Origin of the sequence: Acidithiobacillus sulfurivorans (assembly GCF_018853815.1) — a bacterium.
Lineage (GTDB): Bacteria > Pseudomonadota > Gammaproteobacteria > Acidithiobacillales > Acidithiobacillaceae > Acidithiobacillus > Acidithiobacillus sulfurivorans.
Genome location: NZ_JAAOMP010000116.1, coordinates 1 through 56,049, shown reverse-complemented (window position 1 = coordinate 56,049; position 56,049 = coordinate 1). Strand labels below are relative to the sequence as shown.

The 56,049-nt window shown below is 52.5% G+C and carries 61 protein-coding genes and 2 pseudogenes; 37 read left to right on the top strand and 26 right to left on the bottom strand.

The window, feature by feature from the left end:
• The first annotated feature begins 34 nt into the window (after positions 1-34).
• The 4 genes from flgM to fliW are packed head-to-tail and all read left to right on the top strand — an operon-like array spanning position 35 to position 1,543.
• Positions 35-379: a flagellar biosynthesis anti-sigma factor FlgM gene (gene flgM / locus HAP95_RS09925; protein ID WP_215884064.1), complete on the top strand. Its 345-nt coding sequence runs from the start codon at positions 35-37 to the stop codon at positions 377-379.
• Between the two features lie 7 nt (positions 380-386).
• Positions 387-776 (top strand): flagellar protein FlgN, encoded by a 390-nt coding sequence (locus HAP95_RS09920; protein WP_215884063.1) that lies wholly within the window; start codon positions 387-389, stop codon positions 774-776.
• A gap of 3 nt (positions 777-779) precedes the next feature.
• On the top strand, positions 780-1,043 hold the full coding sequence (locus HAP95_RS09915) for a carbon storage regulator (protein ID WP_215884062.1): 264 nt from the start codon (positions 780-782) through the stop codon (positions 1,041-1,043).
• A complete protein-coding gene (gene fliW, locus HAP95_RS09910) occupies positions 1,043-1,543 on the top strand; it encodes a flagellar assembly protein FliW (RefSeq protein ID WP_215884061.1) in 501 nt (166 codons plus the stop codon). The genes HAP95_RS09915 and fliW overlap by 1 nt, the downstream gene beginning before the upstream one ends.
• Here the strand turns inward: fliW and HAP95_RS09905 are convergent.
• On the bottom strand, positions 1,523-2,266 hold the full coding sequence (locus HAP95_RS09905; RefSeq protein ID WP_215884060.1) for a flagellar brake protein: 744 nt from the start codon (positions 2,264-2,266) through the stop codon (positions 1,523-1,525). The genes fliW and HAP95_RS09905 overlap by 21 nt on opposite strands.
• 211 nt (positions 2,267-2,477) lie before the next feature.
• On the opposite strand from HAP95_RS09905, the gene motD reads away from it, so the two are divergent.
• The 11 genes and pseudogenes from motD to HAP95_RS09855 all read left to right on the top strand — a co-directional run bounded on the left by motD (position 2,478) and on the right by HAP95_RS09855 (position 11,364).
• Positions 2,478-3,323 (top strand): flagellar motor protein MotD, encoded by an 846-nt coding sequence (motD, locus tag HAP95_RS09900; RefSeq protein ID WP_215884059.1) that lies wholly within the window; start codon positions 2,478-2,480, stop codon positions 3,321-3,323.
• 161 nt (positions 3,324-3,484) lie between these two features.
• The gene (gene cheY / locus HAP95_RS09895) at positions 3,485-3,901 is read left to right on the top strand and encodes a chemotaxis response regulator CheY (protein ID WP_193650621.1); all 417 of its coding nucleotides are present in this window, start codon (positions 3,485-3,487) and stop codon (positions 3,899-3,901) included.
• On the top strand, positions 3,901-4,392 hold the full coding sequence (locus HAP95_RS09890; protein ID WP_215884058.1) for a protein phosphatase CheZ: 492 nt from the start codon (positions 3,901-3,903) through the stop codon (positions 4,390-4,392). The genes cheY and HAP95_RS09890 overlap by 1 nt, the downstream gene beginning before the upstream one ends.
• Before the next feature lie 5 nt (positions 4,393-4,397).
• Positions 4,398-6,491, top strand: coding sequence for a chemotaxis protein CheA (locus HAP95_RS09885; RefSeq protein ID WP_215884057.1), 2,094 nt, complete (start codon positions 4,398-4,400; stop codon positions 6,489-6,491).
• Complete coding sequence (locus tag HAP95_RS09880) at positions 6,491-7,111, top strand: hypothetical protein (protein WP_215884056.1); 621 nt, start codon at positions 6,491-6,493, stop codon at positions 7,109-7,111. The genes HAP95_RS09885 and HAP95_RS09880 overlap by 1 nt, the downstream gene beginning before the upstream one ends.
• Positions 7,089-7,838, top strand: a complete 750-nt coding sequence (locus tag HAP95_RS09875; RefSeq protein ID WP_215884055.1) for an oxygen-binding di-iron domain-containing protein — start codon at positions 7,089-7,091, stop codon at positions 7,836-7,838. The genes HAP95_RS09880 and HAP95_RS09875 overlap by 23 nt, the downstream gene beginning before the upstream one ends.
• Positions 7,839-7,860: 22 nt before the next feature.
• Positions 7,861-8,280 (top strand): annotated as a pseudogene (locus tag HAP95_RS17640) (methyl-accepting chemotaxis protein); the annotation flags it as partial.
• Between the two features lie 15 nt (positions 8,281-8,295).
• Positions 8,296-8,709, top strand: a complete 414-nt coding sequence (locus HAP95_RS17635; protein WP_438263661.1) for a CZB domain-containing protein — start codon at positions 8,296-8,298, stop codon at positions 8,707-8,709.
• Between the two features lie 10 nt (positions 8,710-8,719).
• On the top strand, positions 8,720-9,676 hold the full coding sequence (locus HAP95_RS09865) for a chemotaxis protein (RefSeq protein ID WP_215884053.1): 957 nt from the start codon (positions 8,720-8,722) through the stop codon (positions 9,674-9,676).
• A gap of 26 nt (positions 9,677-9,702) precedes the next feature.
• Entirely contained in the window at positions 9,703-11,046 is a 1,344-nt protein-coding gene (locus HAP95_RS09860; protein ID WP_215884052.1) for a methyl-accepting chemotaxis protein, read from the top strand.
• A 21-nt stretch (positions 11,047-11,067) separates the two neighbouring features.
• Entirely contained in the window at positions 11,068-11,364 is a 297-nt protein-coding gene (locus tag HAP95_RS09855) for a hypothetical protein (protein WP_215884051.1), read from the top strand.
• A 265-nt stretch (positions 11,365-11,629) separates the two neighbouring features.
• On the opposite strand, the gene rluB is transcribed toward HAP95_RS09855, so the two are convergent.
• The 7 genes from rluB to HAP95_RS09820 form a co-directional block, all read right to left on the bottom strand.
• Entirely contained in the window at positions 11,630-12,508 is an 879-nt protein-coding gene (gene rluB, locus HAP95_RS09850; protein WP_226832707.1) for a 23S rRNA pseudouridine(2605) synthase RluB, read from the bottom strand.
• Between the two features lie 91 nt (positions 12,509-12,599).
• Positions 12,600-13,907, bottom strand: a complete 1,308-nt coding sequence (locus HAP95_RS09845) for an NAD(P)/FAD-dependent oxidoreductase (protein WP_215884050.1) — start codon at positions 13,905-13,907, stop codon at positions 12,600-12,602.
• Positions 13,908-14,056: 149 nt separating this feature from the next.
• Entirely contained in the window at positions 14,057-14,554 is a 498-nt protein-coding gene (scpB, locus tag HAP95_RS09840) for an SMC-Scp complex subunit ScpB (protein WP_215884049.1), read from the bottom strand.
• A complete protein-coding gene (locus HAP95_RS09835) occupies positions 14,547-15,353 on the bottom strand; it encodes a segregation and condensation protein A (protein WP_215884117.1) in 807 nt (268 codons plus the stop codon). The genes scpB and HAP95_RS09835 overlap by 8 nt, the downstream gene beginning before the upstream one ends.
• 17 nt (positions 15,354-15,370) lie before the next feature.
• Entirely contained in the window at positions 15,371-16,582 is a 1,212-nt protein-coding gene (locus HAP95_RS09830; protein ID WP_215884048.1) for a tryptophan--tRNA ligase, read from the bottom strand.
• The gene (locus HAP95_RS09825; RefSeq protein WP_215884047.1) at positions 16,582-17,241 is read right to left on the bottom strand and encodes a site-2 protease family protein; all 660 of its coding nucleotides are present in this window, start codon (positions 17,239-17,241) and stop codon (positions 16,582-16,584) included. Before HAP95_RS09825 ends, HAP95_RS09830 begins: the two co-directional genes overlap by 1 nt.
• Before the next feature lie 262 nt (positions 17,242-17,503).
• The gene (locus tag HAP95_RS09820) at positions 17,504-18,130 is read right to left on the bottom strand and encodes an L-threonylcarbamoyladenylate synthase (RefSeq protein WP_215884046.1); all 627 of its coding nucleotides are present in this window, start codon (positions 18,128-18,130) and stop codon (positions 17,504-17,506) included.
• Here HAP95_RS09820 and HAP95_RS09815 point away from each other — a divergent pair.
• Positions 18,129-18,845: a 7-cyano-7-deazaguanine synthase gene (locus HAP95_RS09815; protein ID WP_215884045.1), complete on the top strand. Its 717-nt coding sequence runs from the start codon at positions 18,129-18,131 to the stop codon at positions 18,843-18,845. The two genes, HAP95_RS09820 and HAP95_RS09815, sit on opposite strands and share 2 nt — an antisense overlap.
• Before the next feature lie 37 nt (positions 18,846-18,882).
• Positions 18,883-19,719: a ferritin-like domain-containing protein gene (locus tag HAP95_RS09810; protein WP_215884044.1), complete on the top strand. Its 837-nt coding sequence runs from the start codon at positions 18,883-18,885 to the stop codon at positions 19,717-19,719.
• On the opposite strand, the gene HAP95_RS09805 is transcribed toward HAP95_RS09810, so the two are convergent.
• Positions 19,716-19,964 carry a hypothetical protein gene (locus HAP95_RS09805; RefSeq protein WP_215884043.1) on the bottom strand — a complete coding sequence of 83 codons (249 nt, stop codon included), beginning with the start codon at positions 19,962-19,964 and terminating at the stop codon, positions 19,716-19,718. The two genes, HAP95_RS09810 and HAP95_RS09805, sit on opposite strands and share 4 nt — an antisense overlap.
• A gap of 581 nt (positions 19,965-20,545) precedes the next feature.
• Between HAP95_RS09805 and HAP95_RS09800 the strand changes: the two genes are divergently transcribed.
• The gene (locus HAP95_RS09800) at positions 20,546-22,711 is read left to right on the top strand and encodes a mechanosensitive ion channel family protein (RefSeq protein WP_226832706.1); all 2,166 of its coding nucleotides are present in this window, start codon (positions 20,546-20,548) and stop codon (positions 22,709-22,711) included.
• Here the strand turns inward: HAP95_RS09800 and proB are convergent.
• The 5 genes from proB to guaB form a co-directional block, all read right to left on the bottom strand.
• Positions 22,705-23,865 carry a glutamate 5-kinase gene (gene proB, locus HAP95_RS09795; RefSeq protein ID WP_215884042.1) on the bottom strand — a complete coding sequence of 387 codons (1,161 nt, stop codon included), beginning with the start codon at positions 23,863-23,865 and terminating at the stop codon, positions 22,705-22,707. The two genes, HAP95_RS09800 and proB, sit on opposite strands and share 7 nt — an antisense overlap.
• A gap of 145 nt (positions 23,866-24,010) precedes the next feature.
• Positions 24,011-24,430 carry a type II toxin-antitoxin system VapC family toxin gene (locus tag HAP95_RS09790; protein ID WP_215884041.1) on the bottom strand — a complete coding sequence of 140 codons (420 nt, stop codon included), beginning with the start codon at positions 24,428-24,430 and terminating at the stop codon, positions 24,011-24,013.
• The gene (locus HAP95_RS09785; RefSeq protein WP_215884040.1) at positions 24,431-24,685 is read right to left on the bottom strand and encodes a FitA-like ribbon-helix-helix domain-containing protein; all 255 of its coding nucleotides are present in this window, start codon (positions 24,683-24,685) and stop codon (positions 24,431-24,433) included.
• A 177-nt stretch (positions 24,686-24,862) separates the two neighbouring features.
• Positions 24,863-26,407 carry a glutamine-hydrolyzing GMP synthase gene (gene guaA, locus HAP95_RS09780; RefSeq protein ID WP_215884039.1) on the bottom strand — a complete coding sequence of 515 codons (1,545 nt, stop codon included), beginning with the start codon at positions 26,405-26,407 and terminating at the stop codon, positions 24,863-24,865.
• 3 nt (positions 26,408-26,410) lie between these two features.
• A complete protein-coding gene (gene guaB, locus HAP95_RS09775) occupies positions 26,411-27,871 on the bottom strand; it encodes an IMP dehydrogenase (protein ID WP_215884038.1) in 1,461 nt (486 codons plus the stop codon).
• 195 nt (positions 27,872-28,066) lie between these two features.
• Here guaB and HAP95_RS09770 point away from each other — a divergent pair, with 195 nt between their 5' ends.
• The 11 genes from HAP95_RS09770 to HAP95_RS09720 all read left to right on the top strand — a co-directional run bounded on the left by HAP95_RS09770 (position 28,067) and on the right by HAP95_RS09720 (position 40,819).
• Positions 28,067-29,032 carry a glycosyltransferase family 2 protein gene (locus HAP95_RS09770; RefSeq protein WP_215884037.1) on the top strand — a complete coding sequence of 322 codons (966 nt, stop codon included), beginning with the start codon at positions 28,067-28,069 and terminating at the stop codon, positions 29,030-29,032.
• Positions 29,004-30,200 (top strand): putative hexosyltransferase, encoded by a 1,197-nt coding sequence (locus HAP95_RS09765; RefSeq protein WP_215884036.1) that lies wholly within the window; start codon positions 29,004-29,006, stop codon positions 30,198-30,200. The genes HAP95_RS09770 and HAP95_RS09765 overlap by 29 nt, the downstream gene beginning before the upstream one ends.
• Before the next feature lie 166 nt (positions 30,201-30,366).
• Positions 30,367-31,851 carry a polynucleotide adenylyltransferase PcnB gene (pcnB, locus tag HAP95_RS09760; protein WP_215884035.1) on the top strand — a complete coding sequence of 495 codons (1,485 nt, stop codon included), beginning with the start codon at positions 30,367-30,369 and terminating at the stop codon, positions 31,849-31,851.
• 24 nt (positions 31,852-31,875) lie between these two features.
• The gene (locus HAP95_RS09755) at positions 31,876-33,180 is read left to right on the top strand and encodes a tRNA nucleotidyltransferase/poly(A) polymerase family protein (RefSeq protein ID WP_215884034.1); all 1,305 of its coding nucleotides are present in this window, start codon (positions 31,876-31,878) and stop codon (positions 33,178-33,180) included.
• On the top strand, positions 33,138-33,707 hold the full coding sequence (folK, locus tag HAP95_RS09750) for a 2-amino-4-hydroxy-6-hydroxymethyldihydropteridine diphosphokinase (protein WP_215884033.1): 570 nt from the start codon (positions 33,138-33,140) through the stop codon (positions 33,705-33,707). The genes HAP95_RS09755 and folK overlap by 43 nt, the downstream gene beginning before the upstream one ends.
• Positions 33,704-34,303 (top strand): deoxynucleoside kinase, encoded by a 600-nt coding sequence (locus HAP95_RS09745; protein WP_215884032.1) that lies wholly within the window; start codon positions 33,704-33,706, stop codon positions 34,301-34,303. Before folK ends, HAP95_RS09745 begins: the two co-directional genes overlap by 4 nt.
• Before the next feature lie 8 nt (positions 34,304-34,311).
• Positions 34,312-35,097 (top strand): 3-methyl-2-oxobutanoate hydroxymethyltransferase, encoded by a 786-nt coding sequence (gene panB, locus HAP95_RS09740; RefSeq protein ID WP_215884031.1) that lies wholly within the window; start codon positions 34,312-34,314, stop codon positions 35,095-35,097.
• Position 35,098: 1 nt separating this feature from the next.
• Entirely contained in the window at positions 35,099-35,938 is an 840-nt protein-coding gene (gene panC / locus HAP95_RS09735; protein ID WP_215884115.1) for a pantoate--beta-alanine ligase, read from the top strand.
• A complete protein-coding gene (locus HAP95_RS09730; protein WP_215884030.1) occupies positions 35,935-39,768 on the top strand; it encodes a DUF3683 domain-containing protein in 3,834 nt (1,277 codons plus the stop codon). Before panC ends, HAP95_RS09730 begins: the two co-directional genes overlap by 4 nt.
• Positions 39,765-40,181 (top strand): Smr/MutS family protein, encoded by a 417-nt coding sequence (locus HAP95_RS09725; RefSeq protein ID WP_215884029.1) that lies wholly within the window; start codon positions 39,765-39,767, stop codon positions 40,179-40,181. The genes HAP95_RS09730 and HAP95_RS09725 overlap by 4 nt, the downstream gene beginning before the upstream one ends.
• The gene (locus tag HAP95_RS09720; RefSeq protein WP_215884028.1) at positions 40,178-40,819 is read left to right on the top strand and encodes a class II aldolase/adducin family protein; all 642 of its coding nucleotides are present in this window, start codon (positions 40,178-40,180) and stop codon (positions 40,817-40,819) included. Before HAP95_RS09725 ends, HAP95_RS09720 begins: the two co-directional genes overlap by 4 nt.
• Here the strand turns inward: HAP95_RS09720 and HAP95_RS09715 are convergent.
• Positions 40,792-41,454 (bottom strand): putative quorum-sensing-regulated virulence factor, encoded by a 663-nt coding sequence (locus tag HAP95_RS09715; protein WP_215884027.1) that lies wholly within the window; start codon positions 41,452-41,454, stop codon positions 40,792-40,794. The genes HAP95_RS09720 and HAP95_RS09715 overlap by 28 nt on opposite strands.
• A 222-nt stretch (positions 41,455-41,676) precedes the next feature.
• On the opposite strand from HAP95_RS09715, the gene HAP95_RS09710 reads away from it, so the two are divergent.
• The gene (locus HAP95_RS09710) at positions 41,677-42,372 is read left to right on the top strand and encodes a Bax inhibitor-1/YccA family protein (protein WP_010640069.1); all 696 of its coding nucleotides are present in this window, start codon (positions 41,677-41,679) and stop codon (positions 42,370-42,372) included.
• A gap of 121 nt (positions 42,373-42,493) precedes the next feature.
• Positions 42,494-45,055 (top strand): DNA mismatch repair protein MutS, encoded by a 2,562-nt coding sequence (gene mutS, locus HAP95_RS09705; protein ID WP_215884026.1) that lies wholly within the window; start codon positions 42,494-42,496, stop codon positions 45,053-45,055.
• A 223-nt stretch (positions 45,056-45,278) separates the two neighbouring features.
• Here the strand turns inward: mutS and HAP95_RS17695 are convergent.
• The 3 genes and pseudogenes from HAP95_RS17695 to HAP95_RS09695 form a co-directional block, all read right to left on the bottom strand.
• Positions 45,279-45,635 (bottom strand): annotated as a pseudogene (locus tag HAP95_RS17695) (YjaZ family protein).
• A complete protein-coding gene (locus HAP95_RS09700; protein WP_215884025.1) occupies positions 45,616-45,864 on the bottom strand; it encodes a hypothetical protein in 249 nt (82 codons plus the stop codon). The pseudogene HAP95_RS17695 and the gene HAP95_RS09700 overlap by 20 nt, the downstream one beginning before the upstream one ends.
• A gap of 329 nt (positions 45,865-46,193) precedes the next feature.
• On the bottom strand, positions 46,194-47,645 hold the full coding sequence (locus HAP95_RS09695) for a mannose-1-phosphate guanylyltransferase/mannose-6-phosphate isomerase (RefSeq protein WP_215884024.1): 1,452 nt from the start codon (positions 47,643-47,645) through the stop codon (positions 46,194-46,196).
• Between the two features lie 234 nt (positions 47,646-47,879).
• Here HAP95_RS09695 and HAP95_RS09690 point away from each other — a divergent pair, with 234 nt between their 5' ends.
• A complete protein-coding gene (locus HAP95_RS09690) occupies positions 47,880-48,200 on the top strand; it encodes a hypothetical protein (protein WP_215884023.1) in 321 nt (106 codons plus the stop codon).
• Between the two features lie 19 nt (positions 48,201-48,219).
• Positions 48,220-48,624, top strand: a complete 405-nt coding sequence (locus HAP95_RS09685) for a type II toxin-antitoxin system YafO family toxin (RefSeq protein ID WP_215884022.1) — start codon at positions 48,220-48,222, stop codon at positions 48,622-48,624.
• On the opposite strand, the gene HAP95_RS09680 is transcribed toward HAP95_RS09685, so the two are convergent.
• Complete coding sequence (locus HAP95_RS09680; protein ID WP_438263659.1) at positions 48,621-48,899, bottom strand: sugar phosphate nucleotidyltransferase; 279 nt, start codon at positions 48,897-48,899, stop codon at positions 48,621-48,623. The two genes, HAP95_RS09685 and HAP95_RS09680, sit on opposite strands and share 4 nt — an antisense overlap.
• Before the next feature lie 192 nt (positions 48,900-49,091).
• On the opposite strand from HAP95_RS09680, the gene HAP95_RS09675 reads away from it, so the two are divergent.
• Together HAP95_RS09675 and HAP95_RS09670 are read left to right on the top strand one after the other, a co-directional pair.
• The gene (locus tag HAP95_RS09675) at positions 49,092-49,352 is read left to right on the top strand and encodes a type II toxin-antitoxin system TacA family antitoxin (protein WP_215884021.1); all 261 of its coding nucleotides are present in this window, start codon (positions 49,092-49,094) and stop codon (positions 49,350-49,352) included.
• Positions 49,353-49,847 (top strand): GNAT family N-acetyltransferase, encoded by a 495-nt coding sequence (locus HAP95_RS09670; RefSeq protein ID WP_215884020.1) that lies wholly within the window; start codon positions 49,353-49,355, stop codon positions 49,845-49,847. It begins immediately after the preceding gene.
• A 99-nt stretch (positions 49,848-49,946) separates the two neighbouring features.
• On the opposite strand, the gene HAP95_RS09665 is transcribed toward HAP95_RS09670, so the two are convergent.
• Positions 49,947-50,192 (bottom strand): type II toxin-antitoxin system Phd/YefM family antitoxin, encoded by a 246-nt coding sequence (locus HAP95_RS09665; RefSeq protein ID WP_226832705.1) that lies wholly within the window; start codon positions 50,190-50,192, stop codon positions 49,947-49,949.
• Between the two features lie 113 nt (positions 50,193-50,305).
• Entirely contained in the window at positions 50,306-50,533 is a 228-nt protein-coding gene (locus tag HAP95_RS09660) for a type II toxin-antitoxin system RelE/ParE family toxin (protein ID WP_215884019.1), read from the bottom strand.
• 344 nt (positions 50,534-50,877) lie between these two features.
• Between HAP95_RS09660 and HAP95_RS09655 the strand changes: the two genes are divergently transcribed.
• A complete protein-coding gene (locus tag HAP95_RS09655) occupies positions 50,878-51,129 on the top strand; it encodes a type II toxin-antitoxin system Phd/YefM family antitoxin (protein WP_215884018.1) in 252 nt (83 codons plus the stop codon).
• A complete protein-coding gene (locus HAP95_RS09650) occupies positions 51,120-51,515 on the top strand; it encodes a type II toxin-antitoxin system VapC family toxin (RefSeq protein ID WP_215884017.1) in 396 nt (131 codons plus the stop codon). Before HAP95_RS09655 ends, HAP95_RS09650 begins: the two co-directional genes overlap by 10 nt.
• A 12-nt stretch (positions 51,516-51,527) precedes the next feature.
• Here the strand turns inward: HAP95_RS09650 and HAP95_RS09645 are convergent, their stop codons facing one another.
• The 5 genes from HAP95_RS09645 to HAP95_RS09625 form a co-directional block, all read right to left on the bottom strand.
• On the bottom strand, positions 51,528-52,310 hold the full coding sequence (locus tag HAP95_RS09645; RefSeq protein WP_215884016.1) for an LTA synthase family protein: 783 nt from the start codon (positions 52,308-52,310) through the stop codon (positions 51,528-51,530).
• Between the two features lie 62 nt (positions 52,311-52,372).
• Positions 52,373-53,056 (bottom strand): hypothetical protein, encoded by a 684-nt coding sequence (locus HAP95_RS09640; protein WP_215884015.1) that lies wholly within the window; start codon positions 53,054-53,056, stop codon positions 52,373-52,375.
• A 19-nt stretch (positions 53,057-53,075) separates the two neighbouring features.
• Positions 53,076-53,858: an SDR family NAD(P)-dependent oxidoreductase gene (locus HAP95_RS09635; protein ID WP_215884014.1), complete on the bottom strand. Its 783-nt coding sequence runs from the start codon at positions 53,856-53,858 to the stop codon at positions 53,076-53,078.
• Positions 53,765-55,075 carry a capsule polysaccharide biogenesis protein gene (locus tag HAP95_RS09630; protein WP_215884013.1) on the bottom strand — a complete coding sequence of 437 codons (1,311 nt, stop codon included), beginning with the start codon at positions 55,073-55,075 and terminating at the stop codon, positions 53,765-53,767. Before HAP95_RS09630 ends, HAP95_RS09635 begins: the two co-directional genes overlap by 94 nt.
• Positions 55,017-56,049, bottom strand: a 1,033-nt coding sequence (locus tag HAP95_RS09625) for a capsular polysaccharide export protein, LipB/KpsS family (protein ID WP_226832704.1), incomplete at its 5' end; no start/stop codon positions are given. The genes HAP95_RS09630 and HAP95_RS09625, both read right to left, overlap by 59 nt.

Sequence of the window (56,049 nt, the reverse complement as noted above, 5' to 3'; positions counted from 1 at the left end):
GACTATGGCAGCAGATACGTTAGGAGATAAGCGCATGAATCCCATCAATCCATATTCTGGATCACTTGCAGGAAAACCGACAGCAGACACGCGGAGCAACACCGATAAAGCGGTTAGCGGGTCTACAGCCGATTCCGGCAAATCTTCCGGACAAACTCTTGCCGCGAGTGCTGTTGCACAAGATCATCTCACGCTTTCACCGCAGGCGCGGCAATTGATGGCTGCTCAGGATACGAATACTGGTCATACTGATCAGCTCGCTCAGATCAAAGCCGCCATATCCAATGGGACCTATCAGATTTCTCCACTCAAAATCGGTCAGGGCCTGACTCAGGATAATCAGCAGTTCATGCCTGCAAGCACTAACCAGTCAGCCTGAGCCGATCATGCATCCCAACGATTCGGCTGATTCTCAGGAAAACTTGCTGCTCACACAATTACAGGCTTTACTGGACGATGAGACTGAGTGTCTGAAATCAGGTCAGATGGAAGAACTCCAGCGCATTGCCACTGAAAAAATGCGCTGTTTTGCCGACCTTCAGAGCCGCATGGTACCAGCAAGACCGTCTACAAAAAATTCATCCGATGATGCGCATTTACGCAATTTGTTAAACGAAATCATGCGTAAAAATCAGCTAAATGGTCAGATTATCAGCGCATTGGAACGCTTTAATCAGGGGGCCTGGGAAATTTTTTTCGGTGCACAACCCGCAACATACTCAGACCTGGGTACTGCAAAATCAACGGCTGAGCGCCATTTGATCGGGAGCGCCTGAATCGTGCTGGTTCTTACCAGACGACGCGGTCAGGCCATATGTATTGGGGACAATATTCGTATTGTAGTCACCCGTATTGAGGACGGGCAGGTACGCTTGGGCATAGAAAGCAGTGACAATGTCACTATTTTACGAGAAGAATTACTGGAAACCGTCAAACAGGCCAACCAGTCCGCTCTGAGCTCAGCCCCGGAAGCATTAAATCACTGGCTGAATCAACAGCCCAAAGCAGTTGATGATGCTGGCAACACAAAGGATAAAGCCTGATGAAAACCTATGATACCCGGTTCGGCCCATTTTCCATTGCCGACGAAGGAATATGGCACTGTATTGCGCCCATGCCTGGCTTTACCCACTTGCAACGCTTTGCTTTACTGCATCTTCCCAGTCAAGGACCATTTGTCTGGCTACAGTCACTGGATGAAGCTCTGATCACTTTTTTACTGGTTGCTCCCGAGCACTTTAATTTACATTATTCCCAAGTTCCGCATTTTGCCAAAACGACAGGAGTATCCATGCTAATGGTGATACTACCCCAAACACAAAACGGCACGCTCCAAAGCAACTCTCTGGCCCCGCTCTATTTTCTCCCCGAAACCAGACAGTTCGGACAATGGATTGTGGAACATCACGAAATGCCGACTGAACCATTAAGTGCTTCAGATCTACCACCGGCTAAACTTCAAGCTCAGATTATTGTTCCCATTCAGGCAATGGACACCCAAAAAACTGAAGGGGGTCAATCTCTAGCGACTGGCGCGGCGTAGGCATTCTCGATCATAACGTAGCGTATACTGAATGATTTTATCCTCCAGCGCAGCAGGCAAATGGATAAACGCCAAACCTAACTGCCGAACCGCGCCTTGGGTGTAAATTCCTGACCCCAGATGACAGACTTTAGCCTCCACTGAACAGGCTTGCCCCTGAAACTTAAACTGAACCCGAGCCAGGAGTTCACCCTGTGTCACCGGATAGTCCTGTGGCGCTGTTATGGCGATGCGCATACCACCGGCACCAATATCCACACATTCACCCTCCACCGCCCGTGCCCCGTAACGCTTTAATAGTACAGAAGTTTTATTGGAAGATTCGACTACCGCACGCAACGTACTGCGCCTTTGCCATTGAAAAACCATTTCGGGTCGCTGGATACGAATGGCCGCAAAACGCTGCCAGATAAGTTGCTCGATAACCACCGTCTGAAAACCAAGGGGCAATGCATCGTCAGTCCACAGCAGCAGATCTTCGCCGGCGAGCGCATAGGCATTAGCCGCTTCCGGCGTCAGAGCATCCAGAATCAGGCTCTCATGCGGCGCATCATCGTACAGCAGCGCGGCGTGTCCCATGAAAGTGCCGGGTTGACCTACCAGGACCTGCATATTTTGCTGGCTTTCCACCAGAGACTGTAGTGCGCGATCGCACGCTGCTTTTAACGTCAAACGATTGGCATCTACAAACAATTTATCCAACCGGGTTTCACCATTGACCATGACTGCTTCCTTCTCACATCTATCCATATGTCAAAAATTTGACAAAACCAATAGGGTTGATTCTGTATTGACGACCTTTCAGCAGAATTCGTGCCGTTTCACAGCCAGCCGGATCAGGCATAAATCTCGCTTATTTTTCGAGCGGGCACAGTAAACGCGAAAAACCGACTAGTTAATGGCTTAGTGTATCGAGAACACAGGAGATCATGGGATGGCACGCAAAAAGAAAGCAGAAGAGGAATGGGAAAACCACGAACGATGGCTGGTCTCTTACGCCGACTTCATTACCCTGCTTTTCGCATTTTTTGTGGTCATGTATGCCATTTCTTCAGTAAACGAAGGAAAATACAAGGTATTATCAAAAACTCTGGTATCCGCATTTAGTGGTCAACCCTGGTCACCCGTCCCGATAAGAACGGATACCAATAGCCTTACCCAAACCCCGGTAGCCCTGCCGGCATTACCGAAAGTAGCCACACTGGATCCAGTTCCCCATGTGCAGCAAGGTCAGGTATCACCCCGAGCGCATGAACCCACCCCCCCGGCAAATCCGGAAATGCAAAAAATTGAAGCGCAAATGAAAGCCTTACTTAAACCACTAATTGATCAGGGTAGCGTGGCCATCCATCGCAGCAATCTGGGCGTTGTCATTGACTTGAATGCGAAGATTCTCTTTCCATCCGCGCAGGCACAGCTCAGCGGTAATGCGCGCAACACCTTAGGCAATATCGCCAAAGTTCTGGCGCTGGTACCCTATCAAATCCAGGTTAACGGCTTCACTAACGACCTGCCCATCCGTACCCCACAATTTGCCTCCAACTGGGCGCTATCTGCAGCGCGGGCCGTATCCGTCGTCGAACTGTTTATTCAACATGGGGTCAACCCGCATCACCTGGTTGCTGCCGGATATGGCAAATACCATCCTGTAGCATCCAATAATACCGCGAAGGGTCTGGTCATGAATCGTCGTGTGAGCATTGTGGTGGTCGCGCCTCAAAACCCCAGCAAGGCAGGAACAGACCCGATCATGGCTGGCAACATTAGTCAGCGCGGCTAAGGTTTTATATAGCATCGGGAAATCGCCCCGCTTCAGTTTTCCTGGAGATGTGCCGTATTGAAGAGCAGAACATCTGCACTACTCCATCCAGACAGGTGGTACAGGAATTGCTTTTCCAAATGCAACGGGTGGAGTGCGACTCAAGGAGGAGATCAGCATTTATGGGTATTGATCAGGTCGACAAAGGCATCCACATTTTAGTGGTGGATGACTTCTCTACGATGCGGCGCATTGTACGCAATTTGTTGCGCGAACTCGGTTTCAGCAATTTTGATGAAGCCGAGGATGGCGTTCAGGCCCTACAGAAACTGCACGGCAGACCCTTTGATTTCGTCGTTTCAGACTGGAACATGCCCAATATGCAGGGAATTGATCTGCTGCGTGCCATCCGTTCAGATCCACAACTCAAACATATTCCTGTACTCATGGTCACCGCTGAAGCCAAACGCGAAAATATCCTGGAAGCAGCCCAAGCCGGAGTCAACGGTTACATCGTCAAGCCTTTTACGGCCGACACCCTGAAAGAAAAGCTGGATAGCGTGTTCAAGCGTCTTCAGGCGGCTCAGGGAGGCCAGTGATGACCGCACAAAATCCGCTGGATCCTAATCGTCTACTGAGTGAAGCGGAGTTACTGCTGCGTGAAGGCCTGAAGCGGATCGCCAATACCGCCGAAGAAAATTTATCCGGCGCACAAAACCCTCTGGAAGAAGCCCTGCGCTTAACCGAAGAGCAGACCATGGCCACGCTTGCCGCTGTCGAAAGAGCGCAGGATGCGGTAAGCATCATTCGCAATGCGCATAATAGTTATATTGATGAGCCCCTGAAGCATATTGAAAGTGCCTTACTCGTCATTCTGGCCAGCCAACAGGGGCAGGATCTTGCCGGTCAACGGCTGAAAAAAGCCATCACCCTGCTTCAGGCCGTTGAAGAGCGCATACGCCTTACCCTGACAGAAGCCGGTATGGAATCAGCCAGCAATATCGCAGAGGAAAACGCTGCAACCGCCGAGGCTAATCCCAGCATCAATCAGGAAGAAGTGGATAGCTTGCTGGCAGAATTGGGGATCTAAAAAGCATGGATATGGAAATTCTGCAGGATTACTTGCCGGAAGCTCGGGAACTCCTCGAAAAAGCTCAGGATGACACCCTGCGTCTGGAATCCGATCCGAATAATGATGAAGTGCTCGCCTCCGTCTTCCGGGCTTTTCATACCCTCAAGGGGGGTGCCGGATTTCTCGAAGCCGATCATCTCGTCAGCTGGACCCATCATCTGGAAGACCTGTTGGATAAGCTGCGTTCGCATACCCTGGTCATTAATGGATCGATGATTGATGCCATCCTGCGCGGCCTTGACGTGATTGATGACATGCTGCAACAGCTTGCCTGTGGAGAAAACCCCGGGCCAGGACCAGAAGAACTGGGCCAGCTTATTCAGGAACTGGCGGCAGGAAAACGAGCAGAGGGAGTTTCTGTAAATGGACCGATTGAAAGTGACGCAACGCCCTCCCCTCCGCCCTCAGAATCCATGCTATTGGTTAGCCAGCGACCCACAGTTGCTGGTGAAGCCGGACTGTTTCTGGAACGTACGGAATCGGCCTCTTCCAGCGAAACGGCAGCGGATGAAATTACCGACGCAGAATTTGAAGCCACACTGGACGCTCTTTATGGTAACAAGGCTCCCGGGGTTACCAATGCTTCCGATTCCGAGCACTTGAACAGTGACGAAATTTCGCCGGAAGAGTTTGAGCAGGTGCTGGATCAAATGTACGGCAAGCAAGCCCCGGGTTATGAACAGCCTGCCCTTACCACACCCGTTTCTGCAAAATCGACAGAATCAGAACAAGCCGCTGCTGAGATTGCTCCGCCAACACAATCGGTCAGCACAACGACCAGCCCATCCCCGGAAGTGACGAATGCCAGCAAAGTAACGCCACCCGCGCGCAGCGCTGCCGCTGCGCAAGAAGCAGCCGAAACCACATTGCGCGTCGATGCCGCCCGTCTGGACGCCGTAATGAATCAGGTGGGTGAACTGGTTTTGCTCCGTAACCGACTGAGCTCTGCCATCGGCAGCCTCGGCGAAGAAAATGAAGACATGCTGCGCATCGCCCGGGAAGTGGACATCACCGTCAACGACATTCAAAGCACCGTCATGCGTCTGCGTATGCAGCCCTGCAAGCGTCTGTTTCAGCAGTTGCCCAGAGTAGTCCGGGATGCTTCCCGGCAACTCGGTAAAGAAGTCACGCTCGAAATTGTGGGCGAAGACGTGGAAATCGACAAAGCAGTGGTCGATGCCCTGTCTGGTCCAATGACCCATTTGCTCCGCAACAGCCTCGACCATGGCGTTGAGTCACCCGCAGATCGCCAAGCCGCAGGGAAGGCGCGCAGTGCCAAAATCAGGGTTGCGGCTATCCATTTGGGCGATAAGGTGCGTATTGAAGTCTCCGATGACGGGCGCGGCATTGACAGTCAGTTTGTCACCCGGAAAGCGGTGGATAAGGGAGTCATCACTGCAGAGCAGGCGGCTCGCCTCTCGGAACAGGAAGCGGTTGAACTGATTTTCCGCCCCGGATTCTCGACCAATGATCAGGTTACCGACATTTCCGGACGTGGTGTCGGCATGGATGTCGTCAAGGAAACCGTTCGCAAGCTGCGCGGGCGTCTGGATATTGAGACTAAACCAGGTTTAGGCACCAGTATTTCCATGGAGTTTCCTTTGACCATGGCGGTATTACCGGTGCTTTACCTGCGTTTACGGCGGGAAATCTACGCTCTCCCGGTATCCAGTATCGAAAGCCTGCTGGACATCCAGGAAAACCGGATTCATCGCATGAGTGGTCGTAGTGTTTATCGGGTAGACGGTACTGAAGTCATCCCCATGGTAGACCTCGGCAGGCTTCTTCATGATCGCCCCCTCCGTTTAGGATCAGAACCGATAGAGGGGATATTGACAGAGCGTGGCTTGATTATGGTTTCTGAAGTGCTTGGAAACGAGGACTCTGTGGTCAAACCCATTGATTTCCTGGCTGAACAGAACTGGTACCAGGGTGCCACCATTTCCGGAAAAGGCAATGTCGTGCTGATTCTCGATGCCGGCGCTCTGGCTAACCATGTGATTGATCATGGCGGGGATTCGACCATCATAAATATTTCCTGTAAGGGAGCTGCCTGATGGATATTCAGCACATCATGAGGGTCGTCGATGCGTCCTTTGCGGCAAGGCAAAGTATCGAAAAGGCATTGCGTGAAATTGATCGGCGCGCCCTCAATGCCATGGTTCTGGTCAAGCGTCATGGCAATGCCCTGGCTGGTTATGGTGTGGTCGCCCAAGCCTTCCGGGAAAGAGCCGCCATTTTAAAGACATCAGCTTCCCATCTTCAGGAAAGTATCGCGCCACTCATTGAAGCTTATATGCGCATTTTGCAGCATCAGCGTTTTGCGCAATCATTCCAGGAAATGCTCAGTGACAGCCCGCTTCATGGCCAGGCTTGCCCCAATCTGATCAGCACTCAGAACACCTGGCAAAAGATTATCCAGCAGGAAGAAGTTGAAGCTGTCAAAATTTTGGGCCATCTCCTGGAAACGGTTCAACAACTTCAAGAAGGCATTGAAGAACAAGAATATGTGGTCACCAACGGCCGAATCGAAGCGGCACTTGCAGAAAGAACCGGAGCTCCGCTGATGCGGGTTTCCCGGGATATGGGCGAAGCCGTCCGCACCGTCGCGCAGGCGATTCGTAGCTATCGCCATCAATTGGAGAGTCTGGAACATGAAAGCAGCACCCGTCTTTGAAGCAGGCAGCCATCGCTGGTGGATCATTTATGATCAGGACGAACATCGGGTCATTGATTCCAATGTTTATGTCATCGAATCGAACGGACAAAGCATCATCCTTGATCCAGGCGGGTTTGAGATTTTCCCCCAGGTCTTTGCAGCCATGGTGGAGGTCATTCCGCCTTCCAGCCTGAAAGCAGCCTTTGTCTCACATCAGGACCCCGATATTGCTTCCAGCTTGCCGCTTTGGCATGCCTGTAATGATAAAATGGAGTGGTACGTTCCTAAACTCTGGGAAGGTTTTATCCGTCACTATGGTGCCTTGAATGCACCGTTACAAAACATCTCCGATGAAGGCGGAGATGTGATGATTGGAGGGCGGCGGTTAGAATTTATACCAGCCCACTACCTGCACTCTTCAGCCAATTTTCATGTTTATGACCCAGAAGCAAAAATCCTGTTTTCCGGTGATGTAGGTGCCGCATTATTACCCCCCGGCCATGACGCCTGGGTAGATCGAAGGGATAAAACTGGTCGAGCTTTTGAAGAACACATCAAAAAGGCCAAATATTTTCATGAACGCTGGATGCCTTCCAATGCCGCCAAGAAAAACTGGATTGAGCGGGTGAGTCAATTGGATATACAACATCTCTGCCCACAGCATGGGGCTATTTATAGTGGTGACAATGTTAAACGCTTTCTGGACTGGTTCGACAAAATCAATGTCGGTACCGGGATCAATTAACCATCAAGGGGATTAGAGTACTATGGATGAATTTTCGGAAAGCAGCTCCAGAAATGCGACCCAAAATGCGCGTATACTCACCCATACATCCGCTGAAGCTGATTCAGCTATGGAAACAGTCAATAAAAATCTGACCTTACTTACAAAAGCCATTAATGAAAATCATCAGGCTTCACAATCCCTCATGAATCAGGTGGTAGCAATAAGCCGCATCGCCCAGACTATCCGCGAAATCGCTTACCAAACCAACCTGCTGGCATTAAATGCCGCTATTGAAGCCGCTCGTGCCGGAGAGCATGGCCGAGGTTTTGCCGTAGTAGCTGATGAAGTCCGGAATTTATCCAGACGCGTCCAGGATGCCACAGACGAAGTGCAAAACAATATAACAGCTGTCAATTTAACGGCAAAAAATATTGATAGTGCCGCACAGAACAATCAGCAACAGGCGCAGCAATCCATGGATGTAACGCGCAATCTGCAAAAAGAAATAAAAAATTTACGCACTCTAGCGGTTTCCATGACCCTGGATGCCGCCCGTCAAAGTCATGAAACATTAGTTCACCGCCTGCAAAATGCCGTGGGTAATAATGGATCACAAATGAGTCCGGATGATTTGCAGGACCAACATCAATGCGCGCTGGGCTCATGGTATGAAGGAAGTGGGAGACAGCTTCTGGGCAATGAGGCAGAATTTGTCGCCCTGGCCGAACCGCATCGGCAATTCCATCAGGGCGCGCGGGAACTACTGGCTGCACATCAAGCCGGTGATCAGGAAAGGACTGCCCAATTACTGCGCCAGGTCCTGGATAGTCGGGATAATATTTTCCAGCATATGGACGCGCTGAGCGCGATCATTCAAAAAACCTATTGAGGATTGGATCATGAATCAGTTACTGCGGGAAGTTGATGAACGCGCCCAGCTTGCGGGCACCAACAAGTTTGAGCTGCTGGTATTCCGGCTCGGCACGGATCCCAAAATCAATAGCCGCGAACTTTTTGGAATCAATGTGTTCAAGGTCCGTGAAGCGCTGGTCATGCCCAAAATCACGCCCATGCCCGGTGCGCCTGAACATGTGATGGGCGTCGCCAACATACGCGGACAAATCATTCCCGTCATCAATTTACCGGAGGTGGTCGGCTGCAAAACAGATGGATTAAATATCCTGCTGGTTACAGAATATGAACGCTCGGTGCAGGGATTTGCCGTTGAAGATGTCGAAGAAATTGTCCGACTGGAGTGGAGTCGCGTACTTTCTGCGGAGGGTGCCTCAGTGGGCGGCTTGGTCACCAGTTTGGCACGGCTGGATGAAGACGAGGAAACAGCACGCCTGGCTCTGGTGCTGGATGTGGAACACATTCTTCGTCAGGTATTGCCCTCGCGTTTTAAAGCTGGAGATGAGCTCGTGCAACAACATGCCATAGAAATCCCCAAAGGGGCCGTCATTCTTTATGCCGATGATTCTGGTGTCGCTCGCAATCAGATCGAAAAAACGCTGAAAAGTTTGGGCTTGGCTTTTATAGGGACCAAAACCGGCAAGGAAGCATTAGAACGTTTAAAACAGCTGGCGCAAGATGCCAAAACGGCAGGTATCCCCCTGCGTGATAAGGTGGCACTGGTTTTAACTGATCTCGAAATGCCCGAAATGGATGGATTTACACTGACCCGCCAGATTAAAGAAAATGAAGCGCTCCGCGATGTACCCGTCGTCATCCACTCATCGCTATCAGGCACCGCCAATGAAGCTCATGCGCGTAGTGTCAACGCTGATGGTTATGTGGCGAAATTTTTACCCGATGATCTGGCCCGTGCCATCACGAATGTTATTCACTCTCACTAGAAATCTCACCATGACGAGGCTACGCCATGTCCACTGAAAACCATACCCTGCTTTCCCTGTTTTCCGCCTGCCTGGATGGCGATGCAGAAACGGCACAGTTAATTCGAGATGATCCTGAACTCGGAAAAACCATTACGCCGATTTGTGACTGGCAAAAAGCACGACTTTGGCAAAGCTGTAAAGTTCTGGATCATCAAGTTACCGCCCTGGAGCAAACGGCAGAAAGTCACTTGCTAGGTATGGATTTAGAGCAGGATTTACATGCTGCACAGCTGGATAGCCAATCCTTGTATGATCAGGCCGAGGCAGTCATAAAGGCGGTGCGCAGCACGGCAGATAGTATTGGCTCCAACCAATCGCTAGCAGAAGCGACCTTACATGATGTCCAGATGGGAAACGAACGTCTTTCCATGTTGATTGGAGAAATGGATCTGGTTGAGCAAACCGTCACTGACATGGGGGAAACCGTACAGGCTTTTCTGCAACAGACCCGCAATATTACTACGTTGGCGGGCAAAGTGCAGGAAATTGCCAAGCAAACCAACTTGCTGGCTCTCAATGCGGCTATTGAAGCTGCACGCGCCGGGGAACATGGTCGCGGTTTTGCGGTAGTTGCCGATGAAGTAAAAAAACTGGCGCAAAGTTCTGCTCGTGCTGCTGCTGACATACGCAGTTCTGCAACCACCATCAACAAAGGCGCCATACAAGTTGAAACTGGCGTCAGCGCCAGTGTGGAGCATTTGCGTCGTGGCGGAGATGCTCTCGAAACAGTGGCCGAGGTCCTGGGTATGGCCAACCAGTCTGCACAGAAAACCCGTGGAAACATTGAAAACATTGTCAGTGGTAGTGCCCGGGAAGTTGTCGCCGCAGAAAGCATGGGTACACACATGAATGCACTGCAGCAATCCATGGGACAGTTTGCTCAGCAATTCCAGGCCATTCGCCAGTGTCTCGACCATGTTCGTGATGAACTGGCGCACGCCAGTGAAGCGGCCATGCAGGGTGATCCAGCGCTGGCTACTCGACTGACCGTAGTTAAGGCAGACCATGTTTTATGGGTAAGCCGCATTCTGGAAGCGATTACCGATAAAGCCAGTCAAATTGATGTCAACAACATTAAAGACCACCACCAGTGTCGTTTAGGGCAATGGATGGATAGCATGCTGGATACCCCCATCGCTCAATCCGAAGCCTTTATTGCCGTACAGCAGGTGCACCCGCAAGTACATAAGTTGGGCACCGCCATGATTAATGCCTTAAAGAAAGGAGATAATGCCGCTGTTCATACTGGTGCCGATCAGCTGAAAAGTCTCAGCACCATGGTGCAACAACAACTGGATAAACTGCGCGACCATGTCATGGGTCACTGAAAAAAATGGGCATGAAATATCATGGCAAAGGACAAGAAAGAACCAACAACTGATAAGAAATTCAATCCCAAGCGCCGCAGTAGCTCTACTGCCAGCGTAAAAAGTTGGGCGATCACCTGGTTATTGGCCATTATTGCTGCTGAATGGGGATTACTACCACAGCCCTTGGGGTTCGGTGGGGAGCTCCCTTTCTGGATACCTGTGGTTATGGATGTATTACGTTTTTTTGTTATATGGTTCGCAGCACACATCATCACCCGGATAATTTTTGCTGCTTGGGAAATTATCGGCGAGTATTATCAAACTTCAACGAAATAGTTTTACAAAAAAACCTATGGTCTCTGAAAGAATAATAAACAAAACTGTTGTCATCCACGAAATATTCGCATCATGATTTTCCGGATTGACACTCTGTGTCCGAGTATGTTCCTGAATCTCGCTGTTCTGCACTAACCAGGAAGTTTGCCCCTCGTTAACGGGATTACTAGATTGCCTCGCGATTTGCATATGAACACTCTTTCAGTTTTCCGGCTCCATGACAGTAACATAAATAATACAAATGCATCAATAACAATACATTCATTCAAAACTTGGACCGGGAAGAACGGTTCTGAGAAGGCTTCATCGTCGAAGGCGAGGAATCTGCATGCTTCTCTTGTAGGGATTTGCGTGAGCTGTGTGTCTTGGAATCTACCACTCCATGATCGCTCATCGGCCTTGCCGGATTCACCCATTTTACACTAGCCAGCAGATTCTCCCGTTCTTCATCGGGCAACTCATCGAAATAGCCATTCTTGAGTAAACGCGGCATTTCCACCACGCCATAGCGTACTCGAATCAAACGGCTGACGGCCAAACCCAAGGCTTCAAACAGACGGCGCACTTCCCGGTTGCGACCTTCAGCAAGGGTGACGTGATACCAGTGATTGGCTCCCTCACCACCGGCCTCTTCAATTTTGAGGAATCGCGCTTCCCCATCGTCCAGCGCCATACCTTTTAGCAACATGCTTTGTTGCTCGTTACTCAAAACACCCAGAATGCGGACGGCATATTCTCTTTCAATGCCCGCGCGGGGATGCATCAAGGCATTAGCCAGATCCCCATCATTGGTGAGAAGGAGGAGTCCTTCCGTGTTGTAGTCCAGGCGGCCAACGGCCACCCAACGACTGCCACGTAACTTGGGCAAGCGATCAAAAACAGTCGGACGACCATCGGGATCATTCCGGGTGGTCAGCTCCCCTGCCGGCTTGTGGTAACGCAGCACCCGCAGTCGCGGGCGTACCCAGGAGGGAATCCGCAAGGCTTCACCATCTACCGATATTTTGTCCTGGGGCGTGACCCGATCCCCCAGTTTAGCGACCTGCCCATTCACCTGAATACGGCCGGCAGAAATCCATTGTTCCATCAGTCTTCTGGATCCCAGACCAAAGCGTGCCAAAACTTTTTGTAATTTTTCATCCATTTTTCAAAAATCTCCGGACATGCCTCATGGGTAGTTTTAGGATAAAAAACCCCGCGCGAGGCGGGGTCTGATGTTTTACTGCGGGTGATGCTCAGGAAGCTTTACGATGGGGCGGTACTTCTTCCTTGAGGCGGGTGATGCCCATCATCTTGAACAGCACTTTTTCATAGAAAGGTTCGGAAACCCCCATTTTCATTTTGCGAATGAAATACTTTTCAAAGGCTACTTTGGCCAGATGCACCCAGCGACCATAAGCAAATATGTCCACCGTACGGGGACGCAACTGCGGCAGGGCTACGAAGGCTGCGCCGCGATCACCCATGTCGGCAAAGCAGACGGCATTCCAGGTACCCATGGTCTGCTCACCTTTGCGACCTTCCAGATCCGCTTTGATATTGCTTACCGCAGCAGAAACCATGGATTCGATCATGTAGCCGGTCTTGGGGGCACCAGTAGGCACCGGTGTGGCTTCCACCGGAGGAATCGCAATGGCAATACCCGCAGCGAAAATGTTGGCGTACTTCTTGCTGCGCTGATGTTCGTCTACCAGCACAAATCCGCCCGGATTACACAAACCCTCAACACCAGCTACGGCAGGAACACCCTTGAAAGCAGGAATCATCATGCCGAACTTGACTGGCAAGGTGAATTCCTTGGCTACTTCACCCTTGTCATTAACCTGGGTGACGAACATTTTGCCACCTTCTACTTTGGTGACCTTACAATTGGTGTGGGCTTCAATACCTTCTTCCTTGAGTCCCTTGGTCAGGATTCCGGTAGAATCACCAACACCCTGAATACCCAAGTGACCCAGATAGGGCTCACTGGTCACAAAAGTGAAGGAAGGAATTTTGTCACGCATGCCGCGTTTTTTAAGGTCAGAAGCTACAATCATGGCGTATTCGTAAGCGGGTCCAAAACAACTGGCACCGGCCATGGCACCAATCACAATGGGACCGGGTTCAGCCAGAAGCGCCTGATAGTCCTGATAGGCCTTTTCCGCATGGTCCACCGTACAAATGGATTGAATAGGACCATCGTGCGGATCAGAACCTGGCACATTTTCAAAAGCCAGCTTCGGTCCGGTGGTAATCAGCAAATAGTCATAATGCACCTTACTGCCATCAACCAGGACAATTTCCTGACCTTCTGCATCAATTTTTTCCGCCGCTTGAGGAATAAAATGAATGCCCTTGCGTTCTACATAAGGTTTGATCGGGAAAGCAATATCATCACGTTTGGTCCAGCCCACGCCCACCCAGGGGTTAGATGGCACAAACTGGAAATAATCATTGGCGCTGATGAGCGTCACTTCATGCCCGGAACCCAAGGCCTCCTTCATTTCATAAGCTGCGGGCATGCCACCTGTACCTGCCCCTAAAATCACTACATGTGCCATTGGTCTGCTCCTCGTCACATTATTGACCACATCGAACCCAATACGGATGTCGGCCTCTTTTATTAACCGCCATCAACAAATTCCCCAAAAATATGCGACCATATTATCAAGCCGTCAAATAAGTTTTTTCTAATATTAAAATAATCTTTCTATTTACCGGTCATTGCCACAGGCAAATCTTCCAAGGAAGTCAAAGCAAAATGCTGCATAAATTCAGAAGTAGTCGCCCAAAGTGCTGGTCGACCAGGGCTTTCACGATGACCCACCACAGCAATCCAACCAAGTTCCTGTAACTGCTGCATGATACTCGCACCCACCGATACCCCCCGCCAATGTTCAATTTCCGGACGGGTAACAGGCTGTTGATAAGCAATGATCGCCAAAGTTTCCAGTACAGCTTTGCTTAAAGGGCGGGGAGCCTCTACATGCAAACGGGCCAACAAGGCATGGTGGCGAGGATGAATCTGGAGACGATAGCCGCCCGCTACGGCAACCAGCTGCATGGGACCTTCACCAGTGGCCAGTAAAATTTCCAGTGCCGCTTGCCAACCCGCATATTCCGGATCGTCGGCGAAAATGCCAGCCAGCCGTTCCCGCGACAACGGTTCTGCACTGGACAAAAACAAAGCCAGCAAGGCCTCACGCACGCTGCGGAACCTCCATACCCGCAATACTTACCTGCCAGCCATCCTCCCTATCTTCAAGCAGTTGCAAGGCTTCCTGGCGCAACAACTCCAAAATAGCCAGCAAGGACATAGTCAAGGCCTGCCGGCTCAACTCCGGCAACAACTCAAGCAATGACCAGGGACGATGGTCTCGACGACAGCAGAGTAGCACTTCCACCATGCGCTGCCGCAAACCCATGGCCGGGTTGGAAAGCTGATGGACGGGTTGATCGCGACGTACGGGGCGCTGCTGTATACGCAACCAGGCCGCAGCTATATCAATCAGTTCGAGCAGAGGCGGAGACGGGGACAAGTCCTCATAGTGGACTGGATTAACTGTCCAGAAATCCCGCCCTGACTGCGGCAAAGATTGGAGGGCTTCTGCCTGGCCCTGCACCAGCGCCAAGGCTTCAAGACGGCGCACCAGCTCCAGTCGAGGGTCCATTTCTTCGTCATCACGGGTGGGCGGCACCGGAAGCAGCATCCTTGCTTTGATTTCCGCCAACCAGGCTGCCATTAGCAGATATTCTGCTGCCAGCTCCAGATTCCGCCGCCGTGCTTCCTGCAGGTACTGCAAATACTGACGGGTAACTTCTGCCACCGGAATATCGCGAATATCCATACGGTTACGACGGATCAGCCAGAGCAGTAATTCAAGGGGACCGGAAAAGCTGTCCAGGAGTAGTTCCAAGGCATCGGGAGGAATAAACAGGCCCTCGGGTAAGCTGTCCAGCGGCTGACCATTGACCTGCACGGCCTGCCCCATGCCAGCATTCACCATAGTCACGCGAATATCACTCAGTCAAAACCCTGTTCGTGGGCCAGGCCCATAGCGGAGCGCACTTTTTCCATAGTCGGCTCGGCCCTGTTGCGGGCACGCTGCGCACCAGCATGGGCAATTTCCCGCAATTGTGCCGGACGCGCTGCCCAATATTCGGCTCGTTCGCGAATAGGTGCCAGCTCCGCGAGTACCGCTTCGATCACGGGCTGTTTGCAATCGAGACAGCCAATACCCGCGCTGGTGCAGCCCTGACGTACCCAATTTCTGGTTTCCTCATTGGAATATACCTGATGAAATCCCCATACCGGACATTTTTCCGGAGTACCCGGATCAGTACGCATGACGCGCGCCGGATCAGTAGGCATGGTACGGATTTTCTTGCGAATCAGTTCCGGGTCTTCCTGCAAGGGAATGGTGTTCCCATAAGATTTACTCATTTTTTGACCATCCAGGCCCGGCAATTTTGAAGCAGCGGTCAGTAATGCCTGGGGCTCGCGAAGAATTTCACGCCCCTTCCCTTCCAGATGCGCTAATAGCTGCGCCTGCATCAGTGGACTCAGTCCTGACTGTTGCCGGAGAAATTCAGCCGCTTCGCTGACCGCCAACAAATCTCCATTTTGTTGAAAACGCTGTTGCAACTGAGTAAAAGTTTTGACAGCACGCTTGCCCATGGCCTGCAACCCTTTTTCAATCTGCTGCCGGGTTTCCGCATCGCGGCCATAAAAACTGTTGAAACGTCGGGCCAGTTCCCGACTGATTTCCAGATGCGCCACCTGATCGGCCCCTACTGGCACCTGTTGGGCCTCATACAGAAGAATATCCGCCGTCATCAGCAGCGGATACCCGAGGAAACCGAAGGTTGCCAGATCCCGTTCTCGCAGTTTTTCCTGCTGGTCCTTGAAAGTCGGCACGCGCTCCAGCCACGACAAAGGCGTCAGCATCCCCAGCAGCAGGGCTAATTCGGCATGTTGGGGGACATGCGATTGAATAAATAGAACCGCTTTATCCGGATCAATTCCCACCGCCAGCCATTCAACCAGCATATCCCAAACGGCGGTACTGATACCTTCAACGCTTTCATAATGGGTGGTCAGGGCATGCCAGTCTGCCACAAAAAAATAGCACTCGCCCTGATCCTGCAAGCGTACCCAGTTTTTCAGTACGCCATGATAATGACCAATATGCAAACGCCCGGTTGGACGCATTCCAGAGACAATAATTTCTTTCATTATCCAGCACCTACTGCCAGGAAAAAATGATAAACCCATAAAAACAACGGGCCCAGTACGTTCCACAAAATGCCGGTAAAAAGCAGCACAATGAGAATAATAAACCCATAAGGTTCAACCCGGCTGAGGGCAATGCTGGCAGAAGCCGGCAACAAACCTACGGCAACCCGACCACCGTCCAGTGGCGGGATCGGTATCAGGTTGAAAATGATCAGGATGACATTGATGATGATGCCTGCCTCGCCCATCAACTGCATGGGCGTAGCGACATAAGCCAGAGTCCCGGGAAGATGCCCCCCCAACCACAGTATGGCCGTCCAGAAAATGGCCATCAGCAGATTGGCTGCGGGTCCGGCGATGGCTACCCAGACCATGTCCGTTTTGGGCTTCTTCAAGCCACTAAAATTGACCGGCACTGGTTTGGCATAACCAAATAAAAAGGGGGAATGAAACAGCAACAAGATACCCGGCAGGATAATCGTTCCAAAAGGATCAATATGCTTCACAGGATTCAGGGTCAGACGACCCATGAGCATCGCGGTGGGGTCACCTCGCTTCCAGGCCACCCAGCCGTGGGCGACCTCATGCACGGTGATGGCAAACAGCACCGGAATCGCCCAGATCGCAAGGGTACGAACAAAATATGTGAGATCAAACATGGTCGCGAGTATATCAGCAGGAACTACCGGCCACCTAATGCAGCCCATTTGCGGAACCGTTACCCTGGTAACAGCCGTTGGCCGGGAGGCTTTGCCGCGACTTTGGCCCGCGCCGTTGTTGTTCTTGGTGAAATCCTGCGCCCGTCAGGAGAGCTGTTTGAGCCCAAAGGGCGAGTTCTCTCCTGACAGCAGGATGAGCCTTAGAACAACAGGCAAGGGACGTTGGAGCAAAAAGCCTCCCGGCCAACGGCTGTTACCAGGATTATTCCAACCCCAGAGCCGCCGGATCCCCGGCCCCCTTGCGCAGCAACTGCGGTGGCCATTGCAACAAATCAATGATGGTAGAGCATTGGGCACGCCCCTGTTCGGCGAGGATCACCTTATCCACCTGATTTCCGAGCAGCGTGCAAATCTCTTCTGGATCAGTCAGCGGAATATCGGCTTCAGGCAATTGCAGAGTCGAACTCATCAAGGGTTCACCCAACTCTGCCAGGAGCATTTCACAAATGGGATGGGCTGGAATACGCACCCCAATACTCCGCTTTTTGGGATCCGCCAGACGCCGTGGAACGTCTTTGGTGGCTGGCAAAATAAAAGTATAAGGTCCAGGCAAGGCTTTACGCAGCAAAGCAAAAGCGCGGTCATCCAACTTGGCATATTCTGCGAGTTGGGCAATTCCCGGAAAAAGGAGGGAAAGATCATGCTGCAAATCCAGCTGCCGGATACGCCGCAACCGTTCCTGGGCGGCGCGGGCGCCAACCAGACAACCCAAGGCGTAACAGGTGTCTGTCGGGAAAATAATTAACCCGCCAGCCCGTAACACATCCAGTACCGGCTCCAGCAGACGCCATTGAGGATTGACTGGATGCACACTGACGCATGAACTCATGTTATCTTTAATCTCCATGAACACACATACCGAAACCGCAGCGATCATACGCCAGCCCGACCCAATATCGCCAGACCCGATGTCTCTGGACGCGGCCCGGCCCAAAACCGCAAATTGCCTGCTGCTCATGAGCGGCGGTGTAGAAAGTAGCACGCTGTTATTTCAGCTTGCCCAAACTGAGCATCCCCAACCGGTTTTTCTGGACTATGCGCAACGCGCTGCCCAACAGGAGTGGGAAGCCGTGCAGAGACTGAGTGAAATTCAGCAAGTCCAAGCCCAACGCTATGATCTTTCCGCTTTTGGAAATGCCGTTGGCGCCTTGCGCGCTGAACGGTACCATGTCCCCCTGCCCCATCGTAATTTTTTCGCTATTGTCGCCATTGCGACGATTGCCAGCAATTTGAATATTCAACGTATTGTGATAGGTCTCAGCGCTGATGATGCGCAGGTAGATACCTGCTCACGCCCTGCTTTTCAGAATGCCATCACAAACACCCTGAGCACTTTGAATTTGCAACTGGAAACGCCTCTGATTCAACTCAGCAAGGCTGCCATCATACACGAGGGCAATCGTTTGCACGTTCCCTGGAAAAAAACCTATAGTTGCCTGCTGGGACGCGAAAAACACTGTGGTTTTTGTCCTCAGTGCAAGAAAAGACGAGAAGCTTTTGCACAGGCTGGCGCCAATGACCAGGATCTGGGCTATAATTGTTGACCCGATTTCATCCACCCAAAAGGAGACGGCTCAATCCATGCCCGTTGCCATCCCCACTATGAGAAAGCATCCAACCTGGACTCTGGCGGATATACCCTATGCCAGCATAGAAAAAACCAGAATAGTTGATCAGACAGACTGGTTTTATTTGCTGGCAGGAGCCTCCTTTGTGGAAACACTGTCTGATCTCTATGCCCGCAATCTGGTGGAATACTTTCAGGAGAATGCTGCGGCTACTGCATGGCTCAGCAAGGAGTGGGAGCAGGAAGAAGTTCAGCATGGATTGGCCCTGAAAGCCTATGTCCTGCAGATCTGGCCAGACTTCGACTGGGAGCGCGCTTATAAAGGCTTCGTTCAAGCTTACATGCCCTTCTGCCAGACAGATTTGCTGGGCCCTAGTCAGGCGCTGGAAATGGCGTCTCGCTGCGTCGTAGAGACGGGTACCGCCAGTTTTTACACCATGATTCAGTCCGCCAGCCCGGAACCGGTTCTCCGTTTACTGGCTGGTCGCATTCGAGCCGATGAAGTCCACCACTACAAATACTTTTATAAATTCTTTCAGGCCTATCAGCAGCAGGAAAAAAATTCACGCTGGCGCATTGGCCGGGAGCTCTGGAAAAGAGTATCGGAAGTCGATCAGGAAGATAGCTATTTAGCCATCAAAAATGCTTTTGAAGTAAAAAACCCGGGGCAAACTTTTTCAGGTAGGGACTTTGCAGCATTCCGGGAACGGATGGGAGACTGGGTCAGCCGCCACTACCCCTTCGAAATGGCCATTAAAATGCTGCTAAAACCGATATCATTACCGCCTGCATTACAAAAAATGGCACTGCCCCTGTTGAAGCGCAGTGCCCGTAAGGCCTTGGCCAGTTAGAGAGACCAGGTGCGAACATTTAACTTATCCGGATGCAACTGAAGCCAGCTGGCGGATTCAAGATGCGTGGCGGTTTTACCCATAACGCGCACCGCTTGATATTCCCCATGAACAATGGGGTGAGACAGGGTTCCTTGCGCCAGTTGGTTATGTAAAGGGGTGACGGCATGCACAAAGCTCCCCAAGGCCATAAAAGGCGTGGCAAGCAGCAGAACAAAAACCATATTGCTGAGTGACTTTTTCATGGGTAGTCCTTTTTCCAATCAGGGAGTATAACAGACTAAAGCAAACTTCGTGCCAGCCTTTGAAGAAAGTCTCGTTCCTTCACCAAAAAAACGGGGTGAAATCCTTTTTCTACAGGTGGTTACGTCACCTTTCTGAATAGAAGCAAAACCCTGACAAAATGCTTACCTTAGCTATGCACGCCCTACAAACTCGCCCATCCTGTCTCCTTACCCCGACAAGCAGACGCTCTTCTTCGTTCACAGGTCGGTTTTTGTAATCCAACCAAGCTGCAGTCATTTGGCTACAGCCTAAGGATTAGGCCTTTAATGCCATTTTATGTTATATTCATAAATCCTGATGTGGGATGGCTATCATCTTACTGCACTAAAGAGGAGTTATTGTGACAGAACGAAAATCTTCTTTTTCGATACGGCACGGCTCACACTTTAAAAACAATTCTCTGTACACTATTATCATTCAGTTTTTTATATTTCTAACATTGGTATTATCTTTTTCTGCTGATGCATCTACCAGTATAAAAATTGATCAGGACAGTAAAGTTCTGCAGGAAATACATGCACAATTAGAGCAACCTGTTGATATGCAGCAGCTTCTTAATTGGCACAAAAGCACCAGTATCATCAAAGACAACGCGCAGAAGTGCATCACCAACAAGAATGATCAGCTTAAACAAACTGATAACGGCTTGGGAATTCTTGGGCCAGCGGTCACTGGTGAACCAGAAAATCTTACGGCATTAAGGACAAAACTACTCAATCGACAAAAAGATCTGCAGGGAGAAATTGCTACCTGCAAGGTTATTGCGGTAGCCAGTACTGACCTGGAACAAGAAATTGAGAAAAAGCGTGACAATCTGCACGCGCAGATACTATTACATAAGGATCAAAATATATGGGCACAGATCAATACTTTTTCAGCTGTAGGTTTAAGTACCTGGACACAGGAAAAAAATTACTGGTTTCATCACAATCATCGCTTCATTTTTGCCCAGAAAAATCTCCAGGTATCCATAGCCATTGGTCTATTTGTTTTTTTACTACTGCTGGTCGTACGCAAATCACTTCCTGAAAGTACAAAACTTGGAACGCAACTATCGGCGGCGCAGAAAAGTCTCTATCATTACTTGCCCATTATCGCCGGAGTTTCCGGAGCGGCACTAGCAGCACACTTTACGGGGGTACTTTCTCCATTTGTGGATATTGTGCTGATAACCTGGGGTGGCTATGCCTTGCTGGCGATTCTGGTCACCTGGGCATTACGTCCCAGTGGAGTCGTTTTTCATCATTTCGCCTGGGGTCCGAAAACTTTACGTTCTACATTGCGTAGCCTGCGTTTTGTTGCTTTTTTAGCCGCCTTTGCAGTGAGCTGGATTATCACCGCTCCACAGGATTTTCTGAATCCACAACAACAGGCTCTTTTATGGTCTGTTTATCATCTTTTAGTGATCAGCGCGGTATTCCGGCTGGTCATGGAAGCCGGGGATAAAAGGCCCTTTAAAGCTTATCCTTTTTTGCGGATTATTATACTGATTGCGCTGCTGGCAACAGCTCTGTTTACGCTACTGGGTTATCGCAATCTAACCAACTATCTGTTTTTTGGCCTGCTGATGTCCTTGTTAGCCCTGGGTATTGGCCTGTTTATTTCCTGGGGACTCAGTGATTTCTGGAATTACACCGCGCGTAAAGATGGTCGCTGGCAACATGCGCTGAAGCACCGTCTGGGACTCAAGGATGATCAAGCACTACCTTGGCTTGGCTGGTTCAGTGCGCTGAGTCATATTGCTGTCTGGATGGGGATTGGCGCGTTCATTCTTTACGCTTGGGGACTCACCCATACAGGCTTCTCGTTAATCTGGAAGTATTTCATTACCGGATTTACCGTTGGAACCTTTCATCTTCAGCCCTTCCGCTGGATTATTGCTATTGGACTGCTGGTCCTGCTGATTAATATCAACACATTCGTGCAACGATACCTTTCTGATAATTCCCGTATTATTGGTCATATGGAAAGCGGTGCACGCCATTCTATTTTGTCTATTGTACGTTATTCGGGTTTTATTATTGCCATACTCATTGCCCTTTCAACAGCCGGTGTAGCCCTCCATAATCTCGCCATTATTGCGGGCGCACTGTCAGTGGGTATTGGTTTTGGATTACAAAATATTGTCAATAATTTTGTCTCTGGGTTGATCCTGTTACTCGAACGTCCGATTCGGGTGGGTGACTGGATTCAGGTCGGCAGCACCCAAGGTTATGTAGAAAAAATGAGCATTCGTTACACGCTGATCCTGACTTTTGACCGTACCGAAGTCTTTGTCCCCAACTCCGAGCTCATTTCTGGCCAGGTAACCAACTGGATGTATACCAACAGCGTGCTGCGCTTGATGATTCCATTTAATGTTGCCCATAGCGCGGATATTGAACTGGTCAAAGAATTGTTGGTCAAGGAAGGACAAAATCATCCGGATGTTCTGCAGGATGACCCGCGTGGAATTCCTCCGACTGCCTTGTTGCTGGATGTCAGTGAAAATGCCCTGCAGTTTTACTTGCGTGTTTATCTCGATGACTGCAACAAAAGTTTTAACGTCCAAACCGATTTGCGGGCATCGGTCGTGGAGAGTTTGTTACGTCATAATATTCGTCTGGCCCACCAGCAACAGGATGTGCACTTTATTCCCAGTCAAATTCTTCCCGTAGATAAGACTACCGGGACCATTCACGATCCACTGGAACCAGGCAATCAGTGAATTAATAAATTATCACGATGAATCATGACTCCTTCTGCCACATCGGGGTCATCTGCAATCTCCGCACTCTTTTTACCCAGACAGCGTTGCACCACGTTTGCGTCCCAATTGACCAGGCCTCGGGCAAACACATTGCCATCGGGATCCTTGCAAAGCACCAGATCACCGCGATGGAAATTACCTTCCAAGGCCGTTACCCCAACAGGTAACAAACTCCCGCCATCCTGTTTTAATGCCTGGACTGCGCCGGCATCCAGGTGCAGAGTCCCTCTTGCCCGCAACTGCCCGGCCAGCCAGCGTTTACGCGCATCCAGCTTGGGAAGTCGGGCATGAATGAACGTCCCCAGAGCTTCGCCATCGCGAATGCGCAGTAACACATGGTCGCAGCGACCATTGGCAATAATGGTGGATGTGCCGGAACGGGCAGCACGAGTCGCTGCACGCACCTTGGCGAGCATGCCACCGGTGCCGACACCCGAGCCGCCACTACCAGCAATCCGTTCCAGCATGGCGGCACCTGCATTAACTTCTGTAAGTAATTGCGCGTCCGGATTGCTGCGTGGATCGGCATTAAACACCCCATCCTGATCCGTCAGAATGACCAGCAAATCTGCATCCAGCAAATTGCTGACCACAGCGGCGAGCGTATCATTATCGCCCAGATTGATGGCATTGTAAGAAACCGTGTCATTTTCATTGATGATGGGCAACACATTCATTTCGAGTAAGGTCAACAAGGCAGAACGGGCATTCAGATAGCGGCGACGGCTGCGCAGATCATCGTGTGTCAATAAAACCTGACCACAATGAATGGGCATTTCATTGGGTTCATCACACTCTCGAAGAAGTTTTTCATACGTGTGAATCAAAGCGGATTGACCAACGCTAGCGGCCGCCTGACGTTCCTTAAGATTCGCTGGTCGTTGCGACCAACCTAAACGCTGCACGCCGGCACTGACTGACCCTGATGAAACCAGAATGACTTCGATGCCGGAACGGCGAAGTGCAATAATTTGTCGGACCCAGCCGCCAATGGACTTTCGATCAAGTCCCCTCCCCTCATCCGTGAGAAGGCTGCTACCTATTTTAATAACCCAACGTTGCGCTTTCGTTTGTAATAAATTCCGCGATTTATCCGGTGATTTATTTCTCATGTCCGCCTAAATTTTCATAAAATTAATTTTTAATTATAACATACATTTATAAAAAAATAAATACAATACGGCAATTGAAAACTATCAACATAATTAATCCATTATTTAATCGACTACGCTGATATTGCGGGCCTATACGGATGAACTAGTTTTTTTCCCAAGGATTGATAACGCCCACGCCAGCGGCTTGAAATGGCGCAGTATCGCGCGATGCCACAATAAAGCCCCGCGACACGGCAATAGCCGCGATATATCCATCGGGCGTAGGAAAGCCGCGCCCACTGTTCTTTGCGGATACAGCAAGGTTAGCGTAGTGACGTGCTGCATCTGTATCGAAGGGCAGGACCCGATCATTGAATAACTCCAGCAATTGGCTCAGAGCGTAGTCGAGCATATTCTTGCGTTTGCCTGTAGGTAGCGCTCGGATACCAAACAGCAACTCGGCCAGCGTGATACTTGATAAAAACAAGGTCTCCGCAACCTGGTTATTCAGCCAAGCTCTTACGGTCACTTCTGGGACTGGCTTCATTGCTTCGGAAACGACGTTGGTATCCAGAATAATCATTCAGTCAAAACTCACTGGTTTGGCTGGCGTCTTATCTCGAATGCTCTCGAAAACCGCGAAATCGTCATTGCTCAGCCCTATTTTGTAACCAATGCTGGCCAGAGCCTCGCCCATACGCACACGTTTTTCTGGCTTAACCGCGACGGCCAGAATCTCACGCACCTCCGCTTCCGTACTCCGGCCATGCTGAGCAGCCCGCATCCGCAAAGCGCGATGCACATCATCCGGGACATTTCTTACTGTCAGGATTGCCATGATGCAAATCCTCTTATTTGCTTTCAATGACTGCAATATTACAATTATGCAGTCATTCATGCAATCCTCTTACGCCCGTCCGTTAAAATGCAAGAAGGTGATGCCTCAGGTTTTGCTGAACGTTCCGATTAAAGCCACAAAACTCTGGAATATTGAATAGTTCGATGTATTTTCAGATTATTCCCACTCAATGGTGGCCGGTGGCTTGGAAGAAATATCGTAAACCACCCGATTGATACCCGATACTTCATTGATGATTCGGGTAGAAATGCGGCCCAGAACTTCGTAGGGCAAATGCGCCCAGTCCGCCGTCATCCCGTCGGACGACTCCACCGCACGCAGGGCAATGGTTTCATCATAGGTGCGGGCATCGCCCATGACCCCCACACTCCGTACGGGCAGCAACACGGCAAAAGCCTGCCAAAGCTGATCATATAATCCAGCCTCGCGAATTTCTTCCATGACAATACGATCCGCACGCCGCAATATTTCCAGGCGTGCTGCATCAATGGCACCCAGACAACGAATCGCCAGACCAGGGCCAGGAAAGGGTTGCCGACGAATGACCTCTTCGGGCATGCCCATTTCCCGACCCAGCTCCCGGACTTCATCCTTGAATAATTCCCGGAGAGGTTCCACCAGCTTCAGATGCATGCGTTCCGGCAACCCGCCAACATTATGATGGGATTTGATGGTGGCACTGGGGCCCTTGAATGAAATCGACTCAATGACATCGGGATACAAGGTGCCCTGCGCCAGAAAATCGGCACCTTCCACCTTTTTGGCTTCTTCCTCAAAAATTTCGATGAACAAATTGCCAATAGCCTTGCGCTTTTTTTCAGGGTCCGTGACCTGATCCAACACCTCCAGAAAACGCTGCCGGGCGTCTATGACCTGTAATGGAATCTGAAAATAATTGCGAAAAACCGTCTGGACCTTTTCGGACTCACCGAAACGTAACAAGCCATTATCCACAAAAATACAGGTTAATTGATCGCCTATGGCACGATGAATCAAAACGGCCGCCACAGCCGAATCCACGCCTCCAGACAGGGCCGCAATGACTTTACCCTTGCCGACCTGAGCGCGGATGGTAGCTACGGCGCTGTCCACATAGGAATGCATGGTCCATTGGCCGTGACAACCGCAAATACCACGCACAAAGGCCGTGAGCATTTCTGCCCCACGCGGGGTATGGACTACCTCCAGATGAAATTGCACGCCATAAAAATTCCGAACCGGATCACCAATAGCCGCTAAAGGTGAATTGGCGCTACTGGCCAGAATCCGAAATCCGTCTGGCATTTTTTCAATGCGATCACCATGACTCATCCAGACTTCTTCCGTGGCTTCCGCGCTTTTAAAAGGCAACAAAGGCCCCAAAGCTTCCTGAATCTGCAGCTGGGCGCGCCCATATTCTCGGTGTTCGGCTTTGGCGACTGCGCCACCCAGCACATGAGCCATTAATTGCAGACCATAACAAATACCAAGAATGGGCAGACCCAGCGCAAATATACCTGGCTCCACCATGGGTGCATCCTGATCGTGAACGGAAGCAGGCCCCCCCGACAAAATAATACCCTGAGGTTCCCAATTCTGTATATCTGTCAGAGACATATGATGCGGATGTATTTCGCAATAAACATGCGCTTCACGCACCCGCCGGGCGATCAACTGGGTGAACTGGGAACCGAAATCGAGAATCAGGATGCGTTCTTGCATGGGTCACTCCACCCGGTAGTTAGGGGCTTCTTTGGTAATATTGACGTCGTGAACATGACTTTCACGGACGCCAGCCTGGGTGATCTTGATAAAACGGGCGCGATTGCGTAAAGCGGTCAAGTCTTCGGCACCCAGGTAGCCCATGCTGGAACGTAATCCACCCAGCAATTGATGAATCACCTGTCCAGCCGGCCCCTTATAGGGAACCCGTCCCTCCACACCCTCTGGAACCAGCTTGGGCGCTTCCGGGCTGGCATCCTGAAAATACCGATCGGCCGACCCCTGTTGCATAGCCCCTAAAGAACCCATCCCGCGATAAGCTTTATAAGAGCGGCCCTGATAAAGTTCGATTTCTCCGGGGGCTTCATCGGTACCCGCCAGCAAACCGCCAACCATCACCGAGTGGGCTCCGGCGGCCAGCGCCTTGGCAAAATCGCCCGAAAAACGAATGCCACCGTCTGCAATCAGGGGTACGCCGGTATTGGCCAGGGCATCTGCCACATTACTGATGGCCGTTACCTGCGGAACACCGACACCGGCCACAATCCGGGTGGTACAAATAGAGCCCGGCCCGATACCGACCTTCACCCCGTCCGCGCCCGCTTCCACCAGGGCCAGCGCCGCTTCACCAGTGGCGATATTGCCGCCAATGACATCCACGTCCGGATAACGTTCCTTGATCCAGCGCACCCGATCCAGTACGCCCTGACTGTGGCCATGAGCCGTATCCACAATAATGACATCAACCCCGGCCTCTGCCAGTGCCTGCACCCGGGCATCGGTGCCCTCCCCTACACCCACGGCCGCGCCAACCAGCAAGCGTCCTTGGGCATCACGACAAGCCAGAGGATGCTCCGTGGCCTTACGAATATCTTTGACCGTAATCAGACCGCGTAACTCAAAGTCTTCATTAACGACCAGAATTTTTTCAATTCGATGCTGATGCAATAGCGCCTTGGTCGCATCCAGACTGGTACCTTCCGGGACAGTAACCAACCTGTCTCTGGGGGTCATCACACTACTCACTGGCGCATCCATACGCGTTTCAAAACGCAGATCACGGTGGGTCACAATGCCTTCCAGACGTTCTCCATCCACCACCGGCACCCCAGAAATGCCATGCAGAGCCATAATCTGTAGCACTTCACGAATGCTGACCTCAGCGCGGGTAGTAATAGGGTCCTTGATTACCCCGGCCTCAAATTTTTTGACCCGTCGCACCAAAGCCGCCTGCTGATCCGGCGACATGTTTTTGTGGACAATACCAATACCACCTTCCTGAGCCAGTCCAATCGCCATGGCGGCTTCCGTCACCGTATCCATGGCTGCCGACAACAAGGGAATATTGAGGCGGATGCGTCGACTCAACTGCGTTGAAATCTGGACGTTGCGGGGGAGCACTGCAGAGTGGGCAGGTACGAGCAGGATATCATCAAAGGTCAGAGCTTCGCCGATCAGTTGCATAATAGATCACCTATAACAAGAAAGGGGCCGGGTGTGCGCATCCCAGCCCCGTGATAAAAGGCATCCCGAACTATAGCCAATGACAAGCCATTTTTCCAGTATGCAGGATTGATTCGGAATTGACCGAAGCGGTCTTAGCCTGCTAACTTTCGCAAGTAACGCCGCAGGCTGCCCATACCATAACGAAAACATGCAATGACCGTTTCCATCATCGTTCCCTGCCATAATGAATCCGGCAATCTGAAAATCCTTCATGAGCGGGTGAGTGGCATCATGGATGCCTGCGGAGAACCGTGGGAAATGGTCTGTGTGAACGATGGCAGCACAGATGACACCCTCCTCCAGTTGATCGCCCTGCACCAGCAAGACCCTCGCATTCACGTCATAGACTTGTCCCGCAATTTTGGTAAAGAAGCCGCTTTAACCGCTGGTCTGGACGCAGCCCAGGGCGATGCCGCCATTCCTCTGGATGCAGACCTGCAGGACCCTCCAGAGCTCATCCCTGCACTGCTTGCCCAATGGCACGATGGTTATGATGTGGTCAACGCCGTGCGTCTCTCCCGTGAGGGGGAATCCTGGTTCAAACGCGCTTCAGCCCATTTTTTTTACCGGGTGATCAATCGGATGAGCGCTGTAGATATTCCCGCTGATACGGGTGACTTCCGGCTCTTGTCGCGTCCGGTACTGAATGCCTTGCAAAGCCTTCCAGAGCGCCGTCGTTTCATGAAAGGACTATTCGCCTGGGTAGGTTTTCGCAGTACCAATATTTACTACCACCGTGCGCCACGACATAGCGGCAAAACCACCTGGAATTACTGGAAACTTTGGAATTTTGCCGTCGAAGGCATTACTTCATTCAGCCAGGTGCCACTACAATTAGCAGCTTATCTGGGTTTTATCGTCTCTGGCCTGGCATTTATTTATGCTTTGTGGCTGATTATCAGCACGCTGGTTTATGGAAATCATGTCAAAGGATATCCTTCTATGATGGTCACTCTGCTGTTCTTAGGCGGTGTGCAATTGATGGCGCTTGGTGTCATTGGTGAATATCTGGGAAGAATTTACGAAGAAAGCAAGCATCGGCCTATATATCTTGTCCGCCATACATGGAAAAACCAGCAGAGATCTAACAATGAACTTAATAAAAACAAAACCAGTTGATCAAATAGTCATAACCTTCTTGTTCACTATTTGGGCTGGGATATGGTTAAGTCAATATTTTTTTATACCTAACGCCACTTACGATCAAATCCCAAATATTATGCAATCTTTAATACATTGGGATGCTGGTTGGTATATGGACATTGTTCAGCATGGATACAGTTATAATGGCAACCCAAATGACCAACAAAATATAGCTTTTTTTCCATTGTATCCTATTATCATGAAAGTTTTAGAACAATTATTTGGTCTACAAAACGGAGTTGCGACTATTTTCCCAGCTTTGTTGTTTGGGGTTGCATCAATCTATGCATTTCACGCTTTAGCGAGAACGAGATTGAATGAAAATGCATCACTATTTGCTACAGCTGCTTATGCACTTTATCCAGGCGCGACTTTTTTCGTATCTGCTTACCCAACCTCTATCATGAACCTACTTGTCATCATTACTTTTTTGGCATTCAACAAAAAAAGGTACTTCATAGCTGCGATTGCTGCAGGCATAAGCACTGCTGGGGGAGCGTTATTAGTTTTTTTAAGCGCTACAATAACACTAGCATATGCAAATAAAATTATTTTCAAAGAAAATAAACTGACCACCTCAAAATTTTTTCAGCTTATTTTATTTGCTTTTGTATCATTTTCTGGAATTATCGTTTTCATGCTGTATCAACAAATCTCTTTCGGAAATGCACTAGCTTTTATAGATGTACAAAAAGCTTGGGGGTATAAATCTATTACTGAACGTATAATTAATTTGATCACGCTTTCCCCAATTTTCGGCGGTGGTTACGGGAGCTTCTTCCGCTCCATTTTATTTTTACAACCTACTGGCAAATCTCCTGAAGGATCAGTCGAATACATCACCAATACTTTTAGCATTATCATGGCAATTTTTTCAACCTGGATACTATACAAATTCAAAGAATATTTATTTTTTATATACAGCTTACTGGTTGTATTGGGCTATATATGGTTCATTGGATCAGTTCAGGGACCTTCTTCAACCTTTAGACTGCTCTATATAGATATCCCAATTTTTATTGCAGCAGGAATTTACTTCCAAAATTCTGATAAAAAAGTTTTATGCTTTTTATTGCTTGCTTTTTCAGCTCTTGCACTGCTTATCCAGACCGCTTTTTTTGCAAGTGGGTATTGGGTTATTTAAATCCAGTTAGATTGAAGATTTGCATAAAACCAAATGGTGGGGCTTTCCGTTAACAACTGATCATACTGGCATTAGGCATACCCATCTTCCAGCGTAACTGCTTTTCCCCGATTTTTCAGGTACACTGTCGCCGAGAATGACGGACCACCCTTGCTAGGGATCAGCCTTGGTATCTTTAAAATCTTTTATAACCAGTCAGTTAAATATTGCAGAGGCCAGTACGGATAGCTCTGCCGATGCACCGATTCCGCTCCTCGTGCAGATTCCTGGCGCGCAGGTAACGCCACGAGCAGAGCATAATATCTCCCGGAGGGATATTAGCGACGGCGCCTTGCAGGTACTGAATGGCTTGCATCGGGCGGGTTTTCAGGCCTACATGGTCGGCGGGGGGGTGCGTGATCTGCTTTTGGGTCGCGAACCCAAGGATTTTGATGTGGCCACCGACGCGCATCCGGAGCAGGTACGCAAACTGTTTCGGCGTAATGCTCGCCTGATTGGGCGGCGCTTTATTCTGGTGCATGTTCAGTTTGGCAGCGAAATCATTGAAGTGGCGACATTCCGGGGCGGCGCCGATGGCAAAAAGAAGGAAGCCAGTGAGCGCAGTGAAAGCGGACGCATTCTGGCCGATAATGTTTACGGGTCGCTGGAAGAAGATGCCCGACGCCGGGATTTCACCGCCAATGCCTTATATTACAATATTGCCGATCGGGGCATTCTGGATTTCTCCACAGGCATGGAAGATTTGCGGGCTGGCCTTTTACGCATTATCGGGGATCCCGAACAGCGCTATCGCGAAGATCCGGTGCGCATGTTACGCGCTGTGCGCTTTGCCGCAAAACTGGGGTTCACGCTGGATGAAGCCGCCCGTGCGCCCATCAGCACCTGTCGGGACTGCTTGCAGGAAGTCCCTTCTGCGCGACTTTTTGAGGAAACCCTCAAGCTGTTTTTGAATGGTGACGCCCGGTCCAGCTTTGAATTACTCCGCCAACATGGCCTGTTTGCTGCGTTATTCCCACAAGTCGACGCCCTCCTCGATACGGACAACGCCGAACCCGCCCGGATTTTATTACAGGGCGCCCTGGAGGGGACCGATCAGCGGGTTAACGATGGCAAATCCGTCACGCCGGCCTTTTTGTTTGCTGCCCTGTTCTGGCCGGTATTGCAACAACAAAGCCAGGTGCTGGAGCAACAAGGAAAACCTGCTGCCATTGCCTTGCAGCAGGCGGCCAGCGATATTCTCCAGGATTGCATGGGCCGGGTAGCTGTACCACGGCGCTTTTCCCTACCCATGCGCGAAATCTGGGATCTCCAGGCGCGCTTTTTGCGCAGAGGCGGAAGGCGTCCCCATGCGCTTCTCGCTCATCCCCGCTTCCGTGCGGCCTTTGACTTTTTATTACTACGGATTCAAGCCGGAGAAATCGCTGCCGAATTAGGAAACTGGTGGGAACAATTTCAGACCGCCGATCATGAAGGTCGCCGCACCCTGATTGAAGCCGCCCGCTTAGAGGAAAGTGGACAGGAAACAGCTCTTGGCCCGCTGCCTGCGACCCGCAGTCGTCGGCCAAAACGACGGCGTCGCCGTCATCCCCGTTCTGATTCTGTTACTGCAAAAACGACGGCAGACACTGAGGAAGTGACAGACAACGACTGACGAGGTCGTACGTCTATCCGCCCCATGGAAGCAGACTCCGCAAATCTCCTCCCCTTGCTGGAAAATCAGTGGGGAGCCGCAAGGCTGGAGCATCTGCGGCAAATTGGCCGCATCGCCCAACAACTGGGCACGCCTGCCTATCTGGTTGGGGGTGCGGTCCGTGATCTGTTTTTAAAGCGCTACGCGCCCGACCTGGATATTGCCGTAGAAGGGGATACGCGGGCGCTGGCTGAAGCTTGCAAGGCGCAGATTCATGGAGCGCACTATCAGTTTCATGCCCAGTTCGGCACGGCTATTCTGGAAGACAGCCAAGGGGTTGCTCTGGACCTTGCCCAGTGCCGACTGGAGCACTACCCCGCCCCCGCTGCTCTGCCGGAGGTTCGCCCCGGAAATATTCATGCCGACCTGGCGCGCCGGGATTTCACCGTCAATGCCATGGCTATCCGGCTGGATCCTCAACAATTCGGGATCCTGCTTGATCCTTATGATGGACAGGCCGATTTACAGACCGGTTTACTCAGAACCCTGCATTCCCGGTCGTTTCTGGATGATCCCACCCGCATATTGCGGGGATTACGCTTTGCCACCCGTTTTCAGATGGATTTAGCTCCGGAGAGTCATCAGCAACTCGAACAAGCGCTGCAAGCAGACATTTTTACCCAACTGAGTGGCGCAAGATTGTGGCGGGAACTCCGCTACCTGTTGGAACTGGAAGCACTACCCAGCGCATTGCCGCTGTTAACAGTCTGGAAGCTCTGGTTTTTGCTGCGCCCAACGCCACCCGCAAGCAACACCATGCCGACTTTGCTGCAGCGCGGTCAGGAACAGATTCAGTGGCTGCGCGCACAGTTCCCTGATGAACCGCTGGCCATTTTTATCCCCATGCTGATCCTCATCTGGCAGGATGTACCCCTACCCGATATTCAACACTGTCTCGACCAGTGGCCGGGTCCAGACCGGGGTCGACTGCTGGCGGATCTCCGGGTCTTGTCCGGCTTGCCGGACACCCTGCTTAAAGCAAAGCGCCCCAGTCAAAAAGCAAACATCTGGCAAGGCGTCTCGGTCGCGGGCATACTGGCGGCTATGGCGATTTATGCCGATAACGCGACAATTGTGGACAGCGCCCGTCTTTACTTGCAGGTACAGAGACATCTCCCGTCGCCATTCAACGGACAGGAACTGCAAACGCTGGGGCTAAAAGCCGGGCCGTCTCTGGGAAAAACATTGAAATTATTGCGGGAAGCCCAACTGGATGGCGAAATCTCGAACAAGGAAAATGCGCAACAATGGTTGATCAAACAGGGCATTCTGCCTCCGAACCCGCTGTAATTGCCTGGATCAGTATCGGCAGCAATCTTGCGCAGCCCGTGCAACAGGTGCAGAAGGCAGTCCAGGCTTTGGCAGAATTGCCGGATTCAAAGCTGCTCTGGCGTTCGCATCTATATCGCACGGAGCCGGTAGGCGGCGTCGAACAACCGGCGTTCATCAATGCGGTTGCCCGTTTGCAAACCCATTTGCCTGCCCAGGTCTTGATGCAAGCCCTGCAAAATCTGGAAGCCCTGGCGGGCCGACAACGCAGTGCCGAAGTGTTCTGGGGCCCACGTATTCTTGATCTGGATTTATTGAGTCATGGCAATCTGATTTCCCATGATCCTGGACTGCGCATTCCACATCCGCGCATGAGCGAGAGAGCCTTTGTCCTGATTCCACTCGCGGAGTTTGATCCTGCGCTGAACTTACCAGGGTGTGGATGTATTGCCGACTATCTGCCCGCCGTTGCTGACCAGTCTGTCACCCGCCTGCCCGAATCGGCCATGCCCAAGGAAACTTTACCCATGCACAGGGCCAGCGCATGAATCATCCGCGCATCATTAGCATTGAGGGGCCCATAGGGGCCGGTAAAACAAGCTTGGCCCGTCTTCTCGCGGATCATTTTCAAGGCGAATTAATCCTTGAAAAGCCTGAAGAAAACCCATTCCTACCCGATTTTTATCGGCAACCCGGTGGTGAACTGGCCACTGAACTGCAGTTTTTACTTCAGCGCCAGGCGCAGTGGCAATCAGCAGCGCTGACCAATGCTTATATCATCAGCGACTACAGCGCCCGCAAAGACGAAATATTTACGCCGCTGACACTCAATGCGGCTGAACTCCGGTTGTTTCAGCAAATCAAAACGCAGCTACATTATCAAGCCCCGTGCGCCGCTTTGCTGATTTTTCTGAATGCCCCCCTCGCCACACTGAAAGCGCGTATCCTGTCCCGGGCCCGAGCCTATGAACAAAATCTGGATACGGCTTATCTGGCCAAAGTCCAACAGGCTTATCTGCACTGGCGCAGCAACTACACCGCGCCCTGCCTGGAAATCAACACCGCAGAACTGGATTTTGTCCATGAAGAGCGGCACAATGAGAACTTGATCAAAATGGTCAAGTATCACCTGCAAGACATTTGAGGAGTACAATGCACAAGAAAATTTCCCGCTGGGTTAAAGACAAACAACAGGGCATCAAACGGGCGCTGGTAACCGCCTACGATTACCCCATGGCACGCTTTGCAGCGGCAGCGGGCATGCACGGTGTTCTGGTCGGAGACTCGCTGGGAATGGTCGTCTGTGGAGATCAGGACACGCTCAACGTCACGCTGGAGCAGATGTGCTATCACACCCGCATGGTGCGTCGTGGCGCTGGTGAATGTCTGGTATTTGCCGACCTCCCCTTTGGCAGTTATGAGAAAAGCCCGGAACAGGCCTGGGAGTCGGCGGGTGAATTACTGCGTGCCGGGGCCGATGTCATCAAACTGGAAGGCGGAGCGGAAATGGCAGCAACAGTAGCTTTCTGTGCAGAACGCGGCATCAATATTTGTGCGCATATTGGCCTGACACCCCAGCGCGTTCGCCAGTGGGGCAGTTTCCAGCGCCAGGGAAGCACCGATGCCGAGGCTCAGCGTCTGCATCATGAAGCCGCTGCACTCAGCGCAGCAGGGGCGCGCTTTGTGGTTATGGAAGCCGTCCCCGATCAGGTCGCTGCCAAAATCAGCAGAGAAATTGATGCCGTCACTATTGGCATTGGTGCGGGACCTGATACCGACGCTCAGGTGCTGGTAGCCCATGATGTACTGGGTTTGGAGGCAGAAAGCCCACCCTTCGCACGCCGTTATCTGGAAGCCGGAAACCTGCAGCAGCAAGCCTTCGCCCAATATGTTCAGGACGTGGCCAGCGGCAATTTTCCGCCCCGACGCCCACACTGACATGCCGGTATTCAAGGACATTGCCAGCTTGCGTCAGTGGCGCCAAAGTCTGCGCGGCACCTTGGCGTTTGTCCCCACCATGGGAAACCTGCACGACGGTCATCTGGCTCTGGTGCGCCTGGCCGCCGCTCGTGCCGAACAGGTGCTGGTCAGCATTTACGTCAACCCGCTGCAGTTCGGGCCGCAGGAAGATTTCGCCCATTACCCCCGCAGTCTCGACAAGGATTTACAGCAACTCCACGCAGCGGGATGCTCCACAGTGTTCACCCCGGACGATGGGTTAATGTATCCGCGTGGCAGAAAGGATCTTTCCATCATCATACCGCCCCACAGCCTGGCCAAAACCCTTTGTGGGGCCAGTCGTCCGGGACATTTTGCCGGAGTCTGCACGGTGGTGAACAAGCTCTTGCAGATGGTTCAGCCCGAAATTCTGATCCTCGGCGAAAAAGATTATCAGCAACTGCGGATTGTTCAGCAAATGGTGACCGACATGAACATGACCGTACAAATTCTTCCTGGCCCTGTTCAAAGAGAAGCGGACGGATTAGCCTACAGTTCACGCAATGTGCGGCTCAGTCCTGGCGAGCGGCAGATAGCCCCTCGCCTGGCTGCCACACTGTTCGACCTGATACCGCGCAGCACCCCTCAGGCATCTGTTGCAGAATTGGCCCAAGCCGGTCGAGAAAGTCTCGAACAGGCAGGATTTGTTTTAGATTATCTCGCATTACGGGATAGCGAGACGCTACAAGCCGTGAATATCGCCCGGCCCGGTGCGCGCTGGTTTGCGGCCGCGCATCTTGGGCAGACCCGGCTCATTGACAATGTTATGATTCCCTTATGAACTCACGTCTCCGCGAAATCCCCTACAACTACACGTCTTTTTCCGATGGCGAAATCGTCTCACGCCTGATCGGCCAGGAAGCCTGGCGTATTCTCGAAGACCTGCGCGAACAACGGGTCACCGGGCGTTCAGCGCGTATGCTTTTTGAGGTGCTGGGCGATCTCTGGGTGGTAGAGCGTAATCCCTATATTCAGGATGACCTTGCCCGCGATAAGCATCGACGCGAAGCCCTGTGGAATGCGCTGGCCCATCGGCTCAACGACATCAGTGCGCGCGCCGAGGGCAATGCGCTGGTATTGCGACTATTGGATAACACCCGGGAAGCCGTAAAAACCTTCACCCGGCAGTTTGATGAAGATTTGCAACTGCGCAAAAAATCGGAAAAACGTCTCCTGAAAATTACGGCACGGGATAATGTCGATTTCAGCGCCTATGCGCGCATCGCCCATATCACCGACGCTTCCGACTGGCGGGTGGAAATACCTTTTGTAGTGCTCTATCCCGCTGATGAATCTGAAGTGCAACGCATGGTAGCCGCCTGCAGGGAGTTGGGTCTGGCTATCATCCCGCGCGGCGGCGGCACCGGGTATACCGGCGGCGCCATCCCTCTCCAGCGTCATACCGCCATTATTAACACCGAAAAACTGGAGCAGACTTCGGCTATTGAAGCGTACACTCCGGCGGGACTGAACACAGCGGTTCCCAGCATGATCGCGGGTGCGGGCGTCGTCACCAAAGTCGTCGCCGATGCCGCCGATGCCGCCGGTCTGGTATTCGCGGTAGATCCCACCTCTATGGATGCCTCCACCATCGGCGGCAATATCGCCATGAATGCTGGCGGCAAGAAAGCGGTACTCTGGGGTACGGCCCTGGATAATTTAATCTCCTGGCGCATGGTCACCCCCGACGGTAACTGGCTGGAAGTGGAACGTCTGAACCATAACCTCGGCAAGATTCATGATCAACCGCAGGTGGATTTCCTGCTCAAACGCTTTGCTGCCGATGGCAAATCGCCATTGGGTGAGCCAACAAAACTCACCCTGCCGGGGGCCAGCTTCCGCAAGCCTGGACTGGGGAAGGATGTGACCGACAAATTCCTCGGCGGACTCCCGGGCATTCAGAAAGAAGGCTGCGATGGCATCATCACTTCCGGACGTTTCCTGCTGCATCGTATGCCCGCCCATATCCGCACGGTTTGCCTGGAGTTTTACGGAAGCGACCTGAATGCCGCAGTGCCTGCCATCGTCGAAGTGAAATCCTTCGTGGAAAGCCAGAAAAATGTTCTGTTGACCGGACTGGAGCATCTCGACGACCGGTATCTGAAAGCCATCAAATACAGTAACAAGGCCCCCCGCCACGAGCGTCCCAAAATGCTCCTGCTCGCGGACATTGCCAGCGATGATCCCGATGCGGCCGGAGCCACGGCGGCAGCAGTCGTGCGCATTGCCAATGCCCGGGGCGGCGAAGGCTTCATAGCTACCACGCCCGAATCGCGACGGCGCTTCTGGGCCGACCGCAGTCGCACTGCCGCCATATCCGCCCATACCAACGCCTTCAAAATCAATGAAGATGTGGTGATCCCCCTGGAGCAACTGGGTGCTTATACGCGCGCCGTGGAACGCATCAATATTGAACAGTCCATCAGCAGCAAATTGCGCAGTCTCGCGGCTCTGGAAGCCTATTTCAACGGTGATCTGGCCGAAATCCGCAAAGCCAAAGATTATGAAGATTCCAGCGAAGATCAGGCTATTGTTGCCGCCAAAAGAGCTGCGGCCCTTGCCCTGATTGAGGATACCCGGCAACGTTGGGAATCCCTGCTCAAGCATCTGGATGACTCCGCCCTGTTGCACCCGGAACTGCTGGATGTGCAGTCCGCTCCGGCCCTGCAGCCGGAAGAAACCCTCATAGACTTGTTCCTGCGTGGCGCTTTGCGGGTCAGCTATCGGGAGCGGGTAGGACGACCCCTGGAAGCGCTTTTTGCGGGAGATGCCTTTAATGCCCTGCGCGAACGGACCCGTGAAATTCACGCAGAGCACAAACGCGCCCGTTTATTCGTCGCTCTGCATATGCATGCGGGTGATGGCAACATTCACACCAACATCCCGGTTTTATCCAGTAATCACCGCATGCTCCATGAAGCGGACGCGGTGGTGGACCGGATCATGGCCATCGCCCTGGAGCTGGGTGGCGTCATTTCCGGCGAACACGGCATTGGCATTACCAAAATGCGCTGGCTGGAACCGGAAAAAATAGCCGCCTTCGCCCGCTACAAGGCCGAAGCAGATCCCGATAACATCTTCAATCCGGGCAAACTGTTGGCAGGCTCCGGTCTGGACAATGCCTACACCCCCTCCCTGCAATTGGTGGAACAGGAAGCCCTGCTCCTCGAAGCCAGCGAACTTGGCGAACTCAACCGGGAAATCAAGGATTGCCTGCGTTGCGGCAAGTGCAAACCGGTCTGCATGACCCACATTCCCCGGGCCAATCTGCTTTATTCGCCGCGCAATAAAATTCTGGCGACTGGCTTGCTCATTGAGGCCTTTTTGTACGAGGAACAAACCCGGCGGGGTGTTTCGCGGCAGCATTTTGAAGCGATGAATGATGTCGCCGATCACTGTACCACCTGTCACAAATGCATGACGCCCTGCCCGGTAGATATTGATTTCGGCAAGGTCTCCATTCATATGCGCAACATTCTTCGGGCGCGTGGGGAAAAGTCCTTCAACATGAGTACCCGCCTGGCCATGAACTACCTGAATGCCACCGAACCCGGCAAGGTACACTTCATGCGCCAATGGGTTCTGCAGACCATGTTCAAGGCCCAGGCATTGGCCCATGACATCGTCAAGCCCTTGCTACCCAAGGGCCCGCCACCGGCGACTACCGGCAAGGCCAGCATGCGTACGGAAGTCATTCATTTTTTACGCAAACCCCTGCCCACCAAAATGGGCGCCCAGACCATGCGCCAGTTACTGGCCATTGTCGATGACAAAACCGTGCCCATTATCCGTGATAGCGCCAAGGTCACTGACGACAGTGACGCCGTGTTTTATTTTCCGGGATGCGGCAGCGAGCGCTTGTTCAGCGACATCGGTCTGGCGACACTCGCCATGCTCCATCATGTGGGTGCGCAAACCGTCCTGCCACCCGGATATCTCTGCTGTGGTTATCCCCAGACAGCCGGGGGGCAGGAAGACAAAGGGCAGGAAATTTCCGTGCGTAATCAGGTGCTCTTCCATCGGGTCGCCAATACGCTGAATTATCTGGACATCAAAACAGTCATTTTATCCTGCGGTACCTGCATGGATCAGCTGCTGCAATACCAGTTTCAGCAAATATTCCCCGGTTGCCGCCTGCTGGATATTCATGAATATCTCATGGAAAAAGGGATTGCCCTGGAAGGCGTCGCAGGCGTGCAATATTTGTATCACGACCCCTGCCATAGCCCCATGAAAACCCACAAACCCCAGGCTGTCGTCAGTCGTCTGCTGGGTCAGGAAGTGCTGGAATCGGCGCGCTGCTGTGGCGAAGCCGGAACGCTGGCCAGCAGTCGTCCGGATATTGCCACCCAGTTACGTTTCCGCAAGGAAGAAGTGCTGAAAGAAGGGGTTTTCCAGCTGACCGGCAGTGACAAAGCCGTAGACAACAATGTCCGTCTGCTGACCAGTTGCCCGGCTTGTCAGCAGGGTCTGGAACGCTACCGGGAAGATACCGGCCTGGACACGGACTACATTGTCGTGGAGCTGGCCCGTAAAATTCTCGGCAGCCAGTGGCAGCAAGGCTTTATTGACGCCACCCGACAGGGAGGCATTGAGAGGATTCTGCTTTGACCCAAGCGCCGGATCCGGTTTTCAAAAGCGCCATAGATGGCGTTCTTGATCTCCACGCCTTTCGTCCCAGGGAAGCACCTGATCTGGTTCGGGAATATTTACGCAGTTGCCGCGCTGCCGGCATTACTGAAATTCGCATTATTCACGGCAAGGGTAAAGGCGTGCTCCGCGAAACCGTACATACCTTGCTGCGCCGTGAACCCATGGTCAAAAATTTTCGTCTGGCCAATGACCGCAGCAGTTGGGGAGCCACCCTGGTAGATATATATCCGCCGGATGTAGCTCTGCCCGAGCGCCCGACCAGCCCCGGCAAGACAGTGGCCAGAGCCCATGCAGCCCCATCCGGCCCGGTCACCCTCCCCGGCTGGTACCGACTCCTCCAGAAAATTTTTGTCCGGCGCTCAAACTCATGAGCACAGCCCACACACCCGCAGAAGGCGTTACCAAATTCCTGTTGCACTGGACACCGGCCACCGCTCCTGATCAGCGCGAAATCACCACCTTACAGGACTGGCGTGATGTTTTTTTTGCCCGCCAGCTGATCGGTGCGGACCCACAGCGCTATGGCGGCATCGGTTTTGGTAATGTGAGCTGCCGCAGTCCGCAGGGCTTTCTGGTCAGTGCCACCCAAACCGGGGGGCTCCCGACCCTGAGCGCACATAATTTCTGCACCGTGACAGGCTGGGATATCCTGCGCAATGAAATCCGCGCCAGAGGACCGCAGCCGCCTTCTTCCGAAGCCCTGAGCCATGCCGCCTGTTACGCCGCCCGCTCTGACATTCATTGGGTATTTCATGTGCACAGCCCGCTACTCTGGCAGGCCGCCGCCCCACTGGGCATGGCGGCCACCCCTCTGGACGCGGAGTATGGGACCCCCGCCATGGCCGAGGCCATCAGCAGCATTATCCACAATGCTCATCTGCCGGTGTTACTGCAAATGGCGGGGCATGAAGACGGCATTATCGCCGCCGGCAATAGTGCCGCCCAGTGCGGAGCACTACTACTGGAGGCAGTACTGCGTGCTCAGCTTTCCAGTGCCTTGCGCAAATAAAAGTCCATATCGGTCAGATTATTCAGTGCCCATTTACGGTAGTCATCCGGCAGATCAATAATTTTGACGCCCTTATGCTTACCAAAAGGCATGGTTTCGGGAATACGGGCACGCTCACTGAACTCCCATAAGTCTTCCCAGGAAGAAGGACGCACCGCCAGAATTACCTTATTGAGCAAAATCCGGCAAAACTTCACATCGGCCAGGGCGGAATGGGCATTTTTCAGATTATCCCGCGTTTTTTTGCGGTCCTTGCTGAAATGAAACATGAGTGCCGACTGGGAGTGACTATCCACTTCCGGCCACAATTTGCGGGTCATCGCATAAGTGCAAATGCGTTTGACATCGGGTTTGCCGATCACACCCCAGTCATAATCAATACTATGCCCTACCAGATAACCCGTATCTTCCGGCAAAGTGAAAGTCCGTGCCGAAGGACAATCCAGCAGTTCTTCTTCAAGAATATGGTGTACCGCCATGGCACCCATCTCAATGGGCTTATCCGGGCGATAACGCTGCACGAACTGTTCATCTACCTCCAGGGTCTTGAGATCACTGACTGCCAGCCAGGCCGCTTCGATCAGATCGGGCTCCACCCGCCCCGTGGTTTCCGTGTCAAAAATCAATGCGCGCATGCTGGCTCCATCATCAGTCCGAGAAAAGAATTGCAGGGTAATGATGTGTTCAGCAATGGGCAAGTAACAAATCGCCGATAACTGCCGGAACTTTTCGCCGCTGCCAGACTCTTAGCCCCGATCTGCTTAGTTGAAAGTTCAGCAGGACCATTGATTTATCGAACAGAAACCCCCATTCTTGAGGTATACCCAAGCACGTTGCTTGTTTGAAGGAGTCCGTTAATGAATCAGGATCAGAACCCCTATCAGTTTCCCGACAGCATGAATCCCCAGGGAAGCCGTACTGGCACGTCTATTGGCGCACTGCTGGGGAAGACCTACGCGCTGCTGGCCGCCACCCTGGTCGTTTCGGCCATTGCTGCGGTTTATGGCATGAGCTCACCGTTCGCCTATGAGCATCCCTTCATCCTGATGATCGGCTCTTTTGCCCTGCTGTTTGCCGTGCAGTATACCGGCGCTCACCGCAGTCCTTTTGCCATACCGCTGGTTTTCCTCTTTGCTGCCGGCATGGGCATGATGATGGGACCCGCGATTGAAATGTATTTGCGGATGCCCAACGGTGCCACCGTCATTGCCGAAGCGCTGGGCACCACGGCGGCCATGTTTATCGGCCTGTCTGCCTACGCCATGACCACCCGCCGGGATTTCAGCAACATCGGTGGATTCCTCATCACCGGACTGATTCTGGCCATTGTCGTGTCTTTGCTGAACATGTTCCTGCTGCATCTGCCAGCCCTGCAACTGGCTATTGCCGGCGTTCTGGTACTGGTGTTCAGCGGTCTGATTCTGTTTGACACCCAGCGCATGGTACGCGGTGGCATTCAGGAGCCGGTTCTGCTGGTAGTCGGCCTGTATCTGGACATCATCAACCTGTTCATGGCCCTGCTGGAAATTTTTGGCGGCGGCAACCGGAGCTGAATTCATTCGTACCTCTTCCTGTCCGTCACCTGTAATGGGTGACGGACGTAGCCGTAACTACTTGTCCTGCGCTATCCTCTGCGCAATATGAATATTGATTTGCACAGGCAACCCTCTCACCATGAGCTCCGCTGAACCAAGCGCGAAGCACACCCCCATGATGCAGCAATATCTCGGACTGAAAGCAGAATGTCCGGATGCTCTGCTATTTTACCGTATGGGTGATTTTTACGAACTGTTTTACGAAGATGCGCAAAAAGCATCGACCTTGCTGGGTATTACCCTCACCAGCCGGGGGCACAGCGCAGGAGAACCCATCCCCATGGCTGGGGTTCCGGTGCATAGCGTCGATGGTTATTTAGGAAAACTGGTCGCACTCGGTGAAAAAATCGCCATCGGCGAACAAATTGGTGACCCCGCCACCAGCAAAGGTCCTGTCGAAAGGGCCATTGTCCGGGTATTGACCCCCGGCACCATTGTCGATGGGGCCTTGCTGGATAGTCATCAAGAGCCCCTGCTGCTGGCCATTTGTCCAGAAGGCGCAAGCTGCGGCCTCGCCTGGCTGGATGCAGCCGGAGGGCGGCTGATGCTCAGGGAAACCCCCCAGACCGGCTTGGCCGACCTGCTGGCCCGGCGTCCAGTAGCTGAAATCATTCTTCCCGAAGATTCGCCCCTTAAAACCAGCCTGAACAACAAGCATGCCCAGGGGCTGGATAAAACCCTGTTCCAGACCCGACGCAGTCAGGCCGTGCTGGAACGCTATTTCGGAGAACGCCTAAACAGCTTTGGCTGCAACGACTGGCCACTGGCCCTGCGTGCCGCAGGAGCGCTTCTCCATTATGCCGAATCCCAACTACGGGGCAGCCTGGCTCAAATCCAGCATCTGCAGCCGGAGCGTGCTGAAGATGAGCTGTATCTGGATGCCACCGCTTTTCGTGCGCTGGAAGTTGTTGAAAGTCTGCACGAACAGGGCCCTACCCTGCTGTTTCTGTTGCAAAAGACCCGCACGCCCATGGGTAACCGGCTGCTGAGGCGCTGGTTGTTACGTCCTTTGCGTCAGGGACCCGATTTGCTTCAGCGCCAGCAGCATGTCAGCGCACTGGTAGCCGGCCAGGGTCCGGAGCCGCTGCAAAAGGCCCTGCAGGGAATCGCCGATGCCGAGCGCATTCTCACCCGTATTGCCTTGCGCAGCGCCAATCCTCGTGATCTGGCGCAATTGCGCAGCACCCTCCAGGCCCTGCCCGCTCTGCACGAAAGCCTGCACCGTTTCGCACAAAGTCCGCTTCATGACTATCGGGAACGCATCGGGTTATTCGCAGAAACCCGCCTGCTGCTGGAAAACGCCATTGTCGATCAGCCCCCCATGACCCAAAGAGACGGGGGTTATATCCAAACGGGCTATGACACTGAACTTGACCGTTTACAGGCCCTGAGTCACAACCTTCAGGATGTCCTGCGTAATCTGGAGCAGGAAGAACGCCAGCGCACCGGCATCAGCCAGCTCAAAATTCAGTACAATCGGGTTCACGGCTTTTATATTGAAATCAGCCGCAGTTATCAGGGATCTATTCCCGACGACTACCGCCGCCGCCAGACCACCAAAAATGCCGAACGCTACATCAATGACGCCCTCAAGGTCATCGAAGATCAGGCGCTTTCCGCCGAAAGTCTGGCTCTCAGCCGGGAACGCCAGCTCTTCACAACGCTTCTGGATGCCCTGATACCGGAAGTTGCAGCCCTGCAGAACACCATGACTGCAGTGGCGGAACTGGATGTTCTGAGTACCCTGGCTGAACGCGCCTTATCGCTGAATTGGTCTGCACCGCAACTGGTGGCGGAAAGCAGCCTACACATTCTTGATGGCAGACACCCGGTCGTCGAAGCGCAAATGGGCAGTCAGTTTGTGCCCAACGACCTTCATTTTGATGGACAACAGCGGATGCACCTGATTACCGGCCCCAACATGGGCGGTAAATCCACCTATATGCGCCAGAGCGCGCTGATCGTACTGCTCGCGCATATCGGCAGCTGGGTGCCCGCTCGCGAAGCCATTATCGGGCCTATCGACCAGATATTCACCCGCATTGGTGCCGCCGACGATCTGGCGGGCGGGCGCTCGACCTTCATGGTGGAAATGAGCGAAACCGCCCGCATATTGCATCTGGCCACCGCTCAGAGTCTGGTCATTCTTGATGAAATCGGGCGCGGCACCGCCACCTATGACGGCCTCGCCATTGCCTGGGCCACCGCAGAAGCGCTGCTGGAACGCGGGGCATTTACGCTTTTTGCTACCCACTATTTTGAACTGACCGAACTGGAAAGCCCGAAGCTCAGCAACCTGCATCTGGATGCTGTCGCCCAGAACGATCAGGTTATATTCCTGCATCGTGTCGAAGAAGGGCCAGCCGCCCAGAGTTATGGCCTGGCCGTGGCCAGCCTGGCTGGCATTCCAGAAAAAGTGGTCAGCACCGCCAAGGTACGGCTGCAATTACTTGAGAATTCGAGCTCTGCACGACCAAGCATCTTGCCCAATCCGGCATCCACGCAAAATCCACCGGCACAAATCCCCCTATTTGCAGCAACACCCCACCCCGCATTGGAGCTGCTGGAACAAATGAACCCTGACAACATCAGCCCCAGAGAAGCATTGGCCGTTTTATATCAACTGAAAGAGTTGCTATAGGCTTTCCCTAACGGCGAAGTACTTAGAAGATCAAACCATTGCAGTATAGTGGCCAATTCAACGTGATTCTTTCACCAGTCGCAGCACATCCTTATCCGTCAATTCCCGTGCAGCCGGTGTCAGATGGGCGTCAGTGTGGCGGAGTACGCGTCGAATTCGGCAACAGCTTCACTGCGGGTATCCACATAGAATGACAAGCCGGTTTCCAACGCATCAATGGCATTCAGCAGGGCTTCCTCCTCATCGACACCGAAGGTAATCGCTTCGGGTACATCAAAAGGTGACCAACACCGAACTGTCCGGAATGCAGACAGCGTCTTTTTTCCAGGTCAGCAATTATGATCGGCAAGCGCTTAGACAAGGTCCACCTTCCAGAATCAAAAATACGCGTCTCTCAGTTGTCGGAATATTTGGCTTCAGCGGAGACAATCTCATCTGCGAACGGTTTCCTAGTGAAGCAGTGCATGCTGTATGAGACGACGATCTTGAGCACACGCTCTGGATTTGGGGCTTTAGCTGGTATTGTCACCTCCCACAGCAACGGATGAAGATGATCCAGTTCATAGACTATCCCGCTCATACAGTTGATTGACAATATCCTGACTTTTCGCCAGCAAGAAATCATTGATTTTCTGGGCATCGTGGGCGGTAAAGGCGCGCACCTTCAGTTCGCTGATGCCGTTGGTACTGTCCAGCGTATCGGCCACCATATTTTGGTAGTAACGCCACAGGCGCACCATGGATGAATGATGAATAAGGATGAAACACGCCACCAAAGCGGTTGAATATATCAATATGGTCGTTGCCATAAACCTGTTTCAGCGGATACAGCTTGTTGACCGCCATGATGCCGTCCCAGGACGAAATGTAGGAGCTGATAGTTTGTGCCGCAGTGGTGGAATTGCTGCCACCCAGATTACTGAGCAAGGAGGCCAGTCCACTGGAACTCATCCGCTGTTTGGGACCGTACACCACAAATCTTGTTTAGCTAATATGGATAGGTTATGCAATCAATCCAAAATACAGGATGGATAACCCTGTTGGGACCAGAACGATCCAGATAAAGAGCTTGTTCAGGTTTTTGACTCGGGTCCAGAGGGCCTTGAGCACGCAGTCGTTTCCTGATTGTGTTTTGGTTTTAGGCAGTGGTTGCTGCAGCTTCAGCACGTCCGTAGATGTCATCAAAGCGGACGATGTCATCTTCACCCAGATAAGCGCCGCTTTGCACTTCGATGAGTACCAGATCCATCATACCGGGGTTTTCCAGACGATGGTGACAGCCCGCCGGAATGTAGGTGGACTGGTTGGTCATGATGAGTTTTTCTTCTTGCCCGTTGACAATACGGGCGGTGCCAGACACTACAATCCAGTGCTCGCTGCGGTGGTGGTGCATTTGCAGGGAGAGTTTTTCGCCTTTTTTGACGACAATGCGCTTGATTTTGAAATGGTCGCCTTCTTCCAGAGTGGTGTAGGTACCCCAGGGACGATGGACGGTGGCATGGAGATCGACGGTGCTGTGTTTGCGGGCCTTGAGCTTTTCGACAATGGTTTTGACTTCCTGATCGCGGCGGCGGTCGGCCACCAGCAGGGCGTCGGGGGTGTCCACAATCAAAATATCCTGCAAACCAAGAATGGCCGTGAGGCGCTCAGGACTCTGGACGACGCAATTCTGGCTGTCTACCAGCACACATTCCGGGGCGTGTACCTGATTCCCTTGGGCGTCTTTGGCCATCAAAGAACCATAGCCACTCCAGGCACCCAGGTCATTCCAGTCGAAATCGGCTTGCACCACGGCCACATTGGGGGCTTTTTCCATGACAGCGTAGTCAATGGAAATGTCCGGGGCCAGGGCAAATTCCTGACCCAGTTCCCAGGTGTCGCCGTTGCGGGTAGCGGAGGCGATGGCTGCCTGAACGGCTTCCAGCACTTCCGGGGCATCTGTTTGCAGGGCATTGAGCAGACTGTCGGCGCGCATGCAGAACATGCCGGAGTTCCAGAGGTAGTCGCCGCTGTCGAGGTAATCCTGGGCTTTGCTCTGATTAGGTTTTTCAACAAAACGGGCGACCTGATAACCGCTGTCCAGGGCACTGCCCTTCTGAATGTAGCCATAACCGGTTTCGGGACCCGTCGGGATGACACCAAAGGTCACCAGATAGCCTTGTTCGGCAAGCTGCTGCGCTTTGTGTACGGCTTCGGCAAAGGCTTTATGGTCATGAATGAGGTGGTCCGAGGGCAGCACCAGCAGGATGCTCTCCGGCCCGGCGACTTCTTGCGCCCAGAGCGCGGCGGCGGCCATGGCCGGGGTGGTGTTGCGTCCGGCGGGTTCGAGCAGGTAGTGCACATTGCGCACGGTTTGGCCATGAATGCGGGCACATTCGGCAAAGGTGTCGCGGGTCAGGAAGTAGTAATCGCGGTTAGTCACCGTCAGCAACGGGGCATCTTCTTTAATGTCGATGACCCGGCGCAGGGTTTTCTGAATGAGGCTTTCGCCGTCGGGCAGGGCCACGAAGGGTTTGGGGAAAGCCTTGCGCGACAATGGCCATAAACGCGAGCCGGTGCCTCCGGAGAGGATGACGGGTACTAATGCCATTTAAGAAATCCCTCTTTTGCGGTTAAACATTCAAAAACTGAGGCTTACCCCTGCTTTGCTGCTTTTGTAGTGTTGTTTTCGGTCATAATGCCTCAAGCTGGGCCGATAGCGCAAGTTTATGGGGTGCTATTGACCCGCTTCAGATGAATCACTACTAGAATCCAGCCAAACAAAAGTCTATACTTATCCCCAAATTTAGGTCTTTTAGCGATTAACTTCACTGGAGCACTCAACATGTCCATACTGCAGAAAGTGATGTGTGGCTATACCACCCCTGTCAGCAAGTTTAAAAATAACCCCAATGCAGCACTTCTAGAAGCCCAAGGAGATGCTATTGCCGTTTCGTCTAACAATCGGGTGCAGTTCTACGTCGTCCCAGCCGAACTTTTTGAAGAAATGACGGCTTATTGTGAATTTGCTCAACGTGGTAGGGCAGATTTACAAAGTATTCCAGCCCATTTCACCGCTGAGGGAGTAGATATGGACAAAATCACTACCGGGATGGCTATAAAGATAAAAAACGGGCCAACTAACGACTACGACGAGTGTTTATAACATAGCCGTAACATTAGCGATGATCAGGATTTTCGCTTATTGTGCTCTGAAAGACTCTTTCGGTGAGCAAAAAACAAAAGAGTTGGTTGAAGACTTCCGTGCTTACAAAGAAGGAAAAGGTTTGCCTATAACTTTTGGGCGTGATGTTCCCTATAATTTCACACATAATCGTTCTTACCTTGAACTGCAGCACCTACATTTTAATGAGAATGGCTTTCCATTCAAGCAAGCACAATTCAGACGAACCAGCGGTTATATCCTGGTTTACTGCTCCGGTTTTACTGCCCGCAACATTTATTTATTGATTGCAATTACAAAACACTGGAATCAAAACAAACCTGATGACACCGATGGAACAGACAGAGATTCCACGTTAATGAATACGCTGGAAAAGATCGCCGAAAATTTCCGGGAGAACTTTTAATTCGGGGCTAAGGTCACCAGATAGCCTTGTTCGGCAAGCTGTTGCGCTTTATATACGGCTTCGGCAAAGGTGTCGCGGGTCAGGAAGTAGTAATCGCGGTTAGTCACCGTCAGCAGTGGGGCATCTTCTTTAATGTCGATGACCCGGCGTAGGGTTTTCTGGATGGGGCTTTCGCCGTCGGGCAGGGCCACGAAGGGTTTGGGGAAAGCCTTGCGGGACAACGGCCATAAACGCGAGCCGGCGCCTCCGGAGAGGATGACAGGTACTAATGCCATTTAAGAAATCCCTCTTTTGCGGTTAAACATTCAAAAACTGAGGGTTACCCCTACTTTGCTGCTTTTGTAATGAAAAAATGCACCGAGGCGCTTTGTTGGTGCTGATGCTGAAAGCAGGCTTAGTGCTTTGTTTGTACATCAATATGATGTACAAAGATGATATTGGTTTATTGTAAGAGGGAGCTGATTTTTATGTCCGATCTATTGGAAACCACACGCATCAACCTTCGCGCTAGTACGGAGGCCAAAGTAGTCATCGAGCAGGCTGCCGCACTGATGGGGACTACTGTCTCCAGTTTTATATTACAAAATGCCTACGCCGCTGCTTGCAAGGTGGTCACCGAACAAAACACGCTACGCCTATCCCAATCCGCTTTTCAAGTATTTATCAGCACTTGCGAACAAGCCCCTACTCCTAACCCTGCCTTACAATCCCTGATGAATCGCCAATAAATGGCCGATCGTATTGAGCTGCTGAACCATCAGGACGGGCGTACTCACTTTGATTGCGGTAATCATGCTCTGAATGTTTTTCTGCGTGATCATGCGGGACAGCAGCAACGTCGCGGTGTAGGTAAAACATATGTGGCACAGCGTGATGACCTTCCTGATATTTTGGGCTTTGTTACTATCAGTGTTGGGCAGGTTGCCAGTGAAGCATTACCTTCTGCGCATCTGCCACGATACCCAGTCCCTATTTTGCGAGTTGGCCGCTTGGCTGTGGATAGCCGTTATCAAAAACAAGGGATTGGACAGAATTTATTGTCTTTTGCGCTGAATCTGGCTATAGAATTCTCCGAGCGTGTGGATTTGTATGCCGTTATAGTGGACGCAAAATGTGAGAACGCAGCACACTTTTATCAGCGCCTGGGTTTTACTCCCACTCTCGATAATCCGATGTGCCTCTATATTTCTATTTCGCAGCTGATTAGGGCTAGGAGCACGTAAAGCTGGACCAATAGCGCAAGTTTATGGGGTGCTATTATGTTCACAAATATCTTTTGAGGGATTTATGAATTGTCCAGAAGCCCATCTTTGCGTCATAGGTTACGATTCATGCTCGTAAAACATGGCTTCTATCTCTGCTTGAAGGGGGGTGGTCCAGATTTTCCGGCATGGTAAAACGCTCTTTACCCTGCCCCAGAACACGCAAATTTTCTGACTCTTGCATAGAAACCAGACGCGCGACCGGTTTACCCGCCCTGGCAATGATAATTTTTCCTCACCCGATGCTGCCTGATCTACGTAGCGGGAAAGCTGGGTCTTGGCTTCGTGCATATTGATGACAGGCATAGTTATCTCCAATAATTGCTTACGTGCTTACAAGAAATGAAGCGGGCCTGGGTATTGCGGAATCTCTCAAATGAAGCACGTTCTGCCGAAGTTAATGAAAAATAAAAGGCTTGTTAATGGGGATTAAATTCAGGGAGCTCGCGCCCGTCCAGGTGGTTCATCGGCACCATTCGCTTGTGCAGTACCCCAAAAACTACCAATTGCCGTTCATGGACCAAATAATAAATGATGTGACTGGCATAAGGGAAACTCAAAACATCCTCGCCAATATCTGGCTTGGACTTACCCAGGGAAGGCGTTTCGGCCAGCAGGCGAATGTCGATCAAAAAAGGACTCGCCATCGACAGTATTGCCTGCTTTGATGTCAGTCATTGCCTGTGCCACTCTCGATTGCAATAGTCTCAGCTTGAGCGCCTCATATGCGAACCGATCCAAGCACGTCAAAATTAAATCCTGCCTTACAATCCCTGATGATACGAATGGTGATGCAAGCCCAAGAAATGGGAATGGGCTACGATTGAGTTTCCACAATTCTCAATTCACGATCATCCTGGACGCCTGTGTGCTCTATCCCGCACATCTGCGGGATCTGTTAATGGGGAGCACCAAATACTTGACAATCTGGCTAGAAAGCCTCACATTCTGGCTAAGTTAGCCTTGGTGCAGTTACTGCGAGAACTTAAACATGCAAATCAATATACTGGAGTCTAAAAATCGTTTATCCCAACTGGTGCGTCTTGCCCGGCAAGGTGAAGAAGTCATCATTGCCCATCGGGGAATACCGGCCGTGAAGTTGGTACCGGTCAATCCTGCATCCGATACAGATCAGCATGACATACTTACCTGGCTGGACAACCACCCGCTCCCACAAGCTCTTCGACGCTCAGGGCAGGAAATAGATGACGCACTGGTTCAGGAGAGACAGGGATGGGATTAATTTATCTGGACACCTGTTTATTGGTCTATGCTTTCGAGGATCATCCCGTTTGGGGTGCTCGCGTCAAATCTGCGCTGAAGCAGAAACCTGCTTCGAGTTATGCCATTTCATCCTTGGTGAAATTTGAGTGCCTGGTCGCCCCCATGCGCGATGGTAATGTTGCACTACAACGTTACTATGAGGATGGAATGTCGCAGTTCACCTTGCTGGATATGTCTGATGAAGTGTTCACGCAAGGTGCAATGCTCCGTGCCCGTTTTGGTCTGAAAACCCCGGATGCGTTACATCTGGCTGTGGCGCTCACGCACCGCTGTGAGGCGTTGTGGACAGCAGACATGCGCTTGCAGAAAGCCGCCCATGGGCTCGCGGTAGACGTACTGCATTAAACCAACCAACCTTTACTTCATTAAATCCAGTGCACGGACGCCCAGTTCTGCGACGGCAATTTCCGGGTGCTGAGGGCTGCCGGGGGCTGGGTGGCGGGAGGACCAGAGCCAGTAGTCGGTGCGGCCATCTTCAAAATGACGGGCTTCGTAGAGTTTTTCCATGATGGGGACATGGTCACCATAAAACCCCAGCACACTGGGTAGGGACAGCTTGGGCAGTTCGGTCATGAACTGCTGCAGCATGGCCCCAGCATTGCGGACGTGGCGCAGGTAAATGGCAAGGTCATCGGCGCTGACGGGAGGCTCCTGCAAGAGCAGGGTTTTCTTTTCGGCGGCGCTGGCCGATTCCAGATGCAGAGGGCCGTGGTTTTCCATGGTAATAATGAATATGAAGGTCGGCTGAGTGGCCCCCTGCAGTATTTGCAGGGTCTTGTCGGCAACCGCCCGGTCGCCAGTATAGGGGCCACTGCGGTCTTCCGGCGTAAATTCCGCGACATCCAGAAAATCGTCAAAACCGAGCAGCGGGTAAATCGTATTGCGGGCGTAAAAGCTGGAGGGATAGGGGTGGATGCAGATGGTCCGGTAGCCCTGGGCCTTGAGTCGCCAGGCGATGCTGGGCAGGGGCCGACGCGCCAGAAAGCGGTAAGGCTGAAACTGATGAATACCGAGCGCAGCAGGCGACCAGCCGGTGAGCAGACTGAATTCGGTGCGGATGGTATTGGCACCCCAGGGCGGTACACGGATTTGCCCGCTTTGCACACATTGACGACGGGCTGCGTCAAATTCCCTGAACACTTCCGGGGCAATATGTGGCCAGAGGCGGCGCGCATCAAAAAACGATTCGCTCTGGACGATGATCAGATGACCGGTTGATTCTGTATGACTGGGGGATTCTGTGATATTCGGATTCGGACCCGGAATAACCGGCTGCGGTTCTGACCGGGGACCAAAGGGTCGGGCAGAGCGGGCACCTGAACAGTTGCCCGCTCTGCCCAGCCATATAACCAGAGACTAGGGGCGAAGCCCATGTCGCGAATATCTTTGTCCGGCTGCAGGCTGGGCGCGTCAGACCAGCGGTCGCCCACCCAGAGCAGGCAGGCTGCAACGAACAGCGACAAGGCACCATATTTGAGAAAAACCAGCCAGGGCATTTGTGCAGTCAGCGGCGTTTCCGCCCAGAGTGCCGTGCCAATGACGGCTACGGCAATAATCCCCAGGGCGATGGCCCGCCACAAACCGAGAAAGGGTAAATACAGACGGGGATGTTTGATGGCATCGGTGAAGTATTCAAAGTCCATAAATACAAAAGGTTCACGCAGGCTGGCTGCTTTGGCGTTGCCCACCAGGACCACCGCCAGCCAGATGCCGAGACCCGCCAGCATGGCAAAAATGGGGCGCTGGACGATGAGCAGAAAAATTGTGAATATCAGCAGCCACAGGCCGCTATGGAGCAGGTAGGTCCATAAGGGGCGGCCTAGCAGTTTGGGGCGGGGATGCACCAACGCTTCTGCCGCAAAGGACAGCAGCCAGCCGATGCTCAAACACCAGGGTCAGAGCAGTTCAGTCATGGTGACCGTTGTAGCCCATCAGGCCAACTATCCAGACGGAAATGGCGGCAGGGAGTACCGCCAGCCACCAGGTCCCGAAATTGAGGGGAAAGGGAAAACTGATGCGCGCCTGGTTGCGGGCCAACCCTTGGCGGATGAGTGCCGCAGCGCGCGGGGGCTGCATGAGGAAAGGCTTGGGGCCGGGCATTTCCCGACACATAACCGAGTCCACATAGCCGGGCATGATGACACTGATGCCGATGCCCTCTTTTCCCAGCCAGCCACGCAAGGCTTCGCCATAGGCTTTGATGGCCGCTTTGGAGGCGCAATAGCTGGGGGTGACCGGCAGGCCGAAGTAACCGGCCAGCGAGCTCATCAGGGCGATTTGCCCGGCGTGGCGGGCGCGCATGGCGGGGAGCACGGCATCTACCAGCACCCGACTGGCGTGCAGATTGACAGCCATGAGCGCTTCGGCTTCTTCCCAGACTTCGCCGGATTCGTCGGGGCCGGTGTTGATGTTCATGCCGGCGTTGGAAATCACCAGATCCAGCGGGCCGTTTTTTTCGCAATCCGCTACCCAGGCACGCAGGGTGGCACTGTCGCGCACGTCAAAACTGCGCTGAGTGACGATTGCGCCCTGGGTTTGGGCAGTCTGCACAATGGCGTCCAGTTTTGCGCGGTTACGCCCATGCAGGTGCAGCGTTACGCCGGGTCGGGCGTAGGCGGTGACCAGGGCGGCGCCAATGGCGCTGGTCGCGCCGGTAAGGAGGATGGTTTGCGGAGATCGTTGCGGCATAAAAGTTCCTCTATAGGGGACTGTTGTAGTTCAAGTCTGGCGGCGGCAGTTTCCAGCGCCAGTTGCATACCGGTGTTGCAATAAAAGCCGCCGTTGATTTGGGTGCCATATATCAGCACCCGGCGGAACGCGGACCAGAGCTCCGGATCGGGTGCATGGGGCTGGTTCCAGAACTCGGCAAGACTCTGCTGACTGGTCAGGCCAGCCACATTGTAAACCGGATCGGCCAGAGTAATCACCGGTTTTCCGGTTTTTAGTGCCCAGGTGCCCACCGTACTGTTGATAGTCACCACCCCTTGGCAATGCAGCAGGAAAAGTTCGAGGTTGCCGTAATCATAATAATGAATCCGGTCGAGAATCCCCAATTGCCGGGCGGTTTTCTGTGCAAAAGCTTCATAGGGGAGAATGCCGGGGTCCAGCGGATGGTTTTTAATGACCAGATGCAGGTTTTTGTCGGCATATTGGGCAAAAGATTCCAGACTCTGGCGAATAAAATCATAAGTATCACAAAACTGCGAATGACAGGTGATCTGGCTGTCACTGTAGAGCTGCAAAGGGAGCAGGAAAAAGGGCTGGCCACTTTCGACAAAACGATAATTACGGACCAGATCGCTTTTTAGGCGGTGCCGGACTTTGGGGTAGCGACGCACATACCAAAGGTATTCGCGCATGGGATGCATGGGGGCATGATGCCGATAATGCCGGTAGGCAACAGGGTTCAGGATATCGCCACTGTGGTAAAGCACATCATGCAGGGCGCGTATTTTGAACTTGCCGAGAAACTCCTGACTATTATCGGGTATGGGCACCCGATCGATAATGTGGCGATACCAGTCTGGATCTTTGGGGAGTTGGGAATGGGCATTGACACCGCCCCTTTCCAGGGTCAGCCAGAATGGCCGCAAATAGCCTTCTTCAAAAACGTGGACGGCAATATTCTGGGCTTTGGCGAGGGTATGCACGGACTGATGTACTGGGCGCTGGTCGCCAAAAAGCACGACATCGGTGATCTGTTCGCGCTGGAAGGTCTGCTGGAGTAATTCTGGCAGCACGTCCAGGCTTTTGCGAAAATGCAGGGCCTTGCGCGGAAACCAGTAGACCATGTCTCCGCCACAAAACTGGATTTTCAGCACCTGATGGCCGCGCTGAACCAAGCGATCAGCGAGCAGGGCAAAAAACGGGCTGGCGACCCCTTGCAGAAACACGAATTTTTTCATCGCACCCCCACCACCTGACGCAGCACCAGCCGAAAGGCTTTGCGCCAGAACGGCAGGGATAGTCGTTTGCGCCACCGCGCTGGGCATGTAAGGCATTGACTGCGGCTTCGGGGCTGCAGAGGCGTTGTTCCTGAGGGTGAATATAACGGGGGTAGAGGATGAGCGCAGCAGCGACCAGGGCGTCCAGACTGAGTGGGCGTTGCCGCCGGGGGATCGTTTCCCGGTCGTTCGTCAAACCCCATCCGGCGTAAAAAGGACTGCCGTGACAGGTCACCGGTTTATTGCGCAACAGTGCTTCAAAGCCCGCTGCGGAAGTCATGACATGCACCTGATCTACCTGACTCAGCAGTTGATGCATGCTGACATCATGAACCACTTCATCGCAGTAGGTAAGCGCCTGTTCTTCACCCGCGCCCACCCGGCGCAGCCCGGCACTGACGTCAGGGTGGGGCTTGTAAACCAGATAGGCGTCGGGGTGCATTTCTCGCACTTTGCGCAGCAGCGCCAGATTACTCTGGGTGCTGGCGCTGCCCAGGGCAATGCTGGCGTCACTTTCTAACTGTCCGGGGACCAGGATGACCTGGGTAAAGGCCTGATTCCGGGCCAATGCCTGCAGGTCAGGCTGAATGTTGGGGTGACGGGTTTCCGGCCGCTGCCACCCCCCCTGCCCGACGTTGTACTTGGTGAGTCCCAAAGCCACGATTTGCTCGCGCAGGGCACGGGCGCGCTCCAGAAGCGTCGCATCAAAATCATGGGTAGCAAGTATTCGTTCAAGGTCCGAAGCTTTGCTGGCGTCGTAATATAAACCGCTACCATCAAAACAATAAGACAAAGGCGCAATCAGGTCCGCACCCAGACCAATGGAGCGTAAAAACCCATCTTCCACATGAATAATGGGGTGGCCCTCCGGCGCAGCTTGTGCTCCCCAGAGCAACAGGGTGGCCCCCGCCGGTGCCTGACGGGTGTGGCGGATG

Bases quoted from the DNA above. Each gene is read 5' to 3' on its own strand.
- flgM (WP_215884064.1), top strand. From the start codon at position 35: ATGAATCCCATCAATCCATATTCTGGATCACTTGCAGGAAAACCGACA.
- HAP95_RS09920 (WP_215884063.1), top strand. From the start codon at position 387: ATGCATCCCAACGATTCGGCTGATTCTCAGGAAAACTTGCTGCTCACA.
- fliW (WP_215884061.1), top strand. From the start codon at position 1,043: ATGAAAACCTATGATACCCGGTTCGGCCCATTTTCCATTGCCGACGAA.
- HAP95_RS09905 (WP_215884060.1), bottom strand. From the start codon at position 2,266: ATGGTCAATGGTGAAACCCGGTTGGATAAATTGTTTGTAGATGCCAAT.
- motD (WP_215884059.1), top strand. From the start codon at position 2,478: ATGGCACGCAAAAAGAAAGCAGAAGAGGAATGGGAAAACCACGAACGA.
- cheY (WP_193650621.1), top strand. From the start codon at position 3,485: ATGGGTATTGATCAGGTCGACAAAGGCATCCACATTTTAGTGGTGGAT.
- HAP95_RS09890 (WP_215884058.1), top strand. From the start codon at position 3,901: ATGACCGCACAAAATCCGCTGGATCCTAATCGTCTACTGAGTGAAGCG.
- HAP95_RS09885 (WP_215884057.1), top strand. From the start codon at position 4,398: ATGGATATGGAAATTCTGCAGGATTACTTGCCGGAAGCTCGGGAACTC.
- HAP95_RS09880 (WP_215884056.1), top strand. From the start codon at position 6,491: ATGGATATTCAGCACATCATGAGGGTCGTCGATGCGTCCTTTGCGGCA.
- HAP95_RS09875 (WP_215884055.1), top strand. From the start codon at position 7,089: ATGAAAGCAGCACCCGTCTTTGAAGCAGGCAGCCATCGCTGGTGGATC.
- HAP95_RS17635 (WP_438263661.1), top strand. From the start codon at position 8,296: ATGGATGTAACGCGCAATCTGCAAAAAGAAATAAAAAATTTACGCACT.
- HAP95_RS09865 (WP_215884053.1), top strand. From the start codon at position 8,720: ATGAATCAGTTACTGCGGGAAGTTGATGAACGCGCCCAGCTTGCGGGC.
- HAP95_RS09860 (WP_215884052.1), top strand. From the start codon at position 9,703: ATGTCCACTGAAAACCATACCCTGCTTTCCCTGTTTTCCGCCTGCCTG.
- HAP95_RS09855 (WP_215884051.1), top strand. From the start codon at position 11,068: ATGGCAAAGGACAAGAAAGAACCAACAACTGATAAGAAATTCAATCCC.
- rluB (WP_226832707.1), bottom strand. From the start codon at position 12,508: ATGGATGAAAAATTACAAAAAGTTTTGGCACGCTTTGGTCTGGGATCC.
- HAP95_RS09845 (WP_215884050.1), bottom strand. From the start codon at position 13,907: ATGGCACATGTAGTGATTTTAGGGGCAGGTACAGGTGGCATGCCCGCA.
- HAP95_RS09835 (WP_215884117.1), bottom strand. From the start codon at position 15,353: ATGGTGAATGCTGGCATGGGGCAGGCCGTGCAGGTCAATGGTCAGCCG.
- HAP95_RS09830 (WP_215884048.1), bottom strand. From the start codon at position 16,582: ATGAAAGAAATTATTGTCTCTGGAATGCGTCCAACCGGGCGTTTGCAT.
- HAP95_RS09825 (WP_215884047.1), bottom strand. From the start codon at position 17,241: ATGTTTGATCTCACATATTTTGTTCGTACCCTTGCGATCTGGGCGATT.
- HAP95_RS09815 (WP_215884045.1), top strand. From the start codon at position 18,129: ATGTTATCTTTAATCTCCATGAACACACATACCGAAACCGCAGCGATC.
- HAP95_RS09820 (WP_215884046.1), bottom strand. From the start codon at position 18,130: ATGAGTTCATGCGTCAGTGTGCATCCAGTCAATCCTCAATGGCGTCTG.
- HAP95_RS09810 (WP_215884044.1), top strand. From the start codon at position 18,883: ATGCCCGTTGCCATCCCCACTATGAGAAAGCATCCAACCTGGACTCTG.
- HAP95_RS09805 (WP_215884043.1), bottom strand. From the start codon at position 19,964: ATGAAAAAGTCACTCAGCAATATGGTTTTTGTTCTGCTGCTTGCCACG.
- HAP95_RS09800 (WP_226832706.1), top strand. From the start codon at position 20,546: ATGCAGCAGCTTCTTAATTGGCACAAAAGCACCAGTATCATCAAAGAC.
- proB (WP_215884042.1), bottom strand. From the start codon at position 23,865: ATGAGAAATAAATCACCGGATAAATCGCGGAATTTATTACAAACGAAA.
- HAP95_RS09790 (WP_215884041.1), bottom strand. From the start codon at position 24,430: ATGATTATTCTGGATACCAACGTCGTTTCCGAAGCAATGAAGCCAGTC.
- HAP95_RS09785 (WP_215884040.1), bottom strand. From the start codon at position 24,685: ATGGCAATCCTGACAGTAAGAAATGTCCCGGATGATGTGCATCGCGCT.
- guaA (WP_215884039.1), bottom strand. From the start codon at position 26,407: ATGCAAGAACGCATCCTGATTCTCGATTTCGGTTCCCAGTTCACCCAG.
- guaB (WP_215884038.1), bottom strand. From the start codon at position 27,871: ATGCAACTGATCGGCGAAGCTCTGACCTTTGATGATATCCTGCTCGTA.
- HAP95_RS09770 (WP_215884037.1), top strand. From the start codon at position 28,067: ATGACCGTTTCCATCATCGTTCCCTGCCATAATGAATCCGGCAATCTG.
- HAP95_RS09765 (WP_215884036.1), top strand. From the start codon at position 29,004: ATGAACTTAATAAAAACAAAACCAGTTGATCAAATAGTCATAACCTTC.
- HAP95_RS09755 (WP_215884034.1), top strand. From the start codon at position 31,876: ATGGAAGCAGACTCCGCAAATCTCCTCCCCTTGCTGGAAAATCAGTGG.
- folK (WP_215884033.1), top strand. From the start codon at position 33,138: ATGGTTGATCAAACAGGGCATTCTGCCTCCGAACCCGCTGTAATTGCC.
- HAP95_RS09745 (WP_215884032.1), top strand. From the start codon at position 33,704: ATGAATCATCCGCGCATCATTAGCATTGAGGGGCCCATAGGGGCCGGT.
- panB (WP_215884031.1), top strand. From the start codon at position 34,312: ATGCACAAGAAAATTTCCCGCTGGGTTAAAGACAAACAACAGGGCATC.
- panC (WP_215884115.1), top strand. From the start codon at position 35,099: ATGCCGGTATTCAAGGACATTGCCAGCTTGCGTCAGTGGCGCCAAAGT.
- HAP95_RS09730 (WP_215884030.1), top strand. From the start codon at position 35,935: ATGAACTCACGTCTCCGCGAAATCCCCTACAACTACACGTCTTTTTCC.
- HAP95_RS09720 (WP_215884028.1), top strand. From the start codon at position 40,178: ATGAGCACAGCCCACACACCCGCAGAAGGCGTTACCAAATTCCTGTTG.
- HAP95_RS09715 (WP_215884027.1), bottom strand. From the start codon at position 41,454: ATGCGCGCATTGATTTTTGACACGGAAACCACGGGGCGGGTGGAGCCC.
- HAP95_RS09710 (WP_010640069.1), top strand. From the start codon at position 41,677: ATGAATCAGGATCAGAACCCCTATCAGTTTCCCGACAGCATGAATCCC.
- mutS (WP_215884026.1), top strand. From the start codon at position 42,494: ATGAGCTCCGCTGAACCAAGCGCGAAGCACACCCCCATGATGCAGCAA.
- HAP95_RS09700 (WP_215884025.1), bottom strand. From the start codon at position 45,864: ATGGCAACGACCATATTGATATATTCAACCGCTTTGGTGGCGTGTTTC.
- HAP95_RS09695 (WP_215884024.1), bottom strand. From the start codon at position 47,645: ATGGCATTAGTACCCGTCATCCTCTCCGGAGGCACCGGCTCGCGTTTA.
- HAP95_RS09690 (WP_215884023.1), top strand. From the start codon at position 47,880: ATGTCCATACTGCAGAAAGTGATGTGTGGCTATACCACCCCTGTCAGC.
- HAP95_RS09685 (WP_215884022.1), top strand. From the start codon at position 48,220: ATGATCAGGATTTTCGCTTATTGTGCTCTGAAAGACTCTTTCGGTGAG.
- HAP95_RS09680 (WP_438263659.1), bottom strand. From the start codon at position 48,899: ATGGCATTAGTACCTGTCATCCTCTCCGGAGGCGCCGGCTCGCGTTTA.
- HAP95_RS09675 (WP_215884021.1), top strand. From the start codon at position 49,092: ATGTCCGATCTATTGGAAACCACACGCATCAACCTTCGCGCTAGTACG.
- HAP95_RS09670 (WP_215884020.1), top strand. From the start codon at position 49,353: ATGGCCGATCGTATTGAGCTGCTGAACCATCAGGACGGGCGTACTCAC.
- HAP95_RS09665 (WP_226832705.1), bottom strand. From the start codon at position 50,192: ATGCCTGTCATCAATATGCACGAAGCCAAGACCCAGCTTTCCCGCTAC.
- HAP95_RS09660 (WP_215884019.1), bottom strand. From the start codon at position 50,533: ATGGCGAGTCCTTTTTTGATCGACATTCGCCTGCTGGCCGAAACGCCT.
- HAP95_RS09655 (WP_215884018.1), top strand. From the start codon at position 50,878: ATGCAAATCAATATACTGGAGTCTAAAAATCGTTTATCCCAACTGGTG.
- HAP95_RS09650 (WP_215884017.1), top strand. From the start codon at position 51,120: ATGGGATTAATTTATCTGGACACCTGTTTATTGGTCTATGCTTTCGAG.
- HAP95_RS09635 (WP_215884014.1), bottom strand. From the start codon at position 53,858: ATGCCGCAACGATCTCCGCAAACCATCCTCCTTACCGGCGCGACCAGC.
- HAP95_RS09630 (WP_215884013.1), bottom strand. From the start codon at position 55,075: ATGAAAAAATTCGTGTTTCTGCAAGGGGTCGCCAGCCCGTTTTTTGCC.